The 57671-nt window shown below is 41.3% G+C and carries 56 protein-coding genes and 4 tRNA genes (1 of these 60 running past the window's edge); 50 read left to right on the top strand and 10 right to left on the bottom strand.

All coding sequences use genetic code 11. The features are described from left to right. Positions 1-301 precede the first annotated feature (301 nt). The 7 genes from gyrA to dnaA form a co-directional block, all read right to left on the bottom strand. Positions 302-2863, bottom strand: a complete 2562-nt coding sequence (gyrA, locus tag ACXAHI_RS18745) for a DNA gyrase subunit A (RefSeq protein ID WP_474850457.1) — start codon at positions 2861-2863, stop codon at positions 302-304. 124 nt (positions 2864-2987) lie between these two features. Further along, a complete protein-coding gene (gene gyrB, locus ACXAHI_RS18750; RefSeq protein WP_474850459.1) occupies positions 2988-4916 on the bottom strand; it encodes a DNA topoisomerase (ATP-hydrolyzing) subunit B in 1929 nt (642 codons plus the stop codon). 58 nt (positions 4917-4974) lie between these two features. Continuing rightward, a complete protein-coding gene (gene remB, locus ACXAHI_RS18755; RefSeq protein WP_270183036.1) occupies positions 4975-5253 on the bottom strand; it encodes an extracellular matrix regulator RemB in 279 nt (92 codons plus the stop codon). Positions 5254-5262: 9 nt separating this feature from the next. Then, positions 5263-6381 (bottom strand): DNA replication/repair protein RecF, encoded by a 1119-nt coding sequence (recF, locus tag ACXAHI_RS18760; protein ID WP_474850461.1) that lies wholly within the window; start codon positions 6379-6381, stop codon positions 5263-5265. A 14-nt stretch (positions 6382-6395) separates the two neighbouring features. Beyond that, positions 6396-6608: a S4 domain-containing protein YaaA gene (gene yaaA, locus ACXAHI_RS18765; RefSeq protein ID WP_474850463.1), complete on the bottom strand. Its 213-nt coding sequence runs from the start codon at positions 6606-6608 to the stop codon at positions 6396-6398. 185 nt (positions 6609-6793) lie between these two features. Beyond that, positions 6794-7936, bottom strand: a complete 1143-nt coding sequence (dnaN, locus tag ACXAHI_RS18770) for a DNA polymerase III subunit beta (protein WP_270183033.1) — start codon at positions 7934-7936, stop codon at positions 6794-6796. 196 nt (positions 7937-8132) lie between these two features. Continuing rightward, positions 8133-9485 carry a chromosomal replication initiator protein DnaA gene (dnaA, locus tag ACXAHI_RS18775; RefSeq protein WP_474850465.1) on the bottom strand — a complete coding sequence of 451 codons (1353 nt, stop codon included), beginning with the start codon at positions 9483-9485 and terminating at the stop codon, positions 8133-8135. A gap of 637 nt (positions 9486-10122) precedes the next feature. On the opposite strand from dnaA, the gene rpmH reads away from it, so the two are divergent. The 13 genes from rpmH (at position 10123) to ACXAHI_RS18840 (ending at position 21270) form a co-directional block, all read left to right on the top strand. Further along, a complete protein-coding gene (gene rpmH, locus ACXAHI_RS18780; protein WP_048311109.1) occupies positions 10123-10257 on the top strand; it encodes a 50S ribosomal protein L34 in 135 nt (44 codons plus the stop codon). Positions 10258-10334: 77 nt separating this feature from the next. After that, complete coding sequence (rnpA, locus tag ACXAHI_RS18785; protein ID WP_474850467.1) at positions 10335-10709, top strand: ribonuclease P protein component; 375 nt, start codon at positions 10335-10337, stop codon at positions 10707-10709. Beyond that, complete coding sequence (gene yidD / locus ACXAHI_RS18790) at positions 10706-10927, top strand: membrane protein insertion efficiency factor YidD (protein ID WP_270183030.1); 222 nt, start codon at positions 10706-10708, stop codon at positions 10925-10927. Before rnpA ends, yidD begins: the two co-directional genes overlap by 4 nt. Before the next feature lie 63 nt (positions 10928-10990). Then, entirely contained in the window at positions 10991-11758 is a 768-nt protein-coding gene (gene spoIIIJ / locus ACXAHI_RS18795) for a YidC family membrane integrase SpoIIIJ (RefSeq protein WP_474850469.1), read from the top strand. Then, complete coding sequence (jag, locus tag ACXAHI_RS18800; RefSeq protein WP_474850471.1) at positions 11755-12381, top strand: RNA-binding cell elongation regulator Jag/EloR; 627 nt, start codon at positions 11755-11757, stop codon at positions 12379-12381. The genes spoIIIJ and jag overlap by 4 nt, the downstream gene beginning before the upstream one ends. A gap of 267 nt (positions 12382-12648) precedes the next feature. Further along, positions 12649-14025: a tRNA uridine-5-carboxymethylaminomethyl(34) synthesis GTPase MnmE gene (gene mnmE / locus ACXAHI_RS18805; RefSeq protein WP_474850473.1), complete on the top strand. Its 1377-nt coding sequence runs from the start codon at positions 12649-12651 to the stop codon at positions 14023-14025. A gap of 24 nt (positions 14026-14049) precedes the next feature. Next, complete coding sequence (gene mnmG / locus ACXAHI_RS18810) at positions 14050-15933, top strand: tRNA uridine-5-carboxymethylaminomethyl(34) synthesis enzyme MnmG (protein ID WP_474809753.1); 1884 nt, start codon at positions 14050-14052, stop codon at positions 15931-15933. A gap of 19 nt (positions 15934-15952) precedes the next feature. Continuing rightward, positions 15953-16666, top strand: a complete 714-nt coding sequence (gene rsmG, locus ACXAHI_RS18815) for a 16S rRNA (guanine(527)-N(7))-methyltransferase RsmG (protein ID WP_270183025.1) — start codon at positions 15953-15955, stop codon at positions 16664-16666. Between the two features lie 116 nt (positions 16667-16782). Beyond that, complete coding sequence (gene noc, locus ACXAHI_RS18820; RefSeq protein WP_474850475.1) at positions 16783-17622, top strand: nucleoid occlusion protein; 840 nt, start codon at positions 16783-16785, stop codon at positions 17620-17622. A gap of 123 nt (positions 17623-17745) precedes the next feature. Continuing rightward, positions 17746-18507 carry a ParA family protein gene (locus ACXAHI_RS18825; RefSeq protein ID WP_474850477.1) on the top strand — a complete coding sequence of 254 codons (762 nt, stop codon included), beginning with the start codon at positions 17746-17748 and terminating at the stop codon, positions 18505-18507. Next, the gene (locus ACXAHI_RS18830) at positions 18500-19345 is read left to right on the top strand and encodes a ParB/RepB/Spo0J family partition protein (protein ID WP_474850479.1); all 846 of its coding nucleotides are present in this window, start codon (positions 18500-18502) and stop codon (positions 19343-19345) included. Before ACXAHI_RS18825 ends, ACXAHI_RS18830 begins: the two co-directional genes overlap by 8 nt. A gap of 72 nt (positions 19346-19417) precedes the next feature. Continuing rightward, a complete protein-coding gene (locus tag ACXAHI_RS18835; protein WP_474850481.1) occupies positions 19418-20557 on the top strand; it encodes an aminotransferase class V-fold PLP-dependent enzyme in 1140 nt (379 codons plus the stop codon). Positions 20558-20568: 11 nt separating this feature from the next. Continuing rightward, on the top strand, positions 20569-21270 hold the full coding sequence (locus ACXAHI_RS18840; protein WP_474850483.1) for a DUF554 domain-containing protein: 702 nt from the start codon (positions 20569-20571) through the stop codon (positions 21268-21270). A 45-nt stretch (positions 21271-21315) separates the two neighbouring features. On the opposite strand, the gene yyaC is transcribed toward ACXAHI_RS18840, so the two are convergent. Next, positions 21316-21954 (bottom strand): spore protease YyaC, encoded by a 639-nt coding sequence (yyaC, locus tag ACXAHI_RS18845; RefSeq protein WP_474850485.1) that lies wholly within the window; start codon positions 21952-21954, stop codon positions 21316-21318. A gap of 124 nt (positions 21955-22078) precedes the next feature. Between yyaC and ACXAHI_RS18850 the strand changes: the two genes are divergently transcribed. The 30 genes from ACXAHI_RS18850 (at position 22079) to ACXAHI_RS18995 (ending at position 48338) form a co-directional block, all read left to right on the top strand. Beyond that, the gene (locus ACXAHI_RS18850; RefSeq protein ID WP_474850487.1) at positions 22079-23101 is read left to right on the top strand and encodes a YkvI family membrane protein; all 1023 of its coding nucleotides are present in this window, start codon (positions 22079-22081) and stop codon (positions 23099-23101) included. Positions 23102-23135: 34 nt separating this feature from the next. After that, positions 23136-24020: a mechanosensitive ion channel family protein gene (locus ACXAHI_RS18855; protein ID WP_474850489.1), complete on the top strand. Its 885-nt coding sequence runs from the start codon at positions 23136-23138 to the stop codon at positions 24018-24020. A gap of 15 nt (positions 24021-24035) precedes the next feature. After that, on the top strand, positions 24036-24233 hold the full coding sequence (locus tag ACXAHI_RS18860; protein ID WP_270183016.1) for a DUF951 domain-containing protein: 198 nt from the start codon (positions 24036-24038) through the stop codon (positions 24231-24233). A 196-nt stretch (positions 24234-24429) separates the two neighbouring features. After that, on the top strand, positions 24430-25530 hold the full coding sequence (gene ychF / locus ACXAHI_RS18865; RefSeq protein WP_270183015.1) for a redox-regulated ATPase YchF: 1101 nt from the start codon (positions 24430-24432) through the stop codon (positions 25528-25530). Positions 25531-25650: 120 nt separating this feature from the next. Beyond that, on the top strand, positions 25651-25947 hold the full coding sequence (gene rpsF, locus ACXAHI_RS18870; RefSeq protein ID WP_270183014.1) for a 30S ribosomal protein S6: 297 nt from the start codon (positions 25651-25653) through the stop codon (positions 25945-25947). Between the two features lie 26 nt (positions 25948-25973). Next, entirely contained in the window at positions 25974-26474 is a 501-nt protein-coding gene (gene ssb / locus ACXAHI_RS18875) for a single-stranded DNA-binding protein (RefSeq protein ID WP_270183013.1), read from the top strand. Positions 26475-26535: 61 nt separating this feature from the next. Then, positions 26536-26772 (top strand): 30S ribosomal protein S18, encoded by a 237-nt coding sequence (gene rpsR, locus ACXAHI_RS18880; RefSeq protein ID WP_224883976.1) that lies wholly within the window; start codon positions 26536-26538, stop codon positions 26770-26772. Positions 26773-26904: 132 nt separating this feature from the next. After that, positions 26905-27198, top strand: coding sequence for an HPr family phosphocarrier protein (locus ACXAHI_RS18885; protein WP_474850492.1), 294 nt, complete (start codon positions 26905-26907; stop codon positions 27196-27198). A gap of 146 nt (positions 27199-27344) precedes the next feature. Further along, positions 27345-28271, top strand: a complete 927-nt coding sequence (locus ACXAHI_RS18890; RefSeq protein WP_474850494.1) for a YybS family protein — start codon at positions 27345-27347, stop codon at positions 28269-28271. 15 nt (positions 28272-28286) lie between these two features. Further along, the gene (locus tag ACXAHI_RS18895) at positions 28287-30263 is read left to right on the top strand and encodes a DHH family phosphoesterase (protein ID WP_270183009.1); all 1977 of its coding nucleotides are present in this window, start codon (positions 28287-28289) and stop codon (positions 30261-30263) included. Continuing rightward, positions 30260-30706, top strand: a complete 447-nt coding sequence (gene rplI, locus ACXAHI_RS18900; RefSeq protein ID WP_270183008.1) for a 50S ribosomal protein L9 — start codon at positions 30260-30262, stop codon at positions 30704-30706. Before ACXAHI_RS18895 ends, rplI begins: the two co-directional genes overlap by 4 nt. 47 nt (positions 30707-30753) lie before the next feature. Further along, on the top strand, positions 30754-32115 hold the full coding sequence (gene dnaB, locus ACXAHI_RS18905; RefSeq protein ID WP_270183007.1) for a replicative DNA helicase: 1362 nt from the start codon (positions 30754-30756) through the stop codon (positions 32113-32115). Positions 32116-32320: 205 nt separating this feature from the next. After that, a complete protein-coding gene (locus ACXAHI_RS18910; RefSeq protein WP_474850496.1) occupies positions 32321-33607 on the top strand; it encodes an adenylosuccinate synthase in 1287 nt (428 codons plus the stop codon). Between the two features lie 127 nt (positions 33608-33734). After that, complete coding sequence (locus tag ACXAHI_RS18915) at positions 33735-34175, top strand: PilZ domain-containing protein (protein ID WP_474850498.1); 441 nt, start codon at positions 33735-33737, stop codon at positions 34173-34175. Positions 34176-34283: 108 nt separating this feature from the next. Then, positions 34284-34359: transfer RNA gene (locus ACXAHI_RS18920), tRNA-Lys, on the top strand. 68 nt (positions 34360-34427) lie between these two features. After that, positions 34428-34504: transfer RNA gene (locus ACXAHI_RS18925), tRNA-Met, on the top strand. 115 nt (positions 34505-34619) lie between these two features. Then, a tRNA-Asp gene (locus ACXAHI_RS18930) sits at positions 34620-34695 on the top strand. Between the two features lie 165 nt (positions 34696-34860). Beyond that, a tRNA-Phe gene (locus ACXAHI_RS18935) sits at positions 34861-34936 on the top strand. A 233-nt stretch (positions 34937-35169) separates the two neighbouring features. Next, a complete protein-coding gene (locus ACXAHI_RS18940; protein ID WP_474850500.1) occupies positions 35170-36564 on the top strand; it encodes a peptidoglycan DD-metalloendopeptidase family protein in 1395 nt (464 codons plus the stop codon). A 163-nt stretch (positions 36565-36727) separates the two neighbouring features. Next, positions 36728-37432: a response regulator YycF gene (gene yycF / locus ACXAHI_RS18945; protein WP_270180569.1), complete on the top strand. Its 705-nt coding sequence runs from the start codon at positions 36728-36730 to the stop codon at positions 37430-37432. Between the two features lie 10 nt (positions 37433-37442). Then, complete coding sequence (walK, locus tag ACXAHI_RS18950) at positions 37443-39254, top strand: cell wall metabolism sensor histidine kinase WalK (RefSeq protein WP_474850502.1); 1812 nt, start codon at positions 37443-37445, stop codon at positions 39252-39254. Further along, positions 39241-40608 (top strand): YycH family regulatory protein, encoded by a 1368-nt coding sequence (locus ACXAHI_RS18955; protein WP_474850504.1) that lies wholly within the window; start codon positions 39241-39243, stop codon positions 40606-40608. Before walK ends, ACXAHI_RS18955 begins: the two co-directional genes overlap by 14 nt. Beyond that, positions 40595-41503: a two-component system regulatory protein YycI gene (locus tag ACXAHI_RS18960; RefSeq protein ID WP_474850506.1), complete on the top strand. Its 909-nt coding sequence runs from the start codon at positions 40595-40597 to the stop codon at positions 41501-41503. Before ACXAHI_RS18955 ends, ACXAHI_RS18960 begins: the two co-directional genes overlap by 14 nt. 14 nt (positions 41504-41517) lie before the next feature. Further along, entirely contained in the window at positions 41518-42312 is a 795-nt protein-coding gene (locus ACXAHI_RS18965; RefSeq protein WP_474850508.1) for an MBL fold metallo-hydrolase, read from the top strand. A gap of 72 nt (positions 42313-42384) precedes the next feature. Beyond that, positions 42385-43599 carry a S1C family serine protease gene (locus tag ACXAHI_RS18970; protein WP_474814687.1) on the top strand — a complete coding sequence of 405 codons (1215 nt, stop codon included), beginning with the start codon at positions 42385-42387 and terminating at the stop codon, positions 43597-43599. A gap of 80 nt (positions 43600-43679) precedes the next feature. Further along, complete coding sequence (locus tag ACXAHI_RS18975; RefSeq protein WP_270180564.1) at positions 43680-43844, top strand: CxxH/CxxC protein; 165 nt, start codon at positions 43680-43682, stop codon at positions 43842-43844. A gap of 118 nt (positions 43845-43962) precedes the next feature. Beyond that, positions 43963-44442 carry a 23S rRNA (pseudouridine(1915)-N(3))-methyltransferase RlmH gene (gene rlmH, locus ACXAHI_RS18980; protein ID WP_474850510.1) on the top strand — a complete coding sequence of 160 codons (480 nt, stop codon included), beginning with the start codon at positions 43963-43965 and terminating at the stop codon, positions 44440-44442. A 229-nt stretch (positions 44443-44671) separates the two neighbouring features. Next, the gene (locus ACXAHI_RS18985; RefSeq protein ID WP_474850598.1) at positions 44672-46186 is read left to right on the top strand and encodes a malate:quinone oxidoreductase; all 1515 of its coding nucleotides are present in this window, start codon (positions 44672-44674) and stop codon (positions 46184-46186) included. A gap of 382 nt (positions 46187-46568) precedes the next feature. Further along, positions 46569-47756 (top strand): Alp7A family actin-like protein, encoded by a 1188-nt coding sequence (locus ACXAHI_RS18990; protein WP_474850512.1) that lies wholly within the window; start codon positions 46569-46571, stop codon positions 47754-47756. Between the two features lie 9 nt (positions 47757-47765). Continuing rightward, positions 47766-48338 carry a hypothetical protein gene (locus ACXAHI_RS18995; RefSeq protein ID WP_474850514.1) on the top strand — a complete coding sequence of 191 codons (573 nt, stop codon included), beginning with the start codon at positions 47766-47768 and terminating at the stop codon, positions 48336-48338. A gap of 239 nt (positions 48339-48577) precedes the next feature. Here ACXAHI_RS18995 and nagE read toward each other — a convergent pair whose 3' ends face one another. Further along, positions 48578-49939, bottom strand: coding sequence for an N-acetylglucosamine-specific PTS transporter subunit IIBC (gene nagE / locus ACXAHI_RS19000; protein WP_474850516.1), 1362 nt, complete (start codon positions 49937-49939; stop codon positions 48578-48580). Positions 49940-50127: 188 nt separating this feature from the next. Between nagE and nagA the strand changes: the two genes are divergently transcribed. From nagA to ACXAHI_RS19025, 5 genes are read left to right on the top strand one after another with little or no spacing between them, the layout of a single operon-like run. Continuing rightward, positions 50128-51297 (top strand): N-acetylglucosamine-6-phosphate deacetylase, encoded by a 1170-nt coding sequence (nagA, locus tag ACXAHI_RS19005; protein WP_474850518.1) that lies wholly within the window; start codon positions 50128-50130, stop codon positions 51295-51297. 20 nt (positions 51298-51317) lie between these two features. Then, a complete protein-coding gene (gene nagB, locus ACXAHI_RS19010; RefSeq protein WP_474850520.1) occupies positions 51318-52052 on the top strand; it encodes a glucosamine-6-phosphate deaminase in 735 nt (244 codons plus the stop codon). Between the two features lie 16 nt (positions 52053-52068). Further along, a complete protein-coding gene (locus ACXAHI_RS19015; RefSeq protein ID WP_474850522.1) occupies positions 52069-52791 on the top strand; it encodes a GntR family transcriptional regulator in 723 nt (240 codons plus the stop codon). A gap of 15 nt (positions 52792-52806) precedes the next feature. Continuing rightward, complete coding sequence (locus ACXAHI_RS19020; protein WP_474850524.1) at positions 52807-53541, top strand: SIS domain-containing protein; 735 nt, start codon at positions 52807-52809, stop codon at positions 53539-53541. A 36-nt stretch (positions 53542-53577) separates the two neighbouring features. Next, positions 53578-53808, top strand: a complete 231-nt coding sequence (locus tag ACXAHI_RS19025; protein WP_474850526.1) for an excisionase family DNA-binding protein — start codon at positions 53578-53580, stop codon at positions 53806-53808. Positions 53809-53996: 188 nt separating this feature from the next. On the opposite strand, the gene ACXAHI_RS19030 is transcribed toward ACXAHI_RS19025, so the two are convergent. Beyond that, positions 53997-55448, bottom strand: a complete 1452-nt coding sequence (locus tag ACXAHI_RS19030; protein ID WP_474850528.1) for a phospholipase D family protein — start codon at positions 55446-55448, stop codon at positions 53997-53999. 143 nt (positions 55449-55591) lie between these two features. Between ACXAHI_RS19030 and ACXAHI_RS19035 the strand changes: the two genes are divergently transcribed. After that, positions 55592-56386, top strand: a complete 795-nt coding sequence (locus tag ACXAHI_RS19035; protein WP_474850530.1) for an ABC transporter ATP-binding protein — start codon at positions 55592-55594, stop codon at positions 56384-56386. Then, positions 56383-57671 carry the 5' portion of a hypothetical protein gene (locus ACXAHI_RS19040; RefSeq protein WP_474850532.1) on the top strand. Its footprint extends 349 nt past the window's final position, so the window shows 1289 of its 1638 coding nt (coding positions 1-1289); it begins with the start codon at positions 56383-56385; the stop codon falls past the right edge of the window. Before ACXAHI_RS19035 ends, ACXAHI_RS19040 begins: the two co-directional genes overlap by 4 nt.

A 57671-nucleotide genomic window follows, 5' to 3' on the forward strand; every position in this document is an offset into this window, starting at 1 on the left:
TTCAATCTAGCTTTAAAACAATGTTGTTTCCGTAGAAACAATTTCTTGCATGGCGTTTCGTTCAGTTTTCAAAGATCGATTTGTTTCTTTCGTTAGCGCTGTGTTTCAGCGACTTAAATAATATATCATGGTAAGCATGATTCCGTCAATAACTTTCGTTAAGTTTTTTTAATTCATTTTGAAAGGTTTGAAGTGCGCCTCTCAAATCGACGGAATTACATCTTACCACGGGTGTTAGTATGATGCAAGGGCTGTAAGCAAAAAAAATAAGAAGAAGGTTTCCCCTCTTCTTATCTATTGGTTACTCTTCGCTATCGTAGGACGAATCATCGTTCTCTTCAATAGTGGTTGGATCATCTTCATTTCCTTCTTCTATCGTTTCAACGACCGCATCAGACTCTAATGATTCTTCTAAATCTTCGCCTTCGATACCTTCTTCATTAATCTCAACCTTAGCAACTGTCGCAACAGAGTCACCTTCAGATACGCGGATTAGTTTTACACCCTGCGTATTACGGCCAGTCTGAGAAATATCTTTAACGTCGATTCTGATCACGACCCCGCTTTCAGTGATGATCATACACTCCTCATCAAGCGTTACGGTTTTTAATGAAGTTAGAACACCGTTTCGGTCTGTAAGGTTGCACGTCTTAATTCCTTTACCGCCTCTAGTTTGTACACGGTACTCATCAATCGGCGTTCGTTTTCCATACCCTTTGTCAGTTACGATCAGAACATCCTGGTCTTCATCAAGCGTTCCTACTCCTACAACTTTATCGTCTTCTTGGAGCGTAATTCCTTTTACGCCAGTTGCAGTACGTCCCATCGATCGAACATCGGTCTCATGGAAACGGATCGCCATTCCCTGTTTTGTTCCGATGATAAGCTCTTTTGTACCATTTGTTAGACGGACGCCCATCAACTCATCGTCTTCTTTAAAGTTGATCGCGATTAAGCCGCCTTTTCGAATGTTTCCAAACGCTGATAAAGGAGAACGTTTTACAACACCTTGCTTCGTAACGAAGAAGACGTACCAATCATCAACGAATTCCTCGACAGGAATGATAGCCGTGATGTACTCATCTTTTTCTATTTGAAGCAAGTTAATAATAGGGATGCCCTTAGCTGTTCTACTAAGCTCTGGAACTTCATAACCTTTCAGCCTGTACACTTTCCCTTTATTCGTAAAGAAGAGAATCGTATTATGGGTCAACGTGGTGAAGAGGTGCTCTACAAAATCACCATCATTCGTGCCCATCCCCTGTACGCCTCGACCACCGCGCTTTTGACTACGGTACGTGTCGATCGGAAGACGTTTGATGTAACCGTTGTGCGTTAGCGTAATAACGATATTTTGTTTCGGGATAAGATCTTCATCTTCAATCATATCAAATCCAACCGTAATCTCTGTACGGCGAGGATCTGCGAATTTCTCTTTTACTTCCAAGAGCTCTTCACGGATGATTTCTAGAACCTTCTCATCGTCAGCAAGGATTGCTTTAAGTTCAGCAATTCTCGCCATCAACTCTTTATATTCATTCTCGATCTTATCTCGCTCTAGTCCTGTTAGACGCTGTAGACGCATATCTAGGATAGCCTGAGCTTGATCGTGACTGAGTGAGAACTTCGTCATCAATCCTTCTCTTGCAATATCGGTTGTTTCAGAAGCTCTAATAAGTGCGATAACTTCATCTAGATGATCAAGAGCGATCCGTAATCCTTCAAGAATATGTGCCCTTGCCTCAGCTTTATTCAGTTCAAACTGAGTTCTTCTTCTAATGACAACCTTTTGATGTTCTAAATAGTGCTCAAGACATTCTTTTAGATTCAACACTTTTGGCTGTCCGTCTACTAGGGCCAGTGTGTTGATGCCAAAGCTAGTTTGCAGTGCCGTTTGTTTATATAAGTTATTTAATAGAACATTTGCATTGGTGTCCTTACGTACTTCGATCACCACTCGCATACCATTACGGTCAGATTCATCTCGTAGGTCGGTGATTCCCTCTATCTTCTTGTCTCGTACCAGTTCAGCTATCTTCTCAACTAAGCGAGCTTTGTTCACTTGGTATGGAAGCTCATTTACGATGATGCTCTTCTTGCCACTTGCGTTTTCTTCAATCTCAGCTTTCGCACGCTGAATGATAGAACCTCTTCCGGTAGTGTAAGCTTTACGGATGCCTTCACGACCTAATATTTCAGCTGCAGTTGGAAAGTCTGGTCCTGGGATGAATTCCATAAGTTCAGGAATCGTCATCTCTGGATTTTTACTGAGTTCGAGAATGCCGTCGACCACTTCACCTAAATTATGCGGTGGGATATTTGTTGCCATTCCGACGGCGATACCGGATGCACCGTTCACAAGAAGGTTCGGAAATCTCGCAGGAAGAACGATGGGTTCTTTTTCAGAACCATCGTAGTTATCTTGGTAATCGATTGTATCTTTATTGATGTCTCGTACCATTTCCATAGAGATCTTAGACATTCTAGCTTCTGTGTAACGCATTGCAGCTGCTGCATCTCCATCGATGGATCCGAAGTTACCATGTCCGTCTATCAACATGTTTCGATAGCTAAAGTCTTGCGCCATTCGAACCATCGTATCGTAAACGGCAGAGTCACCGTGCGGGTGGTACTTACCAATAACTTCACCTACGATACGTGCTGACTTTTTATACGCTTTATCAGATGTCATCCCAAGGTCGTTCATCGCATACAAGATACGACGGTGTACCGGTTTTAGGCCATCACGTACATCAGGTAGAGCGCGGCTAACGATAACGCTCATCGCATAATCCATGAAGGAGGTGCGCATTTCCTGACTAATATTTATTTCTTTTACTCTCGATCTTTCCATATCAGACATACGGAAAACCTCCAATTGTACTCTTGTTCATCTTTTCTATTGCTCTTTTGTTAGAAACTTTGAAAACCATAATTTCATAGTTACATGAAGAAAAAGGGGAGTGGATCCCCTTTACTTCTGTTACTTATACATCAAGGTTTTTAACGTAATGAGCATTATCTTGAATAAAGTTTCTTCTTGGTTCTACCTTGTCACCCATCAGCATGTTGAAGACTTCGTCTGCTTCGATCGCATCCTGCATATTCACTTGCAGTACTGTACGAGATTCCGGATCCATCGTTGTTTCCCAAAGTTGTGTTGGGTTCATCTCACCTAGACCTTTGTAACGCTGGATACCAGGCTTAGGACTCTGTGGAATATCTGCTAAGATAGCGTCTCGTTCACGCTCATTGTATGCATACGTAATCTTCTTACCTTGCGTAATTTTGTAAAGTGGTGGCTGCGCGATATAGATATAGCCATTTTCAATCAGTGGACGCATGTAACGGTAAAGGAACGTTAGTAACAGTGTCCGAATATGCGCTCCGTCAACGTCTGCATCCGTCATGATAATCACTTTATGATAACGAGCTTTTGAAAGATCAAAGTCTTCACCAATTCCAGTTCCTAGTGCAGTGATGATCGCACGAACTTCATTGTTAGACAGGATTTTATCTAGTCTTGCTTTTTCAACGTTGATGATTTTACCTCGTAGCGGTAAGATCGCCTGGAAGTGGCGGTCACGCCCCTGCTTTGCAGATCCTCCTGCAGAGTCACCCTCTACAACGTAAAGTTCAGAAATCGAAGCATCCTTCGACGAACAGTCCGCTAGCTTACCAGGTAACGAGCTGACTTCGAGTGCGCCTTTTCTTCTCGTTAGTTCACGAGCTTTCTTTGCAGCTGCACGGGCTCTAGAAGCCATCAACCCTTTTTCAACAATTTGCTTTCCGACAAGAGGGTTTTCGAATAAGAATGTAGAAAACTTTTCTGCGAAAACAGATTCAGTAATCGTTCTTGCTTCGGCGTTCCCAAGCTTTGTTTTCGTTTGCCCTTCGAACTGTGGATCAGGGTGTTTGATCGAGATGATCGCAGTCAAACCTTCACGTACGTCATCACCAGTCAAGTTAGGGTCATTTTCTCTAAACAAACTGTTTTTCCTTGCGTAATCATTAATCACTCTCGTTAAAGCGGTCTTAAACCCGTATTCGTGCGTTCCGCCTTCGTGAGTGTTGATATTGTTTGCAAACGAATAGATGTTACTTGAGAAGCCATCGTTATACTGAACGGCTATCTCAACAGAAATTCCTTCACGTTCACCTTCAACAAAGATCGGCTCTTCATGAAGCGCCTCACGTGTACGATTCAAATGTTCTACGTAGGATTTAATACCACCTTCGTAGTGGTATTCAAAGCGACGCTCTTCTTCTGGTCGTTTATCCTGTGCATTGATCTGAATACCGCGGTTTAAGAATGCAAGTTCTCTTAAACGATGTGAAAGAATATCAAAATCGTATTCGATCGTTTCAGTGAAAATCTGCTCATCAGGAATGAAGTGAATTGTCGTTCCTGTTCTGTCACTCTCACCGATGACTTTCAAATCTTCATCAGGAATCCCTCTTGTATAGCTCTGGTAGTAGACCTTACCATCCCGCTCTACAGTGATTTCTAGTTTTGAAGATAGTGCGTTTACAACTGATGCACCTACTCCGTGCAGTCCACCAGAAACTTTGTATCCGCCGCCGCCGAATTTACCGCCTGCATGCAGCACGGTCATGATGACTTCAACCGCAGGTCTGCCCATCTTCTCATGAATTCCAACTGGAATTCCTCGTCCGTTATCTTGGACTGTGATGCTATTGTCTTTCTCTACACTTACAGTAATTTCCGAACAGTAGCCGGCAAGTGCTTCATCAATACTATTATCAACAATTTCCCAGACAAGATGATGCAGTCCGCGCCCACTGGTAGACCCGATGTACATACCAGGACGTTTTCGAACAGCCTCTAGCCCTTCGAGAACTTGAATCTGGGTTTCATCGTATGTTTGTTTATTAGATTGCTGTTCTAATGTCATATCGATCACCTACATTTCTCTATCAAAGATAGACTCTGATCCAGTTTGTTAACTGGCTTTATGATGATTCTCCTCGAATCGTTGTTTCTACACTGTCTGATACGGTGTATGCTCTTCTTTTTAACGTTAGTGAAGATAAGGGGGATAAAAACACCATATCCGTCGTAATGACGATTGATTTCGTTAAATCGCCACCTATGTCTTCTACAAGCTTATCCTTTGAATGTCTATGAAGGAATTCAGTCGTAATTTCAGCTTCCTCCATTGCGTGCCAATCAAAAATGCCAACAACATCTCTAGATTGCACGACGACATCTTCGCCTAAGTGTATAAACACCTCTTCACCTCATTTCACTTTATCGATCAGCCCGTCATGTACATGAAAGGTAGTTGCTTTCTCTAGCGTTTCATGGTTGATCCCTTCTACACTAGTCGTTGTAACGAACGTCTGTACCTTACCTTGAATTGTATTTAAAAGATGAGACTGCCTGTAATCGTCTAACTCTGACAGGACATCATCTAGAAGAAGCAAAGGGTATTCACCAACTTCACTATGGATCAATTCAATTTCGGCGAGCTTAAGCGATAAAGCAGTTGTTCGCTGCTGCCCCTGTGAGCCATAGGTCTGAACGTCTTTCCCATTGACAAAAAACGACAAATCATCCCTATGCGGACCTACGAGCGTGACACCGCGATCCACTTCTCTTTCTTTTATCTTATCAAACTTTTCTTTATATCCATCTACTATTTTCGACAAATCAGCAGGTTCTGATACCTCAATAGTAGGATTATACTTGATTTCTAACTTTTCTAGCCCTCTACTGATTCCATAGTGAATGGGTTCTGCCCATTTTTGGAGGAGTCGAACGAATTTAACTCGTCGTTCATAAATATTCGCAGCTGATTCGATTAATTGATCGGTAAGAATCTCCAACATCACGTAATCTGGATTCTTTTGATAGCGAAGATCTTTCAACAGGCTGTTTCGCTGTTGAAGTAATTTAAGGTACCGACCAAGGTAATAAAGGTATACAGGTTGTACCTGCCCGAGCTCAATATCAATGAAACGCCGACGAACACCTGGATTTCCTTTTACAAGGTTTAAATCTTCAGGTGCAAACATAACCACATTTAATGCGCCTATATAGTTACTAAGCTTTTGCTGTTCCAATTGATTTAGTTTGGCTTTTTTACCTTTATGGGAAATGACCAGCTGGAGGGATAGGGGACCGTTTCTTTTTTCTATTCTACCTTCTATTTTAGCATACTCCTCATCCCAATTGATTAATTCTTTATCTCTTGGTGTTCGATGAGATCGTGCCATCGCGAGTACATAAATTGCTTCCATGATGTTTGTTTTTCCTTGAGCATTCTCTCCCAGAAAAACATTTACATTATTCTCAAACGCAAGCTCTTGCTTAACGTAGTTACGGTAGTTCGTAACTGTTAACGTGTTTAGATGCAACGGGATACCCCCATTCAGCTAGTTACAATAAACTCTCCTACTCCAGGAATCATAACTTTGTCTTGATCATAGAGTTTCTTACCTCGACGATCTTCTAATTCTCCGTTCACGTATACTTCATACTCTGATAAAAACCATTTGGCCATACCACCAGTATCGATAACCCCGGTTTCTTGAAGAAGTTGTCCGAGAGTAATATGTTCTTTAATTAATTTTACTTGTTCCATATCATTCACCTCAATTGTCCTTTTGAATATCTTTTTCATATTCAGTTTCAAGGATGCCAATAGTTTATTATACCTCTTTTTCACTAAAAACGCATGAGAAAAAGGTGAAAAATTTATCAAGACTACAAAAAAAAGCTGCCAGGATCACGTCCTTGGCAGCTTGTAGATAGCTGTACTTTAAAAGATCAATACGTTCTCACTGGGAGAATCAGCTGCATGATTGCTGCGCCTTCAATCGGTTTGATCAAGAATGGACGCATCGCTCCAGTGAAGCTGATGTTTACTTCGTTAGAGTCCATCGCTCTTAACGCATCCATCATGTATTTCGCACTAAATGAGATCTTTAACTCTTCACCGTCATAGGAGTGAGCTTGTACTTGCTCGATAACTTTACCGATTTCAGGTGAGTTAGATGAAATTTCAAGCGATGACTCTTCAAGACTCGCAAGTTTTACCACGTTATTTCGACCTTCTCGCGCTAATACAGACGCACGGTCGATCGCTTGAAGTAATTCTTTCGCTGAAACCGTTACGTTCGTTTTACTATCGTTCGGGATCAAGCGGCTTGTATCTGGGTAGTTACCGTCTAGAAGTCTCGAGAAGAACAATAGGTTGTTCGCTTTAAAAAGAATTTGGTTTTCAGCAACAGTGATGTCGACTAAATCTTCGTTGTCATCGATAATTTTGGAAAGCTCACTCAAACTTTTGCCAGGAATCACAACGTTAGAAAACGCAACTTCACTGCTGTTCGGTTCAACTTTAACAGAACGTAAAGCAAGTCTATGACTATCTGTTGCAGTACAGTTCAGTTCGTCGTTTTCTAACTCCCAGTTTACACCTGTTAACACCGGTCTAGTTTCAGATGTAGAAACAGCGAATACGGTTTGTCTAATAATGTTCTTTAGTAGATCAGCTTGAATTTGAAAGCCTTCTTGAGCTTCCACTTCTGGTAAACGTGGATATTCTTCCGGATCCAATCCGTTCAGGTTAAATTCAGATGAGCCAGAGCGGATTCTAGTCGTTAAACTATCGAACACTTCGATTTCTACTTGATCACCTGGTAGTTTCTTTACGATATCAGAGAAAAATCGTGCTTGAAGTACGATACTTCCCATCTTAGAAACTTCAACGATTTGCTTATCGTTCTCTTCTGACGGTATAAAGCATTCGATTGAAATATCGGAGTCGCTTCCCGTTAATGTTACCCCTTCGTCACTAGCAACAATTTTTATCCCTGTAAGAATAGGAATAGTCGTTCTTGAAGATACGGCTTTCATTACATCTGATACGTTAGATACAAGATGCTCTCTTTCAATCGTAAAACGCATAATTTACCTCCTAAATAAATGAACGTCATTCATATAATTATTATTTAAAAATATCGTAGTCTTACTAGTAGGGGCTGTGAATGTGTGGATAAGTATACACAATCCCTTGGTACGAAAGTTATCCACCTGTGGATAGCGTGTTAGTAACTCGTACATTCTGTGCACACACTATTCAGTGGTATCCACAAAACAAAGATTATCCGTTCTTAAGCTGCTCAATAACTTCTTGTAGTTTTTTCTGAAGTTCTTGGTCAGAATCGAGAAGTTTTGAAATCTTCTCGTGAGCATGGATAACAGTAGTGTGATCTCTCCCACCAAACTCTTCACCAATTTTCGGAAGTGAGAAATCAGTGAGCTCTCTAGATAGATACATCGCTATTTGACGAGGAAATGCGACTGATTTTGTTCTCTTCTTTGCAGCAAAGTCTTCAAGCTTTACAGAAAAATGTTCTCCAATTACCGTCTGGATATCATGGATGGTGATGACTTTTGGCTGAGAAGAAGGAATAATGTTCTTCAATGCTTCCGCTGCAAGGTCAGCATTCATATCTTGATTGATAAGAGAAGAATAAGCGACCACTCGAATCAATGCCCCTTCAAGCTCACGGATGTTCGTATCAATTTGATTTGCGATATAGAGCATCACTTCATTAGGAATATCTAGTCCTTCAGCCTTCGCCTTTTTCCTCAAGATCGCGATTCGTGTTTCTAAATCAGGAGGCGTGATATCTGTGATCAACCCCCACTCAAAGCGAGAACGGAGACGATCTTCCAGCGTAGGAATTTCTTTCGGAGGTCGGTCACTTGATATGACGATCTGTTTACTTTCCTCATGAAGAGCGTTAAACGTATGGAAGAATTCCTCTTGCGTTTGTTCTTTTCCAGCAAGGAACTGAATATCATCGATTAGCAGGACATCGACATTTCGATATTTATTGCGAAAATTCACCGTTTTGTTGTCTCGAATCGAGTTAATAAACTCATTCGTAAACTTTTCGGACGATAGGTAAACTACTTTGGCATTCGGATTATGATCAATTACATAGTGACCGATCGCGTGCATCAAGTGTGTTTTCCCTAGCCCCACGCCACCATATATAAACAGTGGATTGTATGCTTTTGCTGGCGCTTCCGCTACTGCAAGGGATGCTGCGTGGGCAAAACGGTTTCCAGAACCAATTACAAACGTATCGAAAGTATATTTGGAATTAAGCATGCTTTGTGGGTTTTCTTCTTGAGCAGGCTTTGCTTTTGGTTTTTTCTTCATCGCTTGTTCAATATCTAGATCATCATCAGAATTCGTCTGAGGAATGATGAATTTTGCCCTAAGTTCACTACCAGTCAATTCAAGGAGTGTTTCCGTAATCAGACTTGAATATCTAGATTCTAGCCAATCCCTTGCGAACTCGTTGGGTGCTGTAATGATAATGGTGTCGCCTTCCATTCTGTTGGCGGAAGTTGACTTTAACCACGTTTCGAAGCTCGGTTTACTTAGTTTTTTTTCGATTTCCGCTAGCGCTTGTTGCCAGAGATCCGTGATGTTTTCCAACGAAGTCCCTCCTTCTGTTTGCAAAATAAAAACAGGCTGTCACCGCTGGCTTTAATCGCCTTAACTACCAACGTACAACCTTTGTATAACTACATGAATATAGAGTAATAAATATACCGTCCACAAAAAAACGTTAGTCATATAATATAGAAGAAAGTCGATTTATCGACTGAGTTCACAGGTTTGTGGACAGGCTCATAAACACCTCTGAATAAATGTCCACATAATTATCCACAAGCTGTGGATGTAAATATTCGCTGATCCTCTTGTCAACGAGTTAAAACACAAATATCATAACAAAAGAATCCCTTTATTGCAATGCTTTTCGCTAAGTTATCCACAGAGAGCATATCTTGTGGATTCGAGATGTCCACAGCGCTAGATTTTGTGTAGAAGCTGTCGATAACCGATGTGAATAAGTGAAAAATGTCGAAATGAGTTATCCACACGGTTTTGTTGGGGGAATTTGTAGAATGAATTTCGAGGAGGAACGTTCCTAGTGTTTTTCTAAATGTTCTAGTTGATCATAGTTAAAATACCAAAGAGTTTTTAATAGAACTTGACATTTGGACGCTCCCTTTCTTATAATAACTTAGACTGTCTTTATAACAGTTTATCCTCAGGGAGGTGTAATAGAATGAAAAGAACGTTTCAACCAAACACACGTAAACGTAAAAAAGTTCACGGTTTTCGTGCGCGTATGAGCTCAGCTAACGGACGTAAAGTTCTTGCTCGTCGTCGCCGTAAAGGTAGAAAAGTATTGTCTGCATAGACCACTGATCATCAGTGGTCTTTTTTCAAGATAAGGTTTATAATGTGCTTATCCAAGCAACACTGGGAGTGTGCGGATTGAATAGCAACTACCGGATTAAGAAGAATTCAGAGTTCCAGAGTGTCTTTAAAAAAGGAAACTCTACTGCAAATAGACAATTTGTAGTTTATGTAATGAAAAGAAACGATCAACCTCATTTTCGATTAGGTCTCTCCGTAAGCAAACGGATTGGGAATGCAGTTACTAGAAATAGAGTGAAGCGACTCATTCGTGAATCTTTTCACCAGCTTTCAGATCAAATTGACGTTCCTTACGATTTTGTCGTAATCGCTCGAAAGCCAGCATCGGAAATGAATTTAGAAGAAGTGAAAAGCAGCTTGATTCACGTGTTGAAACGGGCACGTGTATATAAAGGTGCAAAGCGGGATGGAAAAGGAAGGGGTACAAGATGAAACGTCTGGCTATGTTGCTGATTCGTGGATACCAGAAGTTTGTTTCACCTTTAACTCCTCCATCATGTCGATTTTACCCGTCTTGTTCCCAATACAGCTTGGAATCTTATCAAAAGCATGGGTTTCTAAGAGGTACGTGGTATACGGTTAGGAGAATATCGAAATGCCATCCGTTTCATCCTGGAGGATTTGATCCAGTTCCAGATAAAAAGAATTAAGGCATTGCTTTCCTTACATAAAGGTATTGTCATTGTCGAGTTTGATTGCAAGGAGGATGAAGCGTGAGGAAAAAAGTAACCCTCGCATTTCTATTGATTGGTCTCGTTGCGGTACTGGCCGGATGTAATATCAACGATCCAATCGATGCAAACAGTACTGGATTTTGGAGCGAATATGTCGTATATCCATTATCGATGTTATTAACATTTTTCGCAGAAGCAACAGGTAATGAGAACTATGGTCTTTCCATTATCATCGTTACGATTTTGATTCGACTCGTTTTGCTTCCATTAATGATCAAGCAAACAAAGAGCTCAAGGGCTATGCAGGATCTGCAGCCTCAGATGAAAGAACTGCGAGAGAAATACAGCAGTAAAGACCAGAAGACACAACAGCAGCTTCAGCAGGAAATGATGCAGCTCTTCCAGAAGAATGGCGTTAATCCTCTAGCGGGTTGTCTTCCGATTCTTGTTCAAATGCCAATACTACTTGGTTTTTATCATGCGATCATGAGGACAGAAGCTATTGCGACGCATAACTTTTTGTGGTTCAGCCTGGGAGATGCAGATATTACGCTTGCGTTACTAGCTGGTTTAACAACGTTTATTCAACAAAAGATCATGATGGGAAGCAGTGGAGCAGTACAGCCTCAAATGAAAATGCTACTCTACGTTATGCCGATCATGATTATCGTATTCGCAATCAATTTCCCTTCAGCTCTAGCGCTTTACTGGGTAGTGGGAAATATCTTTATGATTGTTCAAACTTACTTTATTATGAGACCTACCACCAAAACCGCTAGTACGGATACGGAGGGAGCGAAGAAGTGAGAAGCCTTACGGTAACGGGGAAATCAGTTGAAGATGCGCTGCAAGATGCGTTGAATCAACTTGAAACTGTAGAGGAGCAAGTTGATATTGAAGTGATCGAGGAGCCAAAAAAGGGTTTCTTAGGATTTGGAGCAAAACCAGCGCGTATAAAGGTTGTTGAAAAGCCTGACGTGCTCGAGCAAACGAAAGTTTTCTTAGAAAAAGTAATTAGTAATATGGGAGTCGAAGCCAGAATAGAGGGAGTAAAGAAAGATCGCGATCTATTCTTTACGTTATCTGGTGAGAAAATTGCTATACTAATTGGGAAACGCGGCCAAACTCTTAACTCGCTGCAATATTTGACAAACCTCGCCGCGAACCGATTTTCAGATCGTTTTGTTAGAGTCGTTCTCGATGCAGAGAACTATCGACAAAGACGAGAAGATACGCTGAAAAAGCTGGCAGATCGTCTCGCTGAAAAAGCGATCTATACGAAAAGGGAAGTGCAGTTAGAACCGATGCCGTCGCTTGAACGGAAGGTGATTCACCTTTATTTGAAAGATAAGAAGGGTATCACGACTCACTCTGATGGGAACGATCCGCATAGACGTGTGGTTATAGTTCCACGTAATAAGCAAATTTAAACCTTCGGACTGTTGTCCGGAGGTTTTTTATGTGGTTCTCTCAAGTCGTTAGATAACGTGAACATTAGGTGAAAAGCGGTCCCGTTCCAGGGTCTTATTATTTCTTTTTTTGCAAAAATGGGTTACACTAAAAGGTATTGTGGATTAATCTCTGTCATTTTTGAAAGAGTTATCCACTGTGGATAATTGGTTAAACTAATACTAGTCTTCATTCATATAAGAAATAGAGCAGATATAGCATTTTTATAGATAAGAGAGGTGAACGGAATGGAATACGAAACGATAGCAGCGATATCGACTCCGATGGGAGAAGGAGCGATTGCAATCGTACGGTTAAGTGGGTCTGAAGCGGTAGACATTGCCGATAAGCTTTATAAGGGGTCAAAACCGCTAAGAGACGTAGATTCTCATACGATTCACTATGGCCATCTTATCGACCCAGACACAAACGAGGTGGCCGAAGAGGTAATGGTTTCTGTCATGAGGGGACCTCGTACCTTTACAAGGGAAGATATCGTGGAAATTAACTGTCACGGTGGACTCGTATCAGTCAATCGCGTCCTTGAGCTTGTACTGCGTAGCGGAGCAAGACTAGCTGAACCTGGTGAATTTACTAAACGAGCATTCTTGAACGGTAGAATCGATCTTTCACAAGCAGAAGGTGTAATTGATCTCATTCGTGCCAAAACTGATAGAGCGATGAATGTTGCGTTGAACCAAATGGAAGGCCGTCTTTCATCGCTAATCTCAAAGCTTCGTCAGCAATTGCTAGAAACAGTTGCGCACGTTGAAGTCAATATCGATTACCCTGAGTACGATGCAGAAGAGATGACGCAGGAACTATTAACGAATCAGTTAAAAGAAGTAGAAGAGGAGATCAGGCGAATCCTCGTAACAGCCCGACAAGGTAAAATCTTAAGAGAAGGCCTTTCAACTGTAATCGTAGGAAGACCCAACGTAGGAAAATCTTCTTTACTAAACAGTCTGGTTCATGAGAACAAAGCGATCGTTACAGATGTACCTGGTACAACTAGAGATGTCATAGAAGAGTATGTGAACGTGAGAGGCGTACCTTTAAGGCTCGTTGATACGGCTGGGATACGTGAAACGGAAGATCTTGTCGAACGAATTGGGGTCGAGCGATCACGCGAGCGTTTAAAGCAGGCAGACCTCATCCTACTCGTTTTAAATTATAACGATGAGCTTACTCATGAAGATGAACAGCTTTTCAAAGCAGTCGAGGGAATGGATGTTATCGTGATCGTTAACAAAACGGACTTGGAAGAAAAGCTTGATCTAGAGAAAGTAAAGCGACTAGCTGATGAGCATCCGATCATTACAACTTCCCTAAAGAATGAACAAGGAGTAGATGAGCTCGAACAATCTATCTCTGAACTCTTCTTTGAAGGTGCCGTTGAATCACAGGATCTAACGTATGTATCTAACTCTAGACACATCGCTTTGTTAGAGCAATCAAGAAAAACTCTAGCAGATGCGCTGGACGCAATCGAAGCAGGAATGCCTGTCGATATGGTTCAGATTGATATTACTCGTACATGGGAACTACTAGGAGAGATCATAGGTGATACGGTATCTGAGAGTTTGATCGACCAGTTATTCTCGCAATTCTGTCTTGGGAAATAAGAATATAAAAGGAGGAATACGGCAATGGGTTACAAAGCCGATTCTTATGATGTTATCGTCGTCGGCGCAGGTCATGCCGGTGTAGAAGCAGGTCTAGCTTCAGCGAGAATGGGAGCAAAGACACTCATGCTCACACTGAACCTTGACTCTGTTGCATTCATGCCCTGCAATCCCAGTGTAGGGGGTCCTGCAAAGGGGATCGTCGTTAGGGAAATCGATGCATTAGGCGGCGAAATGGCGCGAAATATTGATAAAACACACATTCAGATGAGAATGTTGAACACAGGTAAAGGACCAGCTGTACGAGCACTGCGTGCTCAGGCTGATAAAGTTTTATACCAAAGCGAAATGAAAAAAACGCTTGAGGAACAAGAAAATTTAACATTGCTTCAAGGTATGGTAGAAAAGTTAATCGTTGAAGATGGGGTATGTACTGGAGTTGAAACGAAGACGGGTGCGCAGTATGAAGCGAAGTCCGTGATTCTTACAACAGGTACGTTCCTTCGCGGTCGTATTATTCTTGGAGACCTTTCTTATGAGAGTGGTCCAAATAACATGCAGCCTTCAGTAAACCTCTCTTATCATCTACAAGAGCTTGGTTTTGAAATGGTGCGATTTAAGACAGGAACACCACCTCGTGTGAATAACAAGTCGATCGACTACAGCAAGACTGAGATTCAACCAGGTGATGAAAAGCCGCGTGCTTTTTCATATGAAACAACTGAGTATATCACTGACCAACTTCCGTGCTGGCTAACTTACACTGGCGAGGAAACGCATAAGCTTATCAACGATAACCTTCACCGTTCGCCTATGTACTCCGGCATGATCGAAGGTACAGGTCCGCGCTATTGTCCTTCGATCGAAGATAAAATCGTTCGATTCAATGATAAGCCTCGCCATCAGATCTTTTTAGAGCCTGAAGGACGTAATACGAAAGAGGTTTATGTTCAGGGACTATCAACGAGTCTACCTGAAGACTTGCAGCGTAAAATTTTGAAGACAGTACCTGGTCTTGAAAACGTTGAAATGATGCGTGCAGGCTATGCAATCGAGTATGATGCGATTGTACCTACACAGCTTTGGCCTTCATTAGAAACAAAAACAGTTAAGAACCTCTTCACAGCAGGTCAGCTTAATGGTACTTCAGGTTATGAAGAGGCTGCAGGGCAAGGGATCATGGCAGGAATTAACGCTGCGCGAAATGCACAGGATCGTGAAGCTGTCATCTTAGACCGTTCTGATGCATATATAGGCGTCTTGATCGATGATCTCGTGACGAAGGGAACGAATGAACCTTATCGTTTGCTAACATCTCGTGCAGAATACAGACTGCTTCTGCGCCACGATAACGCTGATCTGAGACTTACCGATCTTGGCTACGAAATTGGAATGATCCCTCAAGAACGCTACGATCGTTTCATTGCGAAAAAGGAATTGATCGAAAAGGAAATCAAGCGTCTAGAATCTGTTGTGATCAAGCCAACTGATGAAGTGAATGACATTTTGCAGAAATACGGATCTGAGCTGAAAGAAGCTGCACACGCTGGCAACTTGATCAAACGTCCTGAAGTAAACTATGAAGCGATCAAACAACTTACTCCAGCTGAGTACGACGTTCCAGAAGATGTTGCTGAGCAAGTGGAGATTCAAATTAAATACAAAGGCTATATTGCGAAAAGTCTACAGCAAGTTGAACGTATGAAGAAAATGGATGAGAAGAAGATTCCAAATGATATTGATTACTTTGCGATTAATGGGCTAGCTAGTGAAGCAAAACAAAAGCTACATGAGGTCCGTCCTCTATCTATTGGCCAGGCTTCACGTGTATCTGGCGTTAATCCAGCAGATGTTTCTATTTTACTTGTGTATATTGAGCAGGGAAAAATAGCTAAGATTGCAAAATAATCGATAAAGTGAGGTAGCCATGAACGAACAACAATTCATGGAGTTGCTAGAGGAGAAGGGGATAACTCTTTCTCCTGAGCAGCTTCAACAATTTCAGACATACTATGATGTTTTGGTGGAATGGAACGAAAAAATGAATTTAACGGCCATAACTGATAAGGAAGAGGTTTATGAGAAACACTTTTATGACTCTATTATGGCGGCATTCTCGTTTGATTTTTCCTCTGATTTACATATTTGCGATGTTGGAGCAGGAGCAGGATTTCCAAGCCTTCCGATAAAGATTTGCTTCCCCCACCTAAACGTAACGATCGTGGATTCGCTTAATAAACGGATCGGATTCTTAAAGCACTTAGCGTCACAATTAAATCTGACAGGTGTTTCTTTTTGTCATGATCGCGCAGAACTGTTCGGTAAGAATAAAACGTATCGCGAACAATATGATGTTGTTACAGCAAGAGCAGTCGCACGCATGTCCGTTCTAGGAGAGCTCTGTTTACCGCTAGTTAAGCCAGGTGGATATTTTGTTGCTTTAAAAGGTCCAAATGTCGAGGAAGAATTAAAAGCTGGAAAACAAGCTATAACCATACTTGGTGGGCAGACAGAAAAGGTCGAGAAACTATCTTTGCCCCTTGAAGAGAGCGAGCGGAATATCGTCACGATCAAAAAAATCAAATCGACACCAAAAAAATATCCAAGAAAGCCAGGCACACCTAATAAAAATCCATTATAATAGAAATAGTCTGCATTTGAACGGAAATGTGTTCCACGTGGAACGCTACGTATAGAAGGATTTTTAGTTCAAGGTAACGAATCAGTTAAGGAGTCGATTAAAGGTGGTGTTGGGCGATGAAACATACGTTTTCACGTCTTTTCGGATTGAACGAAGAAAAAAATGAGGGAATGGAATCTGAACAGGATGAAGTAAAGCACATCCTCGTTGAAGAAATTGTTCCGAACCGTTTCCAACCTCGAACAATTTTTATAGATGAAAAAATCGCTGAACTATCCCAGACTATTAAAACACATGGTATTATCCAGCCAATCGTCGTGCGAGAACGTGAAGGCAAATTTGAGATTATTGCCGGTGAACGTCGCTGGAGAGCTGTGAAAAAGCTTGGCTGGGAGCGAATTCCTGCAATAGTGAAAGAGTTTAATGATTCGCAAACAGCATCGATCGCTTTAATAGAGAACTTACAGAGGGAAGAATTGACTGCCATTGAAGAAGCGATGGCATACTCTCAGCTATTAGAGCTTCATAACTTGACGCAAGAAAGCCTCGCGCAACGCCTTGGAAAAGGACAATCAACGATTGCAAATAAGCTTCGTTTATTAAAGTTGCCGGAACCTATACAACAAGCACTTTTAAATAAACAGATCACCGAAAGACATGCTAGAGCCTTGATTCCTCTAAAGAACCCCGAGAATCAAGTAAAGGTACTCGAAGAAGTAATTGAGAAACAGTGGAACGTTAAGCAAACTGAGGATCGAGTTGTGCGGATGCTTGAAGGAACCACGCCAAAGCCTAAGCCTACAAAGAAGTCCTTCAGTAAGGACATGCGCCTTGCTGTAAACACCATTCGTCAATCACTTGATATGGTAACGGAGAGCGGTTTATCGATCGATACCGACGAAGAAGAGCATGAAGAATATTACCAATTTACAATTCGAATTCCCAAGAAAAAGTAAAACTCATCCGAAGAGGGTGAGTTTTTAATTTGAGCGTAGTCTATTTTCTAAAAGAACATCCAAAAAATTCTAAACGTGATAAAATATGAGGTAGAAATGTCGTTCTAAGGAGTAGGTGAAACGTTGGCTAATATTATTGCTGTTGCGAATCAAAAGGGCGGGGTAGGAAAAACGACAACCTCTGTAAACTTAAGTGCCTGTCTTGCTTCACTAGGTAAAAAAGTACTTCTGGTCGATATCGATCCTCAAGGAAATGCAACGAGTGGTGTTGGGATTGAAAAGGGTGCGATCGATCACTGTGTCTACAATATCCTTGTCGACGATAAAGATGCCATCGATATTATGCAAGAGACTTCGATTGAGAATCTTCACGTTATCCCTTCAACCATTCAGCTAGCCGGTGCTGAAATCGAGCTTGTACCAACCATATCGAGAGAAGTACGATTGAAAAGAGCATTAGCGAAAGTTGAAAAAAACTATGATTATATTATAATAGACTGTCCTCCATCACTAGGTTTATTAACAATCAATTCTCTAACAGCTGCTAATGCTGTCCTTATTCCTGTACAATGTGAGTACTACGCACTAGAAGGATTAAGTCAGCTATTAAATACTGTTCGACTTGTACAAAAACACTTAAACACGGACTTGAAAATTGAAGGCGTGCTACTCACTATGTTAGATGCTAGGACGAACTTAGGAATTCAAGTCATTGAAGAAGTGAAGAAGTACTTTCAAGAGAAAGTCTATAAAGCGATCGTTCCAAGAAATGTTCGGTTAGGAGAAGCGCCAAGCCATGGCAAACCAATTATAGCGTATGATTCTAAATCTAGAGGAGCGGAAGTCTATTTAGAACTTGCAAAGGAAGTGTTAGGATATGGCTAATCGTGGATTAGGCAAAGGAATCAATGCATTCTTTCCTTCCCAAAAGGAAGACGAAACGGTGAAAGACATTCCTATAAACGAACTACGTCCTAACCCATACCAACCGAGAAAGAACTTTGCTGCAGAAGCGATTGAAGAACTGAGTTCATCCATTCAAACATATGGAGTTCTTCAGCCTGTTATCGTCAGAAAAAGCATAAAAGGGTATGAGATCGTAGTAGGTGAGCGGCGCTACCGAGCTTCAAAGGAAGCTGGACTCACAACCATTCCTGCTGTCGTTCGAGATCTTACAGATCGAAAAATGATGGAGATCGCATTGATCGAGAACCTTCAAAGAGAGAATTTGAATCCGATCGAAGAGGCGATGGCTTATCAGAAGTTGATGAAGGAAACCGATGTTACGCAAGAAGAGCTATCGAAGAGGCTTGGAAAAAGCAGACCTCATTTAGCTAATTTTTTACGGTTGCTTCAACTATCACCTGAAATCCAGGATCATATTGCAGAAGGTAAGTTAACGATGGGGCATGGTAGAGCTCTGTTAGGACTGAAAAATAAAGATGCAAGACTCCCGTTAGCGAAGCGTGTAATCGATGAGAAGCTAAACGTAAGACAGCTTGAATCGATTATCAATGGGATGAACCAGAACGTTTCACGTGAAACAAAAAAGGAAGCAGCACCTGATCCTTTTTTAAAGGATAAAGAAAATGTTCTTCGAAAACGGTTCGGTACTTCAGTATCGATCAAACGGACTAAGAAAAAAGGTAAGATCGAAATCGAATTCTTTTCTCAAGAAGATTTAGACCGCATTCTTGATGTTCTAGAAAAAGGTGAACAATAGTCAGCATAAACTGTGAAGCAGTTTATGCTTTTATTATAGGGACTACTATACGTTGGAGAGGTGTTTTGTAAAATGTATCTCGATCAAGCGGCATCGTCATTTCCGAAGCCACCAGAAGTAGTGGAAGCGATGACGGAGGCTTTAACAGAATACGCTGCAAACCCAGGTAGAAGTGGACACAAGATGTCTGTAAAGGCGAATGAAGTGATCAGTCAAGCAAGGGAACAGCTCGCTCACTTCTTTGGGTTCAAGTATCCTAATCGCGTATGCTTTACGTCAAATGCAACATCTGCACTGAATCAGGCTTTAAAAGGGTTCACATTTCAAAGCGGCGATCACGTGTTAACAACGTCTTATGAACATAATTCCGTACGGCGTCCACTTGAGGACATTAAAAGGAAGATAGGCATAGAGATAACGTATTTTGACCCTGGCACGTCCGAGGACTTCAACATGGGCTCATTTGAAGAGTCCATAACTCCTCAAACAAAAATGATCGTTGTCTCTCATGGATCGAATCTCACTGGAAAGATTGTACCGATTAAAGAGATAGGAAAACTTGCGAAGGATAAAGGCATAACGTTTCTAGTCGATGCTGCGCAAACAGCTGGTGTTCTACCTATTGATATAGAAGAAATGAATATCGATCTACTCGCATTTCCTGGTCATAAAGGGCTGCTAGGACCTCAAGGTACAGGCGTCCTTATGGTTGGAAAAGAAGTGTCGCTCGAACCTATCTTTCAAGGAGGTACAGGCAGCCGCTCCGAGTCGATCGAGCAGCCAGAGGTATACCCTGAATATCTTGAGAGCGGAACACTGAATACACCAGGTATCGCAGGACTTCTTGCAGGTCTCGAAGTTGTAAAGAAGTTAGGTCTTGATGAGATTCATCGTCATGAACAGCGTCTGACAAAAAAGTTGATTGAAGGTTTGCATTCAATCGATCACCTCAAAGTTTATGGGCCACATTCCGATCGCCTTGGAGTCGTTCCATTTACTATCGAAGGGATCGACTCACAAGAAATCGCGATTATATTGGACCAGCATTATAATATCGCGGTACGAGCAGGACTCCATTGTACTCCTATCGGTCATGAGTCGATCGGAACGTACGGAGCTGTAAGAATCAGTGTAGGGCCATACAATACAGAAGAAGAGATCGATCAGGTCATTACTGCGTTACAGGAAATAGTAGAGGGATATTTCGGCTAAGGAGAGGTAAGATGGTCCTATTAGGTACAGTAGTCAATGGCCTTGCAATTATACTCGGAACATTGATCGGCACAATTAGTAGAAGAATACCAGAGCGTATGAAAACGACGATTATGCAAGGATTAGCACTCGTTGTTGCGGTGATTGGACTTCAGATGGCGATGAAGAGTGAACAGTTCCTCGTCGTAATCGGTAGTTTAGTAGTCGGTGGAATTCTTGGGGAGTATTGGGATCTTGAAGGGAAGTTAAAGAGTATCGGAAGATGGATCGAGCGTAAAACAGGAGCTGCCTCTGAAGGAAGTGTTGCACAAGCATTTGTAACGGCGACGCTGGTTTATGTTGTTGGAGCAATGGCGATTCTCGGTGCGCTCGATAGTGGGCTTCGTGGGGATCATTCTGTTCTTTTTACGAAATCACTCATAGATGGTTTTACGGCGATTATGTTTACGGCTACGCTTGGATATGGTGTACTGTTTTCTGCCTTCCCTGTTATGCTCTACCAAGGATTTATAGCCCTTTTCGCATCTCAAATCGATCGATTTGTTCCGCAAGCTTTGCTTGATGCATTTATTGCAGAAGTCACGTCTGCAGGAGGCATTATGATCTTAGCGATCGGCCTTAATCTGCTAGGATTAACGCAAATTAGAGTTGCGAATTTCCTCCCAGGACTACTCGTAGCAGCAGGTCTCGTATCACTACTATATTTCATTTGATAAAAAACCCCTTTTCCGGACTTCATTCCGAGAAAAGGGGTTTTTCTATGGTATTTGAAAAAGATCATCGCTCCAGGATTTGATCTGCTTATTCAATTTACTTTCATGCTCTGTTGAAGAGTAATACGCTTCTATTGCATCGTTCAGACTTTCGGCCATTATATCAGCCATCTTCATAACAAGGTTCAAGCGTGTGTTCTGTAGGACAAAGTATTCCATAAACCCGCTCACATTCACGATCCCAGTCAAATGGATATGGCCCACTTCAGGAAGCTCTTTCTTAACACCTGCACCTGGTTTTACTGGTCCGTCTCCAACCGTAATGATGCCGACCGAGTGAAGGCGTCCGAGGCAAGCGTCGATCCCGATAATAAACGGGTTATGGTGAGACTTTTCAATCGTAGTCATCACGTCATTCAAATTAACAGCATGTACGGGAGACTCTAGCGTACCATATACAGAAGCGTTTAATTTTAGCTGGCTTAGTTTGCTTCCTACGAGAGGACCAAGGGCGTCTCCGGTCGATCGGTCGGTACCGATGCACACGACTACGATTTCTTCTGTACGCTTTTTGGGAAGCATGTTCATAACCTTTTCGCCAGTCGTTTTTATGGCAAGAGTATCCTCATGATGGATTCGATATGCTACAGGCTTTTTTTGAAAAAACTTGTCTCGAAGATTCATAGGATTCTCTCCTTTGTAATAGTAGTAACAGTATACGGAAACTTGAGGTGATCTATACATAAAGCTTCGTTTTTCTTCTACATAAATGGAAAATAGTCGAAGAACTGGCAAAGGAGAGAATGCCATGATTAACGGTGGGATGAAGTGGATGTTCCTCATTCTTGGTACGATGATTGGAGCGGGGTACGCTTCAGGAAGAGAACTATGGCAGTTTTTTGGCCATGAAAGTGTCCTGGCTATTGCGCTGTTCACAATCATGTTCAGTATCTGCTGCTATGTCATCATGAAGATAAGCTACGAAACACAATCATCACATTACTTACCGATTCTTGAAAAGTTAGTTGGAAAGAAACTGACTGGGCTTTATGATCTATTAATCATCCTTTATCTGTTCACCACTACCATCGTCATGCTAGCAGGAGGAGGCGCTACGATGGAAGTGTTGCATCTCCCTTATTGGATGGGCATTGGAATTCTCGCCATTCTTGTCGTCGTCCTCTTCTTCTGGGATATCAATGGCATGCTTTCGATGAATGCGATCATCTTACCTCTACTCATTATCTTACTACTTGCAGTTCTTCTTTTATTTATCAAATCAAATATGAACGCGATGCTATTCGATTGGGTGAAGCAATCGAATTGGCCAGCTGCATTTACCTTTACAGCTCTAAATATTTTACCTCTTGTTGCGGTTCTATCGGCTATCGGTCATCAGATCAAACACAAAGGCGAGATCTGGATTGCGAGCATAGGCAGTGGTTTGATACTAGGAGGCCTGTCGTTTCTATATAATCAATCGTTAATTCAAGTAGCGCATGATTTACTTGTTTATGAAATTCCTTTGTTTGCTATTCTTAAAAGCTATCCTTACTATATGGTATTGATCATGTCGTTCTTATTATGGACAGCGATTTACACGACAGCAGTTAGTGGCGTTTTCGGTCTCACAGCACGGTTCCGCGATATGGTCAGTCTCCCACTTTGGTTCATTGCTTTTATCAACGTTGCTGTGATGATTCCATTTACTACGTTTGGGTTTTCAACTTTGGTTGCTTTTTTATACCCTCTATACGGGGTACTTAACCTTTATATTTTGGCTTCTATCTTGATTTTTCCCGTTCTGAAGCGTTATGATTTGTTATCATAACAGTAGAATTTGATAGGAACGGGAGAGATGAGGAATGGGTTCGTTAGAAGGACTGTGGCAAACGGTTTTTGAGTTTCTAGCCAATCGAGAGTTTTGGATCGATATCTCTAATAGGATTTTTAGAATACTTGCCATTGTTATAGGAACATGGTTGTTCCTTCGTTTAGCTAAGTCAGCTTTAAATCATATCTTTGCCATTCGTTTGAAAAGCCCACTTCGTTTGTCTGAGCGTAGAGAAACCACTCTTATACGCTTGATCGAGAACGTGTTGACGTACGTCACTTACTTTATTGCGCTCGTTATGGTCTTGAGCGAATTTGAAGTGGATGTTCGAACATTGATCGCGGGTGCTGGTGTCGTCGGCCTCGCTGTAGGTTTTGGAGCACAAAACCTCGTTCGAGATGTGATTACAGGTTTCTTTATCATTTTTGAGAAGCAATTTTCAGTAGGAGATTATGTTCGCATCACCGGAATCGAAGGATTTGTTGAAGAAATCGGTCTTCGAGTTACAAAAGTGAAAAGCTGGACAGGAGAACTTCACATCATCCCGAATGGAAACATAAACCAGGTTACAAACTTTTCTATACACAACAGTATCGCCGTCGTTGATGTTAGCATTGCTTATGAAGAACAGATTCACGAGGCAGAAGAAATCATCATCGAATTATTGGACGAGCTTTATGACCAATATGATGCCATGATCGTAAAGCCTGAGTACCTTGGTGTTCAAACTCTAGGAGCTTCAGAAGTTGTCCTACGCATCATCTCAGAAACTAGACCTATGGAACACTGGGGTATCGGGAGAGAAGTTCGAAAAGCAGTCAAGCAGCGTCTTGATGAAAGAGGAATCGAAATACCGTTCCCTCGTCTTGTCATGTATCAGCGGGACGAGCAAGCAGAGGTTCAGGAAAAAGTATAGAAGGGATGGAACTTTGTGAACGAGAAGGAATTTGAGCTAAACGATGTCGTCGAAATGAAAAAACCTCATCCATGTGGTGAAAACAAATGGAAGATCATTCGCATGGGCGCAGATATCCGGATCAAATGTTTGGGCTGTGATCACAGTGTGATGCTACCTCGTAGAGAGTTTTCAAGAAAAATTAAGAAAGTCCTAGAACGTGCTGATTCGTGACCGTCGCTTTGACGGTCTTTTTTTGTGAGAACAATTCTGGGAAGCTTGTATTTTACCTTCTGAATCTCTATAATTGGAAAAGGTATGTCTCTAGTTTATTTACTTAAAAGTAATATCATAAACAGCTTCTGTATGCTGTTTTTACTGTTATAAAAAATAGATGCCGCACGGCTGATTTATAGAAGGAGTGACCGAGATGGCTTTAACCACCGGTATTGTAGGACTTCCGAACGTTGGGAAGTCAACATTGTTCAATGCAATCACACAAGCAGGTGCAGAATCTGCAAACTATCCGTTCTGTACGATCGATCCAAACGTTGGAATCGTCGAAGTTCCAGATGAGCGTCTTCAGAAACTAACTGAGCTTGTTAATCCTAAGAAAACTGTTCCGACAGCTTTCGAATTCACTGACATTGCAGGTATCGTAAAAGGTGCGAGTAAAGGTGAAGGTCTTGGAAACAAGTTCCTATCACACATTCGTCAAGTAGATGCAATCTCTCAAGTTGTACGTTGCTTCGATGATGAAAACATCACTCACGTATCAGGTAAGGTAGATCCGATCTCTGATATTGAGACGATCAACCTTGAGCTAGTCCTTGCCGATCTTGAAACAGTCGATAAGCGCATCGGTCGTGTGGAGAAGATGGCAAAACAGAAAGACAAAGAAGCACTTGCTGAATTTAACGTTTTGAAAAAGATAAAAGAAGCGCTAGAAGAAGAAAAGTCTGCTCGTAGCGTTGAACTTACAGAAGAAGAAGAGAAAATCGTATACGGTCTACACCTCCTTACGAAGAAGCCTGTTCTGTATGTTGCAAACGTTGATGAAGATGATCTACTAGATCCAGCAGATAACGAACACGTTGCACAAGTGCGTGAATATGCGGCAAAAGAAGGCGCGGAAGTAATCGTAGTTTGTGCAAAGATCGAGTCTGAACTCGCTGAGCTTGATGGCGAAGAGAAAGATGCATTTTTAGAAGACATCGGTATCGCTGAGCCGGGTCTTAACAAGTTGATCAGAGCTTCGTACGACCTTTTAGGCCTTGCAACGTATTTCACTGCTGGTGAACAAGAAGTTCGTGCTTGGACGTTCCGTCTTGGAATGAAAGCTCCTCAAGCAGCTGGAATTATTCATACGGACTTTGAACGTGGGTTTATCCGCGCTGAAGTGGTTGCGTATGACGATCTAGTCGAAGCGGGAACGATGGGTGCTGCGAAAGAAAAAGGAAAAGTACGCCTAGAAGGAAAAGAATATATCGTGAAAGACGGAGACGTGATTCACTTCCGTTTCAACGTTTAATCAATAAACCTTGCTAATATAGGTTCGTTTTGTTATAATCTAAAGCTGTGAGTAATTATCTTTGTATACTTACTCCTTGCTCTTATTTAAGAGCCGTTAGACCAAAAGGAGGTGAACGGAATGCGTAACTACGAAATTATGTACATTATCCGTCCAAATATCGAAGAGGATGCACAGAAAGCTCTTATCGAGCGTTTCAACGGAATCCTTACTGATAACGGTGCGGAAATTAATGAAGTCAAGCAAATGGGCAAAAAGCGTCTTGCTTACGAAATCAACGATTTCAACAGCGGGATCTACATTGTTCTTGACATCAACAGTGATATCGAAGCGATCAACGAGTTCAGCCGTTTGATGAAAATCAACGACGATGTTCTTCGTTTCATGACGCTTAACCTTGAAGAAGCTAAAAAGTAATTGTTTTATAAATAGGAGGGGTTCTGATGCTGAATCGCGTCGTATTAGTTGGACGTTTAACAAAAGACCCTGAATTGCGTTATACCCCAAGCGGCGTAGCGGTTGCGAACTTCACTCTTGCAGTGAATCGTCCGTTTACGAACCAGCAGGGAGACCGTGAAGCAGATTTTATCAACATTGTTGTATGGCGCAGACAGGCAGAAAACGCAGCCAATTTCTTGAAAAAAGGCAGCCTTGCTGGTGTAGATGGACGAGTTCAAACTCGTTCTTATGATAACAGCCAGGGACAGCGTGTGTTTGTGACAGAAGTGATGGCTGAAAGTGTCCAATTTCTCGAGCCAAAAGGCGCAAGCCAGGGCGGCGGAGGCGGCAACTACGGTGGCGGCTCTCCAAACAGAGATAGCGGCGGTTACGGAAATCAGAACCAAGATCGCAACAACAATCGGAATCAGTCCAACTTTGGAGATGATCCGTTTGCGAGCGATGGCAAGCCGATCGATATTTCGGATGATGACTTGCCGTTCTAATACTCTCTGTTTCGAGCGGTGAAAACAGAGAACAAATTTAAAAGCAAAGGAGGTACTAACCATGGCAAGACCAGGTGGACGTAGAGGTCGTCGTAAAAAGGTTTGTTTCTTCACAGTAAACAAAATCACTTACATCGACTATAAAGATACAGATCTTCTTAAGCGTTTCGTATCTGAGCGTGGAAAGATTCTTCCACGTCGTGTAACAGGTACTAGCGCAAAATATCAGCGTCAATTGACTCGTGCGGTTAAACGTGCTCGTCAAATGGCACTACTCCCTTACGTTGTAGGAGAGTAAGTTGATAAAGGAAGGGACAGCAGGATTTGATCTTGCTGTCTTTTTTCTTTATATTGGAAAAACCAAGTTGGTTTAACGTTACTTGGAAAAAGGTATATGTTCTTTACATTCGCTTGTAAGGAGGATATATCAATGATGGAAACTACAAAATTAACAGTACATAAACAGCATAGTATGAACGCGCTCATTTCTTTTGTGAAACAGGCAAAATCGTTTAGTAGCCATATCACTCTCTATCACGATGGACATAGCATAAACGGAAAAAGTCTTACGAGCGTCATCGCTTTCAACCTGATGGTGAACGAGGAGGATACAATCCTTTTAATTGCTGAAGGGCGTGATGCAATGAGTGCAACTCAGACGTTGAGTGAATTGCTGAAGAGTGAAACAAAGGGTGCTATAGATCAACCTCTTTCATTCATGTAGGTGAGACCAGGCTGTTGTGGTAACAGCCTTTTTTATATGTTAGTTTATTTATAAATGAAAAATTTGCTGTTGCGGGCAGAAATTCTTACAATATAGTAAGGGGATTTCGACCCGTTTTTTATTAGATATAAGGAAGGTCTAAAAACTTGAAAAATCAAACCGTGAAGCAATTAGTGGAAGGAGCTGCGCTAGCAGCTGTATTTGCTGTATTATTTTTGATCACAACGTTCGTTCCGATTCTTGGATCCATTACGTTCTGGGTCTTGCCTATTCCTTTTATTTTGATGATAGTACGAAATGGTCTTGGCAGTGGATTTGTAATGTGGGGTGTTGCCACTGTATTAGGGTTAATCATCGCTGGATTTCCATCCCTCGCCGCCTCGTTTCCATTTGGAGTCGGGGGATTAACAGCAGGTTATCTGTATGCGAAACGTAAATCTGCGCTTACTGTTTTGATCGGTAGTGGGATCAGTTATGTGATTACGATGCTAATCCTTTTTATCGGAAGTATACTACTGATAGGTGAGAACCCAATCGATTTAGCGATCTCAATGCTAAACCAGTCATTTAAACAAGCTGAATCAATAAGTGAAGCATTAGGGCAAAATACTGAGCAGTTCGATATGATGTTTGAGCAAATCGAGATCATCAGATATTTGGTTCCTACTCTCCTTGTTATTTTAGGTGTTTTAATGGCTTTAGTCTCACAACTTATTTCCATTCCTGTCTTGAAGAGGGTAGGAGGATTTCAACCTCCGGTGTTTAAACCGATTCGAGAATGGGCATTTCCTAAGAGCTTTTTATGGTATTATTTAGTTGTTACCATTCTAATGATGGTTGGTTTAGAAGAAGGTTCTGCTGCTTATGTAGCTTCTATTAATGTCTATTCAGTATTGAATGCGTTAATTTTTGTGCAAGGACTAGCAGTTATATACTTTTACAGCCACAAAAAAGGTTGGCCGATCGCGGTGCCGATACTTTTCACATTTCTTGGCTTCGCACTATCGTCACTTGTTGTTATCATTGGAATCATCGATCTAGGTTTTGAACTGCGAAGGAGAATGAAATCATAGGTAGGAGCTGAAAATATGCCAAAGTTTTTAACGAAACGGTGGCATGGTTATCATGTGGTAGCCTTGTTCGTCATTTCCATCCTTTTTATCGGCATTATTACTTATTACAACTGGATAATTGGAATTGTAAGCGTCATTGTAACAACGCTCCTCGTTTATTTAGCGATCCGTGCTGAATCGAATTTTCAGGAAGCTCTACGCGACTATGTGTCCACACTTTCGCATCGTGTGAAAAAGGTGGGCGATGAGGCATTGATGGAGATGCCGATCGGTATATTGTTGTATGATGAGGATTACCACATCGAATGGACAAATCCTTACATGCCTACCGTAACGAAGCAGGAGCCGCTGATCGGTCTTTCGTTAAATGAGATTTCAGAAAAAATCATCCCGTTTCTTAAGTCTGAAGCAGAGGATGAAATCTTGACCATCAATGAACGCAAGTATAAAACTTACTTCAAACAGGAAGAGCGTCTACTTTATTTCTTTGATGTGACTGAGAAGATCGATATCAAACGAAGGTACAATGAGGAAAAAACCGTAGTAGGGATTATTTATCTCGATAATTATGAAGAGGTAACTCAAGGTTTAGGCGATGAAGTACGTAGTAATTTAAATAGTGCTGTCACGTCGATTTTAAATAAATGGGCCGATGAACATGGCGTTTTTCTTAAACGTAGTTCTTCAGAAAAGTTTTTTGCAGTCCTTAACCAAAAAATCCTTCAAGAACTAGAGAAGAATAAGTTTTCTATTCTTGATGAAGTTCGTGACGTCACGTCGAAGGAAAATATTCATATAACGCTAAGCATAGGAATCGGCAGCGGTCATAGCACGTTAACAGAGCTAGGACAGCTAGCACAATCTAGTTTAGATTTAGCACTTGGCCGTGGCGGTGATCAAGTCGCGATTAAACAAACGAGCGGTAAGGTTAAGTTTTATGGTGGGAAAACAAATCCGATCGAGAAAAGAACGAGGGTTCGAGCGCGTGTTATTTCTCACGCTCTTCGAGAATTGGTCTTAGATAGTGATCAGGTTATTATAATGGGGCATAAAAACCCTGATATGGATTCGATTGGAGCGTCGATCGGTATTTTGAAAGTCGCTCAGGCGAACGGGAAAGAAGGAAATATCGTTTTTGACCAAAATCAAAAAACGAGTGGTGTATCGAGATTAATCGAAGAAATACAGCAAAACGAGCAACTTTGGGCTCGGTTTCAGGATCCTGAAGAGGCACTTGAGAAGGCAACGTCGAACACGCTTCTCGTGGTAGTCGATACGCATAAACCTTCACTCGTCATGGAAGAAAAACTTCTCCAAAAGCTTGATCGCGTGGTTGTGATCGACCATCATAGACGAGGGGAAGAATTTATTGAAGATCCCGTTCTCGTCTATATGGAGCCGTATGCTTCCTCAACTGCGGAGCTTGTAACGGAACTCTTTGAATATCAGCCAAAGCGTCTTAAAATGGACATATTAGAAGCGACAGCACTGTTAGCTGGAATCATTGTCGATACAAAAAGTTTCACGCTTAGAACTGGCTCAAGAACGTTTGATGCTGCTTCTTATTTACGAGCACACGGTGCGGATACGGTTCTAGTGCAAGAATTTCTTCGCGAAGACATCGCTCAATATATTCGTCGAGCGCGTATTATCGAAAAGTCAAACATCTATCGTAACGGAATCGCCATTGCACTCGGTGAAAATGATAAGACGTATGACCAGGTCATGATCGCGCAGGCTGCTGATACGTTGCTTTCTATGAGCGGCGTTATTGCATCCTTTGTCATTTCAAAGCGAGATGATGGTAAAGTAAGCATAAGTGCAAGATCTCTTGGTGAAGTAAACGTTCAAATCATTATGGAAGGTCTAGAAGGTGGAGGTCATTTAACAAATGCCGCCACGCAGCTAGATGTAAATACAGTAGAAGAAGCAGAAAGTATGCTTAAAGAAGTCGTAGATGACTATCTAGAAGGGGGAGACGAAGAGTCATGAAAGTAATATTTTTAGAAGATGTAAAAGGTAAAGGTAAAAAAGGTGAAGTTAAAAATGTAGCAGATGGCTATGCTCGTAACCATCTTTTAAAGAATAATCTTGCTGTTGAAGCGAATAATGCAAATATGAAGCAGTTAAAAGCAAAGCAGCGTAGCGATGAGAAGAAAGCACAAGAAGAACTAGATGAAGCGAAGGCTCTTAAAGAAACAATCGAAAACCTTGAGGTTGAAATTTCAACGAAATCTGGTGAAGGTGGCCGCTTATTCGGATCGATCACTAGTAAGAACATCGCTGAAGATCTTAAGAAGCATCATGACATCAAAATTGATAAAAGAAAGATCGAACTAGATGAACCAATCCGTTCACTTGGTTACACAAATGTACCCATCAAATTGCATCAAGATGTGACAGCTACAGTTAAAGTTCATGTCGTTGAGCAATAATAGGTGTTAACGGGTGGAAAAAGCGAAATGCTCAGGGGGAAAACAACATGAGTGATTTATTTGCTGATCGTACGCCACCTCAAAATATAGAAGCAGAACAGGCCGTTATAGGGGCGGTGTTTTTAGAGACAGATGCATTAACAACCGCTACTGAGGTTCTCCAACCAGAAGATTTTTATCGTGCGGCACATCAGAAGATCTTTTCTGTCATGATCGAGCTATCCGAGAAAGGGGAACCGGTCGATCTTGTAACGGTTACTTCTGAGCTTCAAGATCGAAAGCTCCTTGAGGAAATTGGCGGAGTCTCTTATTTAAGTGATTTAGCTAACTCGGTGCCAACTGCTGCAAACGTTGAATACTATTCAAAGATCGTAGAAGAGAAATCGATCTTAAGACGTTTGATCAGAGCAGCAACTGATATCGCTTCAGACGGTTATGCGAAGGAAAATGAAATAGAGAACCTTCTATCAGAAGCAGAAAAATCCATTATGGAAGTATCACAACGCAAGAACACCGGTGCGTTTATTTCCATTAAAGACGTTCTTGTCGATGCATATGATAATATCGAAATGCTCCAAAACAACACGGGAGACATTACTGGTATACCTACGGGCTTCTCAGAGCTAGACCGGATGACTGCAGGATTTCAGCGAAACGATCTGATCATCGTGGCTGCACGTCCTTCCGTAGGTAAGACGGCTTTCGCTTTGAATATCGCTCAGAACGTAGCAACGAAAACTGATGAGAACGTAGCGATCTTCAGTCTTGAGATGGGTGCTGAACAGCTCGTAATGCGTATGCTTTGTGCAGAAGGAAACATCGATGCACAGCGCCTTCGTACTGGAGCTTTAACAGGTGATGACTGGCAGAAGCTTACGATGGCAATGGGGAGTTTATCGAACGCCGGTATCTATATCGATGACACACCAGGTATTCGCGTTGGAGACATTCGGTCGAAATGCCGACGTTTAAAGCAAGAAAAAGGTCTCGGCATGATCTTGATCGACTATATGCAGTTGATCAGAGGTAACGGTTCAACCGAGAACCGTCAGCAGGAAGTTTCTGAGATATCTCGTGCACTAAAAGGAATCGCGAGGGAACTTGAAGTTCCTGTTATTTCGCTTTCTCAGCTGTCTCGTGGTGTAGAATCGAGACAGGATAAGCGTCCGATGATGTCTGATATCCGTGAATCAGGAAGTATCGAGCAGGATGCCGACATCGTTGCTTTCCTATACCGAGATGATTACTATGACAAAGAATCAGAGAATAAGAATATCATCGAAATTATTATTGCGAAGCAGCGTAATGGACCAGTTGGAACAGTAGAGCTTGCTTTCGTAAAGGAATTCAATAAATTCGTTAATCTTGAGAGGCGTCACGATGAGAGTGACATTCCTCCAGGTGCGTAATAAGTCCCGATCAGGGGCTTTTTCTTTTATAAGTTGGAAGAAAAGTGGGCACATTAACCCTAATAACGAACATAAAAAGTAAACGATGATAAATCGTTCGGTTTTGTTGACTTAATTAACACGAATTGGTACACTTACTCTGGGTTTTTTAAAAAAGTGCATGCTTCACCGAACGAATTCGAATGAAGCATCTGGAGGTGCTGAAATGCCATCAGTAGTGGTCGTAGGAACGCAGTGGGGCGATGAAGGTAAAGGAAAGATTACCGACTACCTTTCTGAAAATGCAGAAGTTGTTGCTCGTTATCAGGGCGGTAACAATGCTGGACATACAATTGTATTCAACGATACGAAATACAAGCTTCACTTGATTCCATCAGGTATTTTTTACGATGATAAAATTTGCGTGATTGGTAACGGTATGGTTATTGATCCGAAGGCGCTTGTAGAAGAGCTTGCATATTTACACGAGCGTAACGTTAGTACGGACAACCTTCGTATAAGCAATCGTGCTCACGTGATTCTACCTTATCACCTTAGATTAGATGCTGTAGAAGAAGAGTCCAAGGGTGCAAACAAAATCGGTACGACGAAAAAAGGAATCGGACCTGCCTATATGGACAAGGCTGCACGTGTTGGTATCCGTATTTGTGACCTTCTCGATAAAGATGTTTTTGAAGAAAAGCTTGAACGTAACCTTGCAGATAAAAACCGTCTTCTTGAGCGTATGTATGAAGCTGAAGGCTTCAAAAAAGAAGATATTCTTGAAGAGTACTTTGAATATGGACAGCAGATTAAAAAGTACGTTGTCGATACATCTGTTGTGTTAAACGATGCGATCGATGAAGGACGTCGTGTTCTTTTCGAAGGTGCACAAGGCGTTATGCTTGATATCGATCAGGGAACGTATCCATATGTCACGTCATCTAACCCAATCGCAGGTGGTGTTGCGATCGGTTCTGGTGTTGGACCAAGTAAGATCAATCACGTGGTAGGCGTTTCAAAGGCGTATACGACTCGTGTTGGAGATGGACCTTTCCCAACTGAACTACATGATGAAATTGGAGACAAGATCCGTGAAGTAGGAAACGAATACGGTACGACCACAGGACGACCTCGTCGTGTTGGTTGGTTTGATAGTGTCGTTGTTCGTCATGCCCGCCGAGTTAGTGGAATTACCGACTTATCTCTAAACTCCATCGATGTACTGACTGGTATCGATACGTTGAAAATATGTACGGCATATAAATATAAAGGCGAAGTGATCGAGGAATTTCCAGCTAGCCTGAAAATCCTTGCAGAGTGTGAACCAGTATACGAAGAGATGCCTGGTTGGAATGAAGATATTACAGGTGTGAAAGATCTTGGAGAGCTTCCTCCAAACGCTAGGCACTATATTGAGCGTGTTTCTCAGCTTACAGGTATTCCATTGTCTGTGTTCTCTGTAGGACCAGACCGTAATCAAACAAACATGGTACGCGGCGTGTTCGCATAAGACCTAGCTGGCAGTTTATACTGCCAGCTTTTTTTAGGCGTTATTACTATAAAACAAAAGCACGGTTTATTTTTATATGATAAGATTGATATTGTTAGAATTTCCTATTTTTTATGAGGTGGGCTTAATGAACCGGGATAAAAGGCAAGTCTTTCGGCACCAACTCTCCGTACCTCTCGCAGCAAAAATGAGGGTATTGAATGGTGACGAACCTGATAGTAAAGAGTTTAATCATAAAATTTATATTCACGACATCGGCCTTGAAGGTATCGGCTTCTCTTCAGATCCTGAGTTAGCGAAACATACAGACTTAGAGTTTGAGTTGAAATTGAACGAAGAACTATTTAAGGTAACTGGTGAAATCCTATGGCTAAAAGCAAACAACCCAGATGATCCTAACACGAGAGGGAACTTTAGCTATGGTGTAAAATTCTATCTCAAAACAGAAAAGCAGTCCTCCCTTGTCTTCCAAGAAGTTAATCGTTTCGCGATACAACGTCATAAGCGTAAGAAAGAAATCCGTGAAATGATGAGAGAAAAACTAAGGAAAAAAGGTGAGACAAGGTAACAGCATGACCTGTTATCTTCACCTTTATTATTTTTATTTAAAGAAGCCTTGCTTTTTTCATAAAGCAGTGATAATATAAAACTTGTCGTCATTAAAGAAACCTTTAATGAGCCATTAGCTCAGTTGGTAGAGCATCTGACTTTTAATCAGAGGGTCGAAGGTTCGAGTCCTTCATGGCTCACCATTTTCTTTCCGCAAAGATACATAAGTTGAGGAAGAAAACGTTGGATTGTATCAATTCCATATTATCGTCGCGGGGTGGAGCAGTTCGGTAGCTCGTCGGGCTCATAACCCGAAGGTCGCAGGTTCAAATCCTGCCCCCGCAACCAAAATTTTACCTACGTCGGATAATCCTCCGTGCTAAAATTTTATCGAAGTCCCTTTAGGGGCAACCTAAACACTTAATTACAGTTTTCTGTAACTAACGTAAGTGAACATATAAGTGGTCCCGTGGTGTAGCGGTTAACATGCCTGCCTGTCACGCAGGAGATCGCGGGTTCGATTCCCGTCGGGACCGCCATTTTAATTCTTAAAACGGCTCTGTAGCTCAGTCGGTAGAGCAACGAGCAAAGCATCACCGAATATCCGACGAGTTGTCCCGACACAGCAAGCTACGAAGCGTTGCTAGAAGAGGAAGGGACAGTGGTTTTACTCAGCAAAGGCTGATGGACATCTTAACAAACACGGCTCTGTAGCTCAGTCGGTAGAGCAGTGGACTGAAAATCCACGTGTCGGCGGTTCGATTCCGTCCGGAGCCACCATTTTTTACTTATAATCGCTTAAGATACAAGCATATCTCATAGGAGATATGCTTTTTTTATGTTCCAGCTTACCCGAAAATACTAGCAATCTTCCCAAGGAATACCACAATCATGACGAATAGACTACATTCGTGTTACAAATTGGGGAGTAATACCCTATTGACTTTATAAATATGGTAGGATTCAAATCGTGAGTTAATTTTTTGCGTAGGCAAATCGCAGGAGGAAACATTATGGCAACACCTAAAGTAGTAAAACGAATATGTCAATCCGCTGTTTTGGTCTCGTTGATAAGCGTTAGCATGATAACTGGTATCGAGCCAGCGGGTGCTACTGTATATAATATGATGAAACCAGTCTATCACGTATACATAGATGGTAGTAATATAGGAACGATAGATGATAAAGAGCAGTTGAAAGAGCAAGTAGACAAAATTAAAGAAGAAAAACAAACAGGTGAGTTAACTTTGATGGTCGAAAACGATCTTCAAATTGTCCCTAAACGCTTGTTTCAGCCTTCATATGATAATGAAGAGACGTTAGATAAGGTTGCAGGTGAGCTCACTTTTGTTGCAAAGGGCTATGAACTGTCATTTGAGAATGAATCTGTCGGCATCTTCGCAAGTGAATCTAGCGCGAAAGATGCGCTTTGGGTATACGCAAAGCCATTTCTTTCAGATGATAAGGTCAAAGAGATCGAAAGTAAAATCGATGAAGATAACGAGAAACATCCTGCTGACTTCTTAGATCTTTCCACTGATTTCTCTATTGAGGAAGTTGAAGCGAAGAAGCATAATGTGTTGACTGAAGAAGAAGGCGTCACGCAAATTGAGGATGGCTATCTTAAAGAAGTTGAGATAGATGTTTCAGAAGATGAAACGCTCGCTGATCTTGCGGATGAATATGACATGGAAGAAGCAGAGATCAGAGAACTAAATAACCTTGCAGAGGACGATAAACTAGAGAGCGATAAGGTAACGGTTCTTGAAGAGAAACAATTCGTAAAAGTACTAGAAACAGAAGAAGTGACGAAAGATGAAGAGATTGATTTCGAAACAGAAACCACTAAAAGTGATTCTCTTCTAAAAGGAAAGAAAGACGTTACTCAAACCGGGGAAAAAGGTGAGAAGAAGGTAACGTACAGTATTTCACGTGAAAATGGTGAAGTGACGAAGAAAGAAGTTGTTAAAGAGGAAGTTTCGAAAGAACCAGTTTCTGAAAAAGTAACGATTGGTACAAAAGTGATTCCTTCCAAAGGTACTGGGTCGTTTGCTTGGCCAGCAGTAGGAGGTACCATTACGAGTAAGCAAGGAGAACGATGGGGCTCCTTCCATAAAGGGATCGATATTGCCGGTGTCTCTGATCGAACGATTAAGACAGTAGATAATGGTAAAGTCACTGCAGCTGGTAAGCGCAGTGGATATGGAAATCAAGTAACGATCGACCATAATAACGGTATAAAAACCACGTATGCCCACCTTTCATCCATCTCTGTTTCTGTTGGAGATACGGTGCAAAAAGGTGAGAAGATTGGTGTTATGGGAACAACGGGAAAATCAACAGGCATCCACCTTCACTTTGAAGTTTATAAAAACGGTAAACTACAGAATCCAATGGATTACCTATAGGAAAGAAAAACCTTCAGTTTTTGCTGAAGGTTTTCTTTTTACATTTGAAGGTAAAGGGTAGAGGATAAATAAAATAGTTATAATATGATAGAATAGACGAAATAAGACATGACTTTTACTTGAGAATACATATTACCTGTATTAATAAAAAGGAGCGTTCATAATGGACAAGAAAATTCTTGTTGTAGATGATGAAAAACCGATCGCTGATATACTTCAGTTCAATCTTGAAAAGGAAGGCTTTAACGTTGTATGCGCTTACGATGGAGATGAAGCAATTGCAAAAGTTGAAGAAGAAAATCCAGACATGATTCTTCTTGATATCATGCTTCCTCAGCGTGATGGCATGGAAGTGTGTCGAGAAGTGAGAAAGAAATACGAAATGCCGATCATTATGCTTACTGCAAAAGACTCTGAAATCGATAAAGTACTTGGTCTCGAGCTAGGGGCAGATGACTATGTTACGAAGCCTTTCAGTACGAGAGAGTTAATTGCGAGAGTGAAAGCAAACTTAAGAAGACGCCAACAGGAGCCTGAAAAGGAATCATCGACAAACTCTGTTATTAACGTAGGTGCGTTAACGATTCATCCAGATGCGTACCTGGTGACGAAACGAGAAGAGTCAATTGAATTAACGCATAGAGAATTTGAATTGCTTCACTATCTATCAAAGCATATTGGCCAGGTAATGACCCGTGAGCACCTTCTACAAACAGTGTGGGGCTATGATTATTTTGGTGACGTAAGAACTGTAGATGTCACTGTTCGGAGACTTCGAGAAAAGGTAGAAGATAACCCTAGCCATCCATCATGGATCATTACCCGCCGTGGGGTCGGATACTATATGCGTGAGCCGGAACAGGAGTAGTTTGATATAAATGGGGAAAGTGGGCTTTTTTAAATCCATACATTTTAAATTTGCAATCGTATATGTTCTTCTTATCCTTATCGCAATCCAATTTATTTCCGTCTATTTTAATGACAAGCTTGAAGAACAGTTTGAACAGAACTATGTGAATTCAGTGAAAGACCGTGCTCAGCTATTGGCTGAAAATGTGTCGAGTCAAATCAACAGTAAAAGTGATGAGGAAAACAATTCGATAGCGGAATTAATAGCGAATTTTAACCAAAAGGAGATTCGCCAAATTTATGTCATCAATTCACTTGGTCAGATCGTAGGTTCTCTCTATGATGATGAATTAGTTGGATCACTTTCAACAAATGAGTACGTGAATAGTGCTCTCAATGGAATTGATGATCAAGAAATATTAGTGGATGAAGATGGAGAGCGGTTTTTCGTCTACAGTGTGGCGGTAGTAGGCGATACGAATTCAACTGTAGGTGCTGTTTATATTCAAGCTGATATGGAACATGTATTTAAGCAAGCGAACGAGGTAAATAAATTATTGGCTCAATCTGCGCTTATCGCGCTTGTCTTAACAGGTTTATTAGGAATCGTTATTTCTCGTACGATTACGCGGCCGATCTCTGATATGCGTAAACAGGCACTTGTTATGGCACGCGGAGATTTCACTCGTAAGGTAAAGGTATACGGTGAAGACGAAATCGGTCAACTTGCGCTAGCTTTTAACGATTTAACTAGAAGGTTACAAGAAGCGAATGCGATTACTGAGGGAGAGCGGCGTAAGCTAACTTCCGTACTTGCCTATATGACAGATGGTGTTATCGCAACAGATCGTGAGGGGATGATCATCCTTATGAACGATCGAGCTGAGGAGATGATGGATGTTTCGCGTGAAACAGCCTTAGGTACGCCGTTAAATAAGGTTCTCCAATACGCTGAGGAAAAAACATGGGATGATCTTTATAATGGTCCAGACTCTGTTATCCTCGATTTAAGTAATGAACATCAAACGTTCATCATTCGTGTGAATTTCTCTATCATTCATAAAGAAGATGGACCAATTAATGGTCTAATTGCCGTTCTACATGATATTACTGAACAAGAGCAGCTAGAGCAAGAACGCAGAGAATTCGTTGTGAACGTTTCTCATGAGCTTCGTACACCACTTACAACGATGAGAAGCTATTTAGAAGCTCTTCAAGAGGGTGCTCTTTCTGACCCAGAGATTGCGCCACGCTTCTTAAGTGTGACTCAGAACGAAACAGAGCGAATGATCAGACTCGTAAACGATCTTCTTCAACTCTCAAAGATGGATAAAAAAGAATACCGTCTTGAATTTAGCGAGGTTGACTTTGTAGAGATGTTTGATCAAGTTCTAGATCGGTTCGAGATGTCTAAGCGTGAAAACATTGAGATCGTTCGTCAGCTTCCTTATGCTGCAATCTTTACAAGAATCGATCGAGATAAAATGACCCAGGTGCTCGACAATATCATCTCCAATGCCATCAAATATTCCCCTGAAGGTGGAACAATCACAGCTCGCTGCTGGACGATCGGTAAAAAAGTTCGTGTTAGTATCAGTGATCAGGGTGTTGGAATTCCTAAGAACAACTTGTCTAAAATATTCGATCGCTTCTATCGAGTCGATAAGGCGCGCTCTCGTCAATTAGGCGGTACGGGTCTTGGATTAGCGATTGCAAAAGAAATGATCAATGCGCACCATGGAGACATCTGGGCAGAAAGTAAGTGGGGTAAAGGAACGACTATTTACTTTACACTTCCTTATAAGCGAATAAGGGAGGTCGAAGAGAATGAGAATGACTAAGAAACATTTGGAGACGATCAAAACGATTCTATTGAACGTTTTAGTCGTATTGAGCCTTGTATTAACCTGGCAAATCTGGACCTTCGAGCCGGATTATGAGAGGGAAACAACGCCTTCTGAGAATAGAACGGTAGGTGTCAAAGAAGTTGATCTCAGTCAGGTCGTTAAACCGAATCAAGTTGTGTTTCATCAAAACGATAGCCATTACACGTCATTTGAAAGAGTAACGATCGATTCTTTCTATACTGATTTCATCTCTGGTACAAGGATTAAGTCTGTAACGATGGTAGATAATATCGACAGTCTGATCAATCGTGAAGAGAGCATTGAGTTCATTTTTCCAACTTCACTTTCAAACGATGTGTTAAAAAGTCTAGTGAGTGTTGCAAAGGGCGATATCCCACTAGAAGTGTTCGATCGACTTATTGTTCCTTCAGCCCAATCTGGGAAAAACAACGAAGTTATCTTTTTGAATAGCTCTAGTCAGATTGGGATGAGAGCAACGGTCGACGTGTCTAGGGATATGAAAGAGTGGTTCAGTGAAGATTTCTCCTCTCTTCTGGAATCTAACGGTAAAATAACCCGTGCTCGTTCTTATCAACCTAACGATAATACGCCGATCTTTTATTTACCTACAAATGAAATTCAGATGAGGCTGTATGATGTTAGAACCGATGAATTAACGAATATAGACGCTTTTATCACAGCTCTATTTCCAGATGAAAATGCTGTAGAAGAAAACACGGTTATTAATTCCTCTTCTTTATATACGGATGGAAGTCGCGATTTGAATTATGATAAGACGAATAATTATATGGGCTTTATTAACCCGCCTTCTACATCAAGCAAGTTTGTGGCGAATGAAGCTCCGATTTTGAATGCTTATGGATTTGTTAATAAGCACTTTGGTTTTCAGATAAGTGATCCAAATGATGACTATTTTCTGAGCGAATGGGTCACATCTTCAAAGACGAAGACAGACCGAATTACCTTTAGATTGAATACGGAAGGATACCCTGTTTTCAGTCCATATCAAGAGGATTTAGATGAAATAAATGTAACTTTAAAGAACAATGAGATCAGTACGTATAAGCGCATGTTGAAGGTGGTCCAATTCGCCAATGACATTGAAACAAGAGGGCTACCTTCTTACGATAAAGTTGTCTCGCTATTAGATGAAGGCAACTTCAAAAAAAGTGCGATAACGAATTTTACAATCGGTTATACGATTGATCGAGATGAAAACAGTAACCAAGATTTCGTTCTGATGCCTCAGTGGTATGTTAAGTTGAACCAATCATGGACGCCGCTTGAGAATTTAGAGCAAGGAGGGAATGATTTTGGATTGGAATAGAACGAAAACCATACTCATCCTAACCTTCCTTGTTTTTAACATTTTTCTACTCAGTGATTTGATTTCAAAACGAACGGATATTAGTGGTCTTGAGCAGCTTCAGCAGGTAACTCTAGAAGAAAAGCTTGATAGCTTTAACGTCACCTACAAGAAGAAACCAACCGTTCAAACTGAAAACATGCCTTATATAAGTGGTAAAGTCCATGAATTCAATGAAAAAGAAGAAAAAACATTGGAAGAAGGGACGAGTCAGGAAATTGAGTTAGATGGGAATAAGCTGATTTCCACGCTCGAGAAGCCATATCCCATCAACGACCCAACTCGAGCTTCAGCTTTTTCAATCTTCTTAGAGACTTATGTGTATGAAGGTTCAAAATATGAATACTCTCACTCAGCAGATGATAAGAATATCATCTATTTCGTAGAAACGTACAAAGATGATCGCCCGATCTACAATCAAAATTCTGGGATGCTGATCGTAAGTATGGAAGACAATAAAGTCACGTCTTATACCCAAACGTATCTTGACCTCAATTCTATTACGGAAGAGAGAAAGATCGATCCTGCTTCTGACGCAATCGAAGTATTATTAAACCAACAGTATATCGAATTGAATGACGTTGTTGAAGATGTCTCTCTCGGCTACTATACCGTAACGAATGAGGACGAAAGAGAGAAGATCGTGTTTGTTCCAACGTGGCGCGTTGTTTTAACAAATTCAAAGAATGAAGAGCAAGAGCCTGAGGTTTATTATGTAGATGCAATTGAAAAGAACGTGTTTAGTGCTACGGAAGATGACGAAGAAATTGAAGAAAGTGAAGAGGAAGGTAACGGTGATAATCAAGGGAAAGATCTGGACCCTTCAACACCACAACCTTCTTCTGGGGAAAAGTAGGAGAGGAATGGAATATGTCTCTTAAATTTAGCGTGCTTGCAAGTGGTAGTACTGGGAATGCACTATTTGTCGGTACAGAGAAACAAAAGTTTTTGGTAGATGCAGGGTTGAGCGGGAAGAAGCTTGAAGAGTTACTCGCCAAAGCTCACATCGATCCTAAAGAAATAGATGGTTTGCTCGTAACTCATGAACATAGTGACCATATTAAAGGTCTAGGGATCTTTGCTCGTCGTTACAAACTACCGATCTATGCAAATGAAAAAACGTGGAATGCGATGGAGCGGTCGATCGGTGAAATTCCTCTCGACCAGAAGTTCCATTTTGATATGGAGACTGTTAAAACATTTCACGACTTAGATGTAGAATCATTCGGTGTTTCTCACGATGCGGCTGAGCCCATGTTTTACGTGTTTCATCATGAAGGGAAGAAACTGAGTCTAGCAACCGACCTTGGCTATGTTAGTGAACGGATCAAGGGGACGATTCAGGATTCGGATATGCTTATCTTTGAAGCAAATCATGACATCAATATGTTGATGATGGGAAGGTATCCCTGGAACGTCAAAAGACGAATTCTTGGAGATATGGGACACGTCTCGAATGAAGATGCAGCAGCAGCCCTCGCAGATATCATCGGTGATAAAACGAAGCGTATTTATTTAGCCCATTTAAGTAAAGATAATAACATGAAGGACCTGGCAAGATTGTCAGTTCAACAGTCTCTTGAACAAAATGGTTTTGCTGTAGGTGAACAGTTCGATCTCTATGATACAGATCCTACAACCCCTACGCTTCTAACAAAAGTATGATGTCTGTTCAAGGTTGGATGGATAGTCTCAATTAGGTCCACCTTTTTTGATAGGAAAGGAAAGGTGAAAAAATTGGGCTTTTATGATGGTGAGGATTATAACCGGACCACCAAACAAAAAGGAAACCGTGGTGGTGCACTTGTTGCTGGATTTCTTGGTGCTATTTTAGGTGCATTGATCATCCTTTTTACGGTTCCAGCCTTGTCTGGGCTTGGCGTATTACCAGAAGTAACATCTCCCGCACCTGAAGAGGAATCGAACGGTCAGCTTGACCAAGATCCGATAACTAAGAGTATCAGTGTAGATGTAACGAATGATATTACGACTGCGGTTGAGAAGGTCAACGAAGCGGTTGTAGGGGTCATTAACCTTCAAAAAACAGATTTCTGGGCTGAAGATTACGGTGAAGCTGGAGCAGGTTCTGGCGTTATCTACAAGAAACAGGGCGATACTGCATTTGTCGTTACAAACAATCACGTTGTTCAAGGTGCAAGTCAGATCGAAGTTAGTTTAAGCGCAGAGCAACGAGTTGCTGCTGAGCTTGTTGGTACCGACCCATTAATGGATCTTGCAGTATTAAAAATTCCTTCTGCTAACGTAACGATGGTAGCTGATTTTGGAGATTCAGATAAATTAAAGCCAGGAGAGCCAGCGGTTGCAATCGGTAATCCACTCGGCTTCCTTGAAGGAACTGTCACACAAGGCATCGTAAGTAATCCTGAACGCTCATTTCCGGTCGATACAGACCAAAACGGAACGATCGATTGGAATGCTGATGTTATTCAAACAGATGCCTCTATCAATCCAGGGAATAGTGGAGGAGCTTTAATTAACATTTCTGGCCAGTTGATCGGTATCAACTCGATGAAAATTGCGAGGTCGAGTGTAGAAGGAATTGGGTTTGCGATCCCTATCAATATCGCAGAACCAATCATTAACGACTTAGAGACTTATGGTGAAGTCAGAAGACCTCAAATAGGAGTTGGAACGAAATCTCTATCTGAAATACCAACTTACCATTGGAGTGAATCGTTAAAGCTTCCAATGGATATCGATTACGGTGTTGTCATCATGAGTGTATTTCCAACGTCAGCAGCATATCAGGCTGGACTTAAAGAGTTAGATGTGATTACTGCGATAGACGGAGAAACGATCAAGAACTCAATAGACTTACGGAAGTTTCTTTATTCCAAAAAAGAAATCGGGGATTCAGTAACGATGACTATTTATCGTGAAGGAAAAAAGCAGAATGTAAAGGTAACGTTATCTGAACAACAAACCTCATAATCACTTATTAACAGGAGAGGAAACTCTCCTGTTTTACTGTTTGAGTTATGCACAGTGGATAACTAGAAAGGATGGCTTAAATGAAGATTCATTGTTGTGAAGAGCATGTAGAGCTTGCTTTAGATGTGACTGTAGATGAAACGGAGCAGTTTCCTGTTTTAGAAAAGCTTGAAAAGAATGATGGGAACTTGTCCACAACATGTAAATATTGCAGTAAACCTGCCGTATATATGGTGTCGAACTAATATTCGGTCACGATATGTGGATAGAAAATGTGTATATGTGGATAAGTTCTGTTGATAACATGTTTATTAATTGTGGATGTACTGTATATAGAACGACTGTGGGAGGAGAATGATCGGTTTGAATATCAGCATCGTGACGGTAGGAAAATTAAAAGAAAAATACCTTAAACAAGGAATTGCTGAGTATACGAAACGACTTGGACCTTATGCAAAAGTAGAAGTGATCGAGGTCCCAGATGAAAAAGCACCTGAGAATCTTAGTGAAGTTGAAATGGAACAGGTTAAACAAGCTGAAGGGAACAGAATTCTATCGAAAATCTCTCCAGACGCTCACGTGATCGCATTAGCGATTCAAGGAAACATGAAAACCTCTGAAAAACTGGCGAAAGACCTGGATCAGCTCGCCACATATGGTAAAAGTAAAGTAGCGTTCGTCATAGGAGGCTCTCTAGGCTTGAGTGAGGACGTTATGACAAGAGCGAATGATACACTATCCTTTTCTAAGATGACGTTCCCTCATCAGCTTATGAGGCTTGTTCTCGTCGAGCAAATCTACCGCGCGTTCAAGATTAACCGTGGTGAACCGTATCATAAGTAATGAAAGTCTACTAAAGCGTTTCTCTAATAGGAGGAACGCTTTTATTTTACTGCAAAACCCCTCCCTATGATTAGCTGTTCCCTTTCCATTAGAATTGCAGCTCATAGATATTTTTTACAATTGTGAAATAAATCTATAAAATGGTTATAATGGAGATAGAAAAAGAAAGTGCCAAAGTGACGCCTTGCTTTGATGAAGCTTGTGCGCATACTCTTTATTACTATTAGAGATAAGGAAGGATATCATGAGTAACAATCACAAAAAAGACGTTATCTTAATTGGTGCTGGTGTCATGAGTGCCACTTTGGGATCATTACTGAAAGAGTTAGCACCGAATTGGAACATAAAAGTATTTGAAAAGCTAAGCCGTGCAGGAGAGGAAAGCTCTAATGAGTGGAATAACGCTGGGACAGGCCACGCTGCGCTTTGTGAGCTCAACTATACTTCTGAAAAAGCTGATGGATCGATCGACATTAGTAAAGCTGTTAAAGTAAACGAGCAGTTTCAGTTATCAAGACAGTATTGGTCTCATCTCGTAAACAGAGGCTTGATCGATAATCCCCAAGATTTTATCATGCCTATTCCCCATATGAGTCTCGTACATGGTGAGGCGAATGTGGCATTCTTGAAAAAGCGGATGGAAGCGTTGTCAGAAAAGCCTTTGTTTCAAGGTATGGAGTTTTCAGATGATCCTGAGAAGCTTAAAGAGTGGATGCCACTTATTATGAACGGACGCTCATCAACGGAACCTATTGCAGCGACGAAAATCGACTCTGGAACAGACGTTAATTTTGGTGCGCTAACGCGTTTACTATTTAAGAATTTAGAAAGTAAAAACGTTGCCATCAATTATAATCATAGTGTAGAACATATTAAGCGTAAGAAAGATGGACAATGGGAAGTTAAGGTCCAAGATATGGAAAACGATAACTTGGAATACCATTCCGCTGACTTCGTTTTCATTGGAGGTGGAGGGGGAAGTCTTCATCTATTACAGAAGACGGGTATCCCTGAATCGAAGCATATCGGCGGGTTTCCTGTAAGTGGACTCTTTATGGTGTGTAAAAACCCAGAGGTAATTGAGCAGCACCATGGGAAAGTATACGGTAAAGCGAAAGTAGGAGCCCCTCCAATGTCTGTTCCTCACCTAGATACGAGGTATATCGACAATAAGAAAAGCTTGCTATTCGGCCCATTTGCTGGTTTCTCGCCAAAATTCTTAAAAGGCGGTTCGAATCTTGATCTGATCAGCTCTGTTAAACCAAACAACGTGTTAACGATGATGGCGGCAGGAATGAAAGAGATGGGACTTACAAAATATTTGATTCAACAAGTGATGCAGTCTCACGAGCAGCGCATGGAAGAGATACGTGAATTTATTCCAGATGCTAAATCTGAAGACTGGGAAATTGTTGTAGCAGGTCAGCGTGTGCAGGTTATCAAAGATACGAAAACTGGTGGCAAGGGCACGCTTCAATTCGGCACTGAGATTGTAAATGCTTCTGATGGCTCGATCGCTGCTTTACTTGGTGCTTCTCCGGGTGCTTCTACAGCTGTTCATGTGATGCTTGAGCTTTTTGAACGTTGTTTCCCTCAATATTTGGCAGATTGGGAGCCTAAAATTAAAGAAATGATCCCTTCCTACGGCCAGTCGTTAGCTGAAAACCCTGAACTTTTTAGAGAAATTCATACTTTAACTGCTAACACACTCGGTTTGTATCAACAGGAAGTCGTTTATAGCTAATAAATTTTAGCCAGGCGGATTTTAATCGCCTGGCTTTTTATTTGCCCTTACACAAAGGTTGCATGGATAGAGTAGAGGGGAGACTTGCAATGAAAAAAATAAAAGTATACAAAAGTGTGTACTTGTTTGCAATTCTGTTTACAAGTATACGTAAAATGTGTGCTTGTTTACTTTATTGTATACATGGCTTATTGGCGGCATGTGTACGGGTTTGTAAACAAGTAAACATAATATGTATACATGTATACATAATTTGTACACATGTATACATAATTGTAAACTAGATAGAATGACTCATTGACGAAAGACGAAATCTTCTATAACTTTTAACTTAATAGTAGAAATACTAGATTCATTTAAATTTGAAAGGGTGGATCGATTTATGAGTAATTCGAGAATTGCAGCAGTTGATGTTGGTAATGATTCTCTAAAAGGAATTTATGGAAAACTTGAATCCGACTTATACATACCAAACGTGATAGCAAGAGATATTGAAGATCGTCCTGTAATCGGTATTGAAGAACTTGATACGAAGGATCCTCTTGATGGAATCCACATCAGAGTGCACTCCCCTGCTCTTCAAGATAACAATGCGATTTACCGAGTAGGAAACCTTGCGACAACTAGTGATAATCCTACAGAGCTTGATCCAGGTAGCGCTAAATCAGAAGAAGACCAAACGTTAATCATGCTTTTTGCATCACTTGCGTTGGATGCAGTAGATGAGAAGAACACGGCAAACTTCAAGAATCAGAATGGCGTAATCGATGCGAATTATACACTCGGTACTGGACTTCCACTTCGTGAAGTGAAGGAAGGTAAAGATGTAGGTTATCGCTCAAGACTACTAGGATCTGTGCACCAGGTAGAGTTCTTAGTAACGCCTAAGCACCAAGGTAAGAAGGTTAATATTAAGTTTGATGAAGTAAAAGTTTATCCTGAAGGCTTTGCTGCTTATATCAATCTAGTAATGGATAACGACCTAAACATCATAAATAAGGACCTAATCGATAAGCGTATTCTTATTCAAGATATTGGTGGCCTATCTACTGATATCGCAGTTATCAAGAATAGAAACGTTGATGATGACAAAGCACAAGGTTTTAACATCGGAGTAGCGGAATCGCTAGAATTGATTCGTGAAGAAATCCGTTCTAAACACGGCGTTGAGCTAGACAGCAGACGCGATGTAGTCGATATTATCACCAAGAAAAATGATCGTAATCACATCATGGTTCGAGGCAGTCGCACAAGCGTTCACGATATTACAGACCGTATTCTTCTTGAACTTGCGAAGAAACAGTACCGTCATCTTCGTAATGTGTGGCAAAAGAATTCTCAAACTGAAATTTGCTACTTTGTAGGTGGTGGCTCGATCGTCCTTAAAGATTACCTTAAGACATTAAACAACAACCTGGACGGCTATAATATCGACTTCTTTGAAGATGAAAGAGAAAGCATTTGGATGATGTCTAATGCTTACTATAAGTTGATTTCAGACTACAATCGAAAGCTTAAAAAAGAGTCTTCAAAAGAGAAAAAGGAAGAAAAGCACAAGGTCAAGAACTAGGGTGATTTGATGAAAAAGGTGGGGATGACAGGGATTCAGAGGGGGCAGGCCATCACGTTTCGGCTGCCTTCTGACACACCTGATCACATTCTGAAACAATTGCAGAAATTAAAAGAAGAAGAGAAGAGAAATTTCTCAAGTCGGATTGCAGAGTATGTCCTTGAAGGTGTCACTCAAACGATTAAGCGAGATAAAGAGGCCATTACAGTTCCTCTACCAAAAAGTTTGAGTAAAGCCCAGCGGGATTGGTTAAAGCATGAACACTCTGAGGCACTTCTAGGCAATATTGTTTATCAGATTTTATCAGATCCTCTTCGTGCAGCATCGGTATTAGCCACGTTTACAAGTAGTTCTCTAGATATTGAAGAAGCCCTTTACTGGCAGGAGAACGGCTCTCAAGCCGCATCTACACAAGAACGTGTTGAAGAAGGTCAATCTGAGTCAGAAGTTACACGGAACGATGATGATCTAATGAATTTCGACTGGGAGCATGCAAAACAAGAGCAAAGTTCATCAGTCGAGGAAGAACCTGAGAGTGATGAAGATCTGCTTGGAGGTTTCTTAGACAAAATGAATAAATAAAGAGGCAGGAGAGATTTCTGCCTCTTTTCAGTTTGGTGATAAACCTGTGTGGTCCATATGCCTTAGGAGAATGAATACAACTTGCCTATGCATAGGAATATGAATTTGATCTTTCGTCCAAGCGGAACTTTCTCACTGGAGCGGAAATCCATCAGCACCAAGGTTAATAAGGTTTCTCGACAGTAAAGAAGCAGGAGATCTCTCCTGCTTCTTTACGTTATATTTTCCGGGCAATAGTCTTAAAGCTTTCGCATAGCGTCAGCAACGAACTCAACGTCCGTACCAACGATGATCTGCAGGTTGCGGCTATCCACTTTCACCACACCTCTTGCTCCGTGTTTCTTCAACTCTGCTTCGTTCACTAGTGAAGCATCTTTAATTTGTAACCTGAGTCGTGTTGTACAGTTATCGATCGATGAGATGTTATCAATTCCACCGATACTTCTTACAAAGTGACCAGCCATAAGATCGTATTTATCACCTTCAGCTGGAGTATCATCCTGTGCAATCATATCGTCATCTTCCCGTCCAGGGGTTTTAAGATTAAATGCTCGAATAAGGAAAAAGAAGATGATGAAGTACAAGATACCATAGCCTATTCCGACACCAAGCAGCAGTAGTGGCTTTTGAGCTAATCCATAGTTAAGAAAGTAATCGATCGCTCCGGCCGAGAATCCAAATCCGTGATGGATATCAAGTACATATGCAAGCACCATGGAACTTGCCGTTAGAAGCGCGTGAATGACGTAAAGGAATGGTGACAAGAACATAAATGCAAATTCGATCGGTTCCGTGATACCAGTAAGAAATGATGCGAAAGCGATCCCTATAAGCATACCACTTACCTCTGCTCTTCTCTCCCTTTTTGCAGTTGCGATCATGGCTAGACATGCTGCTGGTAAGCCAAACATCATAATCGGGAAGAAGCCCGTCATGAAGATACCGGCTGATGGATCTCCTGCAAAGAAACGGTTCAGGTCTCCCGTTGCGCCATTGTATTCACCGAATACAAACCAAACAAGACTGTTTAGTACGTGGTGTAATCCAAATGGAATCAAGAGTCGATTTAAGAATCCGAATACCCCTACTCCAAGAGCACCTGCGTCTATTATCCATTGTCCAAGTGCGTTGATGCCATCCTGGATCGGCGGCCATATAAATCCAAATATGCCTGCGAGAATGACCATTGTTGCTGCTGTAATGATCGGGACGAAACGTCTGCCACCGAAGAAGCCAAGCCAGCTCGGTAATTTAATATTATGAAACCGATTATACAATAAGCCGGCGATAAGCCCAGACATAATCCCTCCGAGTACAGCCATTTCGATATCTTCATCGATGGATTGTGTTCCTTGAGTAAGGACGAGGTAACCGATGGCACCTGATAGTCCGGCAGCACCGCTTCCATCCTTTGAAAATCCGATTGCGACTCCAATAGCGAAAATAAGTGCAAGATTATCGAAAATAGCTCCCCCGGCAGCCGCTACGAACGGAATTCCCAACAGGTCATCCTGTCCTAAACGAAGCAATAGAGCAGCCGCTGGTAATACAGCGATCGGCAGCATCAATGATTTACCTATTCTTTGTAAAGCTCCTAACATAACAACTTCTACCTCCTTTTAGTCGTATTGAAAACGTTTTAACTCTAAAACAATCATAACAACATTTAAATATAGTTGTCTATACCAATTTAGACTTAAATTATTATGAGACGCTTTATCTGGTATAGACAACTGTACTTTATGGTGGTAAAATTTATATAACAAGTCCAAACAAGGAGTTTGATCGTATGAATGGAGATAGCTTTGTTATAAATCGTGTGAAAATATATGCTGAAGATGAAACGATTCAGAATGGTTATCTCAAAGTTAGAAATGGAAAGATCGTGGCGATCGGGCATTCTAACTCCCTTGAGACAAGCCCTGACGAACCGGTCTATCAGTCCCCGAAAAACCATAGTTTATTGCCAGGAATGATCGATGTTCACATTCATGGAGCCAATGGAGCAGATACAATGGACGCTACTCCTGAAGCAATTGAAACGATCGCGAGAACACTTCCTTCTGAAGGAACGACAAGCTTCCTTGCTACTACGATCACGAACGATGATCTTGCAATCGAGACAGCGTTATCAAATGTAGGAGATTATATACTAAATAAGCAATCTCCTGGACACGCAGAGATTATAGGCGTTCATTTAGAGGGACCGTTCATTAATCACATTCGCGCAGGAGCGCAGCCTTCTGAAGCGATTCAGAAGCCGGATATCTCTGTATTTAAGAGATGGAACGAATTGGCGCAAGGCACAATAAAGCTCGTGACGTTAGCACCTGAGATAGGCAGTGGAATGGAACTTGTACGTTACTTGTCAAAGCAAGGGATCGTTGCTTCAATCGGTCACTCTGATGCAACGTACGAGGATGTTCAAGAAGCGATTAAAAATGGTGCAACTCATGTAACACATCTCTACAATGGAATGAGAGGACTTCACCATCGAGAGCCTGGCGTTGCCGGCGCTGCTTTGCTATTTTCAGAACTGAAAGCAGAGATCATTGCGGATGGGCATCACGTGCGGCCTGAAATGATCGATTTGGCTTATCGCCAAAAAAACGATGAGGGAATCGTATTGATCACAGATTCCATGCGAGCGAAATGCTTGAAGAATGGAAGCTATGACCTAGGTGGTCAGGACGTTTCCGTAGAGGATGGGAAGGCATTGTTGGAAAACGGCACGCTTGCTGGAAGTGTATTAAAAATGAATCAAGCTTTGAAGAACATTCAAACCTTTACGGGCTGCTCTCTTCAAAGTGCGATCAAGATGGCAGCTGAAAACCCAGCACGCCAATTAGGTGTCTTTGATCGTAAAGGAAGTATCGCAGTAGGAAAAGATGCAGACCTCATCCTTCTTGATGAAGAAGGAGAAATTTATGCGACGTTCTGTAAAGGTGTACGTTCATAGTCAACATAAGGAGGGGCAGTATGAGAATCATAAAAGCAACTGATTATCAGGAACTTAGTCATCTCGCAGCTGACTTCTTTATTGAAAGGGTAAAAGAAAACCCAGAGGTCACGCTTGGGTTGGCTACAGGCGGTACACCGAGAGGCACGTATCAAAGAATGATAGAAGATTATTACAAAAACCACACCTCTTACAGCCGCGTGAGCACGTTTAATTTAGATGAGTATGTTGGGTTACCTGCGGACCACCCAAATAGTTATCATCAATTTATGAAAACCCATCTATTTAATAAGATCGATATTCCTGCTAAACAAAGGCATCTGCCTAACGGTGTTGCTTCGGATATAACAAGCGAATGTTTGAAATATGAAAGGTTGATTGAGGAATCAGGGGGAATCGATGTTCAGCTTCTAGGTTTAGGGAGCAATGGCCATATCGGATTCAATGAACCTGGGACATCGTTTCATACAAGAACTCATGTCGTAGAACTTGCTCACTCTACGCGTGAAGCAAATGCGAGGTTTTTTAATGGTATTGATGAAGTCCCAAGAGAAGCGATTACGATGGGAATCTCAACGATTATGAAGAGTAAAGAAATTCTATTGCTAGTATCAGGAGAAGAAAAGGCTCACGCACTTCGACAGTTGCTTCATGGGAACGTTGGAGAAGAATTTCCTGCTTCTATTTTAACAACGCACCAAAACGTTACAATAATTGCCGATCAAAAAGCGTTGTCAGACGTTCCACACGGCTGAAAGGAGAATCGTATTGATGATAGATAAAACATCCCCTTTACCAATATATTATCAGCTTGTAGAACTGATTAAAGGGATGATTGACAAGGGAGAGCTTAAGCCAGGTGATTCTCTCCCTTCTGAAAGAGAATATGCAGAAAGATTTAAAATCAGCAGAATGACTGTGAGGCAGGCAATCACAGAGCTCGTGAATTCAGGCTACCTTTTTCGTCAAAAAGGGGTCGGTACCTTTGTAGCTGAGAAGAAGATCGAACAGCAGCTTTTAGGGCTGACCAGCTTCACAGAAGATATGCAGAGTAGAGGAATGGTCCCGAGTAGCAAGCTGATCAGCTTCGAAATCGTATCGTCACCAGCCTCTATTTCTGAGCAATTGAACATCCAGGAGCATGCTCCAGTGTATGAGATAAAACGTGTGAGGCTAGCTGACGGAATTCCGATGGCGCTAGAGACTACTTTTATTTCTGCAAACCTTGTAAAGGGGATAACAGAAGATACGGTTAGTCAGTCACTGTATGATTACATTGAGAACCAGCTTTCAATCAAAATTGGTGAAGCAACACAAGTGTTAGAGTCATCTATCGCAACACAGCAGGAATCACAGTACCTTAAAATAAAAAAGGGTTCACCAATCCTCCTTATCCAAAGAAACACGAAACTTGCTGATGACACCCCGCTTGAAGTGGTGAAGTCATCTTATAGGGCGGATCGCTATAAATTTACGATTACAATGAAGCGATAACCTTTTAAAGGAGGTATGGCTGTGCTTTCAGAATACTTTTCAGCAATAACCAAAGTGTTGAATCTTATTGAAAAACAGGAACGACGGAACATAGATCAAGCTGCTAACGTCCTAACTGACGTTGTGGAATCTGGTAATATCATTCATGTTTTTGGTTGTGGTCATTCACACATGATGGCAGAAGAGATGTTTTATCGCGCTGGGGGAATTGCGGCAGTTCGTCCTATATTTGTTGAAGAATTAATGCTACATCAAGGTGGCAGCAAAGCATCAGAGTATGAACGGATGAACGGGTATGCGGCGACCTTCATGGATCAACACGATATCAGGAGTGGAGACGTCGTGATCGTCGTATCTAACTCAGGACGCAACCCAGTCCCAGTCGATGTGGCGCTTATAAGTGCGCAACAAGGCGCATTTGTCATTGCGATGACTTCATTGGCAGCGAGCGAACAGGAGCCATCGCGCCATAACGAGGGACTGTATTTAAAAGACGTTGCAGACCTTGTACTTGATAATCATATTGAGCCTGGAGATTCTGCATTTTCTATAGAAAATAGCTTTTCATATGGCCCTCTTTCTTCTGTAGTTGGAATGGCGCTACTAGATGGGATCGTTACCAAAGTGATTGATCAGCTGATCCGTCGAGGCGTGGAACCACCTGTGTTTCAGAGCGGAAATATCGACGGAACCGACTTACACAATAAGAAATTGATCGATATCTATAAACAAAGGATACCAATGCTATAATGATAGTGATCCTTTAAGGAAGTGGAGGAGAGTTTTTTGTATCTCTCAGTAAAAGAAACAGCGGAATATTTATCGTTACCTGAAGAGTACATCGAAACGCTGATCCGAGAAAAACGTATTCGAGTCCTTCATGATGGAGAACAATATTTGATTTATAAAGAACAGTTCAATACGCACTTAGAACAACTAGAGAAATATAAACAGAGAATGGAAGAAGAGATGAACGAACCACTTCCAGAAGATCCAGATGTTAAGGATGAGGATTGATCGATTGGTTTATGATTGCTGAATTCGGGAATAGCACTCTTACAAAGGGAGGCATTCGTTATGAAGAAGTTAATCAAACGAGCGATTAAATACGGCCCGATCATCTATCCGATCGTAAGAAAGATGAGAAATAAAAGTAAAGCAAAGCGTATGTAAAAAACCCCGGTAAACCCGGGGTTTTTTGTGTATTAGTACGTCGTAACCTGGAACAGCTTTTGAAGAATATACATGATGTATTTAAATGCTGACAATGTATTTTGATACTTAGAATAATCTACTGTATAGACACCGTCCTCATTATCCCACATTCGCTCAAAGTACCGATCGACTTCCTTTACTAGCTCAGAATCATTTGGGGCACTAAAGTGAATGTTTGTCTCCATATTGTAGTCGTCTAGATTTCTCGAAGTATAATTACTTGATCCTCCAATGATCGTACTTTCTTCTTGCCCTTTTACATACAGCATCTTAGTGTGAAACTGTTCTTTATTTGTGTCATACCATCGAATCGTTAAATAGTCGTCTCCTTGTTTATGAAGCTCACCGGTAATAGGGAGGTTAGGCAAGCCCATCTTTTGGTGTCCGAATGCATTTTGGTTAGGGTCTAGGATCATACGGACGTTTACTTTCCGCTCAGTTGCGTCAACGATCGCATCGATGATGTCACGATCGGCGAGATAAAACATGCCGATGTTAATTTCATCGCCTTCCTGTGCGTTGTCGATCGCAGTTACTACGCTATCTTGAATTTTACTTTCTGTGACGATCCTACCTTTGATGTCTGTGTCGCTTTCCTTATCTGATGACTTCACTGCAGGAAGTTTAGGAAACTCTGATAAATCTCCCCCGGAAAAAGCAGCTACCGCTTTTTCTGAACGAATCAAATCATTCAGTATGGGCCCTTTTACGCGAAAAGCGATATTTGAATGAAATCCGCTCGCATCATGAGGGTTAGCTGACATGATGATACCCTCATCTTCAGTCATGACTGTTTTTCGATGGTTTGCCTTAATGTTGAATAAATCTAAATAGGAACGCATCGTTACTTTTGGTGCTGTAGGTGCTAGAGGGTTAGGAATCCAGCCTGTTCCACTTTGACCAAACCATGATAACGTTATGCGCCATAATCCCGAATAAAACAAGTTAGGGTCACGTAGACGATTCAGATCCGTATAAACCACTTCAGCCCCCATCTCTCTAATTTTATCGATTTGAGGAGCTTCGTGAGAATTGTACGTCGTATTAATTTCATCGCTGATTAAAACGACTTTTAATGAAGGGTTTTCTTCCATTACTTCAATAACCGAATTCGATAGGTTCTCGCTGATCGTAGGATAATCTCTTTTCTCATTCGTGAATCCATTGAAAAGGAAAAGGTCTAATACGAGAAACTCGTCAGCTTCTCTAATCGTTTTATTCACTTCATCGAAGATAGAGTGGTCATAAACTTCTTTTCCGTCTTTGTCGTACGTTAAGTCGTATAGAAATTCAACGTCATCACTTTGTAAAGAGTAAACGTCTCCGGCGTATGAAATGCCTTCAGGAAGAGGTTTGAAACGGTGATAGACTAGCACACCACTATAAATAAGTAGAAAGATACTTAATGCGACCCAACGTTTTTTCTTGTACCATGACTTCATTTCGTCGATCTCCTCAAAATTATTTACTTTCATATACCCTTATAGACCAAGGCTATAATCCTCTTTAAAGAGGAAACACCTGAAACTTTTTATGGAAAATTACGTAGAACATCGTAACAGGTAAATGAAACGGGGGATATGCTATGGATAAAAGACCAGATAGAGTTCTTTCTTTAAAAGGGTTAACAAAAAGGTACGGTGACAAACTTGTTTTAGATGACATCGACCTCGATGTATACGAGGGACAGATTATTGGTTACATAGGACCAAACGGTGCGGGGAAAAGCACCACAGTAAAGATCATGCTTGGACTTGAAGCAACATATGCAGGTGAGGTAGAGATATTCGGTGAGAATATAAAGCAGAATAACGTGGAGTACAAGTATAGGATTGGCTATGTACCGGAAATGGCTGATCTTTATGATAATTTATCTGCTCGAGAATACCTCTCGTTTACAGGAGAATTGTACGGAATGGACGCTGAACAGGCAGAGACAAAAGCGAGAGAGTTAATGGGCATATTTGATCTCGAAGAAGTCTTTGATTCTCGTATCTCATCCTATTCAAAGGGTATGAAACAAAAAGTGCTGCTTATTTCGAGTCTGTTGCATGATCCTGACCTCTTGTTTCTGGACGAGCCGATCAATGGTCTCGATGCAAATAGTGTGATGATCTTCAAAGAAATTCTCGCAAAACTAGCTGAACAGGGTAAAACAATCTTCTATTCTTCACATATTATGGAGGTCGTTGAGAAGATTAGTAGCCGAATCTTGCTTCTTAACGAGGGAAAGATCGTTGCGGATGGAAGCTTCGAGGAACTTAGACAACAGAATAAGGAAGGCTCATTAGAAGAAATTTTTAACCAGCTGACTGGGTTTAAGGAATATAAGGATTTGTCTGAGGAGTTTGTACAAATCGTACAGCGTGATAAGAGATGAAAAACTTTAATTCGTTGAAGCTGTTAGATATGTTCAAAGGACTCTTTGAGAAAGCTGGCATCGACTACAGTACGATGCGGCGTATTCTGCAAGTTAAACTTACGATGGATGGCAGACGAACGTCGACCGTGATGAGTCAGAACATGGGGAAAAGCAAAAGTGACAGTAATCAGTTCCTAAAATCACTCTGGTTTTATGCGTTTATTGGTTTGACGCTTGTTCCGATCTTGTTTATTGGTGAAAACTACATGTTTCAAGTGAGTTTGATCCTCGGGGTGTTCATGTTTTTAATCATGACAACGATGATCTCTGATTTTTCTTCTGTCCTTCTCGATGTGAGAGATCAAACGATTCTTGGAACAAGACCAATTACAAGTAAAACGATCAGTGCTTCAAAAGCAGTTCACGTTACGATTTATTTATTCTTCGTAACCGTTTCGATCATAAGCATTCCTCTCATTATCGGTACGATTCGACATGGTGTATTATTTGGCTTGTTACTAGTATTCACAATCTTGCTTAGTAATCTGTTTATCGTAGCGATAACAGCTATGCTCTATTACCTTATTTTAAAGTTCTTTGGAGGAGAGCGGCTGAGAGATATGATCAACTATGTACAGATCGGCTTGTCGATTACGATCGTACTTGGTTATCAAGTTGTTGCACGTGCGTTTGAGTTCGTAGATTTAGAGGCAACCTTCACACCTGAATGGTGGACAGTATTTCTGCCTCCGGTATGGTTCAGTGCTCCGTTCGCCATCGTACTGAACGGTGAAACAGGAATTTATTATTATGTACTGACAGCACTTGCTCTTCTAGTTCCGATCCTTTCGTTTGTTGCTTATACGAAGATTCTTCCTGCATATGAAGAAAATCTTGTGAAACTAATGGATGAAACGACCAAGGTTTCGAAGCGAGGGCGATTTGATCTCTTTAAACGAATCGCTTCTTTTGTTACTCGAAGCAAGGAAGAGCATGCTTTTTATCATTTCGCTGAAAAAATGCTTAAGAACGAACGAGAGTTAAAATTGAAGATCTATCCATCGCTTGGCTTTGCGATGATCTTTCCGTTTGTTTTTCTTTACAATAATTATACAGCCGCAGGTTCATTCGAGGCGTTAGGAAGCGGTAGATCGTATTTATCGATTTATGCCGCATTGATGATGATTCCGGGTGTTGTCATTATGCTTCAGTATTCTAGTAAAAGTAAAGGAGCATGGATTTATCACGTTTCGCCAGTGACTGATTTAACAAACAGTATAAAAGGTACGCTAAAAGCACTCAT

It is taken from the genome of Anaerobacillus sp. ABD4_527, assembly GCF_056160805.1.

Coding starts and splice junctions, on each gene's coding strand:
- mnmE (WP_474850473.1), top strand. CDS start 12,649: ATGGAATACGAAACGATAGCAGCGATATCGACTCCGATGGGAGAAGGA.
- yyaC (WP_474850485.1), bottom strand. CDS start 21,954: ATGAATCTTCGAGACAAGTTTTTTCAAAAAAAGCCTGTAGCATATCGA.
- yaaA (WP_474850463.1), bottom strand. CDS start 6,608: ATGGAACAAGTAAAATTAATTAAAGAACATATTACTCTCGGACAACTT.
- ACXAHI_RS18975 (WP_270180564.1), top strand. CDS start 43,680: ATGAAGATTCATTGTTGTGAAGAGCATGTAGAGCTTGCTTTAGATGTG.
- ACXAHI_RS18995 (WP_474850514.1), top strand. CDS start 47,766: ATGAAAAAGGTGGGGATGACAGGGATTCAGAGGGGGCAGGCCATCACG.
- yidD (WP_270183030.1), top strand. CDS start 10,706: ATGAAACGTCTGGCTATGTTGCTGATTCGTGGATACCAGAAGTTTGTT.
- ACXAHI_RS19030 (WP_474850528.1), bottom strand. CDS start 55,448: ATGAAGTCATGGTACAAGAAAAAACGTTGGGTCGCATTAAGTATCTTT.
- ACXAHI_RS18840 (WP_474850483.1), top strand. CDS start 20,569: ATGGTCCTATTAGGTACAGTAGTCAATGGCCTTGCAATTATACTCGGA.
- rpmH (WP_048311109.1), top strand. CDS start 10,123: ATGAAAAGAACGTTTCAACCAAACACACGTAAACGTAAAAAAGTTCAC.
- nagA (WP_474850518.1), top strand. CDS start 50,128: ATGAATGGAGATAGCTTTGTTATAAATCGTGTGAAAATATATGCTGAA.
- mnmG (WP_474809753.1), top strand. CDS start 14,050: ATGGGTTACAAAGCCGATTCTTATGATGTTATCGTCGTCGGCGCAGGT.
- rsmG (WP_270183025.1), top strand. CDS start 15,953: ATGAACGAACAACAATTCATGGAGTTGCTAGAGGAGAAGGGGATAACT.
- yycF (WP_270180569.1), top strand. CDS start 36,728: ATGGACAAGAAAATTCTTGTTGTAGATGATGAAAAACCGATCGCTGAT.
- ACXAHI_RS18850 (WP_474850487.1), top strand. CDS start 22,079: ATGATTAACGGTGGGATGAAGTGGATGTTCCTCATTCTTGGTACGATG.
- ACXAHI_RS18915 (WP_474850498.1), top strand. CDS start 33,735: ATGAACCGGGATAAAAGGCAAGTCTTTCGGCACCAACTCTCCGTACCT.
- dnaB (WP_270183007.1), top strand. CDS start 30,754: ATGAGTGATTTATTTGCTGATCGTACGCCACCTCAAAATATAGAAGCA.
- nagE (WP_474850516.1), bottom strand. CDS start 49,939: ATGTTAGGAGCTTTACAAAGAATAGGTAAATCATTGATGCTGCCGATC.
- ACXAHI_RS18830 (WP_474850479.1), top strand. CDS start 18,500: ATGGCTAATCGTGGATTAGGCAAAGGAATCAATGCATTCTTTCCTTCC.
- ACXAHI_RS18990 (WP_474850512.1), top strand. CDS start 46,569: ATGAGTAATTCGAGAATTGCAGCAGTTGATGTTGGTAATGATTCTCTA.
- gyrA (WP_474850457.1), bottom strand. CDS start 2,863: ATGTCTGATATGGAAAGATCGAGAGTAAAAGAAATAAATATTAGTCAG.
- noc (WP_474850475.1), top strand. CDS start 16,783: ATGAAACATACGTTTTCACGTCTTTTCGGATTGAACGAAGAAAAAAAT.
- walK (WP_474850502.1), top strand. CDS start 37,443: ATGGGGAAAGTGGGCTTTTTTAAATCCATACATTTTAAATTTGCAATC.
- rpsR (WP_224883976.1), top strand. CDS start 26,536: ATGGCAAGACCAGGTGGACGTAGAGGTCGTCGTAAAAAGGTTTGTTTC.
- ACXAHI_RS18835 (WP_474850481.1), top strand. CDS start 19,418: ATGTATCTCGATCAAGCGGCATCGTCATTTCCGAAGCCACCAGAAGTA.
- ACXAHI_RS18885 (WP_474850492.1), top strand. CDS start 26,905: ATGATGGAAACTACAAAATTAACAGTACATAAACAGCATAGTATGAAC.
- ACXAHI_RS19015 (WP_474850522.1), top strand. CDS start 52,069: ATGATAGATAAAACATCCCCTTTACCAATATATTATCAGCTTGTAGAA.
- dnaN (WP_270183033.1), bottom strand. CDS start 7,936: ATGCGTTTTACGATTGAAAGAGAGCATCTTGTATCTAACGTATCAGAT.
- ACXAHI_RS18965 (WP_474850508.1), top strand. CDS start 41,518: ATGTCTCTTAAATTTAGCGTGCTTGCAAGTGGTAGTACTGGGAATGCA.
- ychF (WP_270183015.1), top strand. CDS start 24,430: ATGGCTTTAACCACCGGTATTGTAGGACTTCCGAACGTTGGGAAGTCA.
- ACXAHI_RS19020 (WP_474850524.1), top strand. CDS start 52,807: ATGGCTGTGCTTTCAGAATACTTTTCAGCAATAACCAAAGTGTTGAAT.
- gyrB (WP_474850459.1), bottom strand. CDS start 4,916: ATGACATTAGAACAGCAATCTAATAAACAAACATACGATGAAACCCAG.
- ACXAHI_RS18955 (WP_474850504.1), top strand. CDS start 39,241: ATGAGAATGACTAAGAAACATTTGGAGACGATCAAAACGATTCTATTG.
- ACXAHI_RS19035 (WP_474850530.1), top strand. CDS start 55,592: ATGGATAAAAGACCAGATAGAGTTCTTTCTTTAAAAGGGTTAACAAAA.
- ACXAHI_RS18895 (WP_270183009.1), top strand. CDS start 28,287: ATGCCAAAGTTTTTAACGAAACGGTGGCATGGTTATCATGTGGTAGCC.
- rpsF (WP_270183014.1), top strand. CDS start 25,651: ATGCGTAACTACGAAATTATGTACATTATCCGTCCAAATATCGAAGAG.
- ACXAHI_RS18940 (WP_474850500.1), top strand. CDS start 35,170: ATGGCAACACCTAAAGTAGTAAAACGAATATGTCAATCCGCTGTTTTG.
- ACXAHI_RS18855 (WP_474850489.1), top strand. CDS start 23,136: ATGGGTTCGTTAGAAGGACTGTGGCAAACGGTTTTTGAGTTTCTAGCC.
- nagB (WP_474850520.1), top strand. CDS start 51,318: ATGAGAATCATAAAAGCAACTGATTATCAGGAACTTAGTCATCTCGCA.
- ACXAHI_RS18910 (WP_474850496.1), top strand. CDS start 32,321: ATGCCATCAGTAGTGGTCGTAGGAACGCAGTGGGGCGATGAAGGTAAA.
- rplI (WP_270183008.1), top strand. CDS start 30,260: ATGAAAGTAATATTTTTAGAAGATGTAAAAGGTAAAGGTAAAAAAGGT.
- ssb (WP_270183013.1), top strand. CDS start 25,974: ATGCTGAATCGCGTCGTATTAGTTGGACGTTTAACAAAAGACCCTGAA.